This is a genomic window from Chryseobacterium sp. RU33C, assembly GCF_900156015.1.
Lineage (GTDB): Bacteria > Bacteroidota > Bacteroidia > Flavobacteriales > Weeksellaceae > Chryseobacterium > Chryseobacterium candidae.
Map to the genome: position 1 here is coordinate 57672 of NZ_FTMT01000017.1, position 57671 is coordinate 115342.

57 protein-coding genes (2 of these 57 cut by a window edge) are annotated in these 57671 nt (G+C 36.4%); 27 read left to right on the forward strand and 30 right to left on the reverse strand.

The window, feature by feature from the left end; translation table 11 throughout:
* From BW946_RS14565 to BW946_RS14620, 12 genes are all read right to left on the reverse strand, one after another.
* Nucleotides 1-133, reverse strand: partial view of a hypothetical protein gene (locus BW946_RS14565; RefSeq protein ID WP_076596872.1) — the start only. It extends 176 nt beyond the left edge of the window; only the first 133 of its 309 coding nucleotides appear in the window; it begins with the start codon at nucleotides 131-133; its stop codon lies off the left edge, out of view.
* A gap of 89 nt (nucleotides 134-222) precedes the next feature.
* Complete coding sequence (locus tag BW946_RS14570; RefSeq protein ID WP_076596873.1) at nucleotides 223-1356, reverse strand: 3-hydroxyacyl-CoA dehydrogenase NAD-binding domain-containing protein; 1134 nt, start codon at nucleotides 1354-1356, stop codon at nucleotides 223-225.
* Between the two features lie 40 nt (nucleotides 1357-1396).
* A complete protein-coding gene (locus tag BW946_RS14575) occupies nucleotides 1397-1750 on the reverse strand; it encodes a four helix bundle protein (protein ID WP_076596874.1) in 354 nt (117 codons plus the stop codon).
* A 35-nt stretch (nucleotides 1751-1785) separates the two neighbouring features.
* Nucleotides 1786-2586: an enoyl-CoA hydratase/isomerase family protein gene (locus tag BW946_RS14580; RefSeq protein WP_076596875.1), complete on the reverse strand. Its 801-nt coding sequence runs from the start codon at nucleotides 2584-2586 to the stop codon at nucleotides 1786-1788.
* 142 nt (nucleotides 2587-2728) lie between these two features.
* Nucleotides 2729-3193, reverse strand: a complete 465-nt coding sequence (gene paaD, locus BW946_RS14585; protein ID WP_076596876.1) for a 1,2-phenylacetyl-CoA epoxidase subunit PaaD — start codon at nucleotides 3191-3193, stop codon at nucleotides 2729-2731.
* Between the two features lie 3 nt (nucleotides 3194-3196).
* Entirely contained in the window at nucleotides 3197-4006 is an 810-nt protein-coding gene (locus BW946_RS14590; protein WP_076596877.1) for an alpha/beta hydrolase, read from the reverse strand.
* A 6-nt stretch (nucleotides 4007-4012) separates the two neighbouring features.
* Nucleotides 4013-4762 (reverse strand): 1,2-phenylacetyl-CoA epoxidase subunit PaaC, encoded by a 750-nt coding sequence (paaC, locus tag BW946_RS14595; protein ID WP_076596878.1) that lies wholly within the window; start codon nucleotides 4760-4762, stop codon nucleotides 4013-4015.
* Nucleotides 4763-4897: 135 nt separating this feature from the next.
* Complete coding sequence (gene paaB / locus BW946_RS14600) at nucleotides 4898-5179, reverse strand: 1,2-phenylacetyl-CoA epoxidase subunit PaaB (RefSeq protein ID WP_027373980.1); 282 nt, start codon at nucleotides 5177-5179, stop codon at nucleotides 4898-4900.
* A gap of 111 nt (nucleotides 5180-5290) precedes the next feature.
* A complete protein-coding gene (gene paaA, locus BW946_RS14605) occupies nucleotides 5291-6229 on the reverse strand; it encodes a 1,2-phenylacetyl-CoA epoxidase subunit PaaA (RefSeq protein ID WP_034695794.1) in 939 nt (312 codons plus the stop codon).
* A gap of 86 nt (nucleotides 6230-6315) precedes the next feature.
* On the reverse strand, nucleotides 6316-7401 hold the full coding sequence (locus BW946_RS14610) for a 2Fe-2S iron-sulfur cluster-binding protein (RefSeq protein ID WP_076596879.1): 1086 nt from the start codon (nucleotides 7399-7401) through the stop codon (nucleotides 6316-6318).
* A complete protein-coding gene (locus tag BW946_RS14615) occupies nucleotides 7401-8717 on the reverse strand; it encodes a phenylacetate--CoA ligase family protein (protein WP_076596880.1) in 1317 nt (438 codons plus the stop codon). Before BW946_RS14615 ends, BW946_RS14610 begins: the two co-directional genes overlap by 1 nt.
* Nucleotides 8718-8936: 219 nt before the next feature.
* Nucleotides 8937-9515 carry a TetR/AcrR family transcriptional regulator gene (locus BW946_RS14620; RefSeq protein WP_076596881.1) on the reverse strand — a complete coding sequence of 193 codons (579 nt, stop codon included), beginning with the start codon at nucleotides 9513-9515 and terminating at the stop codon, nucleotides 8937-8939.
* A gap of 369 nt (nucleotides 9516-9884) precedes the next feature.
* On the opposite strand from BW946_RS14620, the gene clpB reads away from it, so the two are divergent.
* The 9 genes from clpB (at nucleotide 9885) to BW946_RS14660 (ending at nucleotide 19768) form a co-directional block, all read left to right on the forward strand.
* Entirely contained in the window at nucleotides 9885-12479 is a 2595-nt protein-coding gene (clpB, locus tag BW946_RS14625; RefSeq protein WP_076596882.1) for an ATP-dependent chaperone ClpB, read from the forward strand.
* 138 nt (nucleotides 12480-12617) lie between these two features.
* On the forward strand, nucleotides 12618-12770 hold the full coding sequence (locus BW946_RS21450; RefSeq protein ID WP_168802051.1) for a hypothetical protein: 153 nt from the start codon (nucleotides 12618-12620) through the stop codon (nucleotides 12768-12770).
* Nucleotides 12771-12969: 199 nt separating this feature from the next.
* Nucleotides 12970-13497: a hypothetical protein gene (locus tag BW946_RS14630; protein ID WP_076596883.1), complete on the forward strand. Its 528-nt coding sequence runs from the start codon at nucleotides 12970-12972 to the stop codon at nucleotides 13495-13497.
* Nucleotides 13498-13515: 18 nt separating this feature from the next.
* Complete coding sequence (locus BW946_RS14635; RefSeq protein WP_076596884.1) at nucleotides 13516-14160, forward strand: hypothetical protein; 645 nt, start codon at nucleotides 13516-13518, stop codon at nucleotides 14158-14160.
* Nucleotides 14161-14192: 32 nt separating this feature from the next.
* Nucleotides 14193-14924: a sensor histidine kinase gene (locus BW946_RS14640; RefSeq protein WP_228402594.1), complete on the forward strand. Its 732-nt coding sequence runs from the start codon at nucleotides 14193-14195 to the stop codon at nucleotides 14922-14924.
* Nucleotides 14921-15562, forward strand: coding sequence for a response regulator transcription factor (locus tag BW946_RS14645; RefSeq protein WP_076596886.1), 642 nt, complete (start codon nucleotides 14921-14923; stop codon nucleotides 15560-15562). The genes BW946_RS14640 and BW946_RS14645 overlap by 4 nt, the downstream gene beginning before the upstream one ends.
* Nucleotides 15563-15810: 248 nt before the next feature.
* The gene (locus BW946_RS14650) at nucleotides 15811-16815 is read left to right on the forward strand and encodes a zinc metalloprotease (RefSeq protein WP_076596887.1); all 1005 of its coding nucleotides are present in this window, start codon (nucleotides 15811-15813) and stop codon (nucleotides 16813-16815) included.
* A 445-nt stretch (nucleotides 16816-17260) separates the two neighbouring features.
* Nucleotides 17261-18274, forward strand: coding sequence for a zinc metalloprotease (locus BW946_RS14655; RefSeq protein WP_076596934.1), 1014 nt, complete (start codon nucleotides 17261-17263; stop codon nucleotides 18272-18274).
* Between the two features lie 108 nt (nucleotides 18275-18382).
* A complete protein-coding gene (locus BW946_RS14660) occupies nucleotides 18383-19768 on the forward strand; it encodes a phosphatase PAP2 family protein (protein ID WP_076596888.1) in 1386 nt (461 codons plus the stop codon).
* A 147-nt stretch (nucleotides 19769-19915) separates the two neighbouring features.
* On the opposite strand, the gene BW946_RS14665 is transcribed toward BW946_RS14660, so the two are convergent.
* From BW946_RS14665 to BW946_RS14675, 3 genes are all read right to left on the reverse strand, one after another.
* Entirely contained in the window at nucleotides 19916-21781 is a 1866-nt protein-coding gene (locus tag BW946_RS14665) for a M1 family metallopeptidase (protein WP_076596889.1), read from the reverse strand.
* Nucleotides 21782-21887: 106 nt separating this feature from the next.
* Entirely contained in the window at nucleotides 21888-24257 is a 2370-nt protein-coding gene (locus tag BW946_RS14670; RefSeq protein WP_076596890.1) for an outer membrane beta-barrel family protein, read from the reverse strand.
* A gap of 170 nt (nucleotides 24258-24427) precedes the next feature.
* Nucleotides 24428-25258 (reverse strand): GLPGLI family protein, encoded by an 831-nt coding sequence (locus BW946_RS14675; RefSeq protein ID WP_076596935.1) that lies wholly within the window; start codon nucleotides 25256-25258, stop codon nucleotides 24428-24430.
* A 117-nt stretch (nucleotides 25259-25375) separates the two neighbouring features.
* On the opposite strand from BW946_RS14675, the gene BW946_RS14680 reads away from it, so the two are divergent.
* Both BW946_RS14680 and BW946_RS14685 read left to right on the forward strand, forming a co-directional pair.
* Nucleotides 25376-26698 (forward strand): sensor histidine kinase, encoded by a 1323-nt coding sequence (locus BW946_RS14680; protein ID WP_076596891.1) that lies wholly within the window; start codon nucleotides 25376-25378, stop codon nucleotides 26696-26698.
* Complete coding sequence (locus BW946_RS14685) at nucleotides 26688-27374, forward strand: response regulator transcription factor (protein ID WP_076596892.1); 687 nt, start codon at nucleotides 26688-26690, stop codon at nucleotides 27372-27374. Before BW946_RS14680 ends, BW946_RS14685 begins: the two co-directional genes overlap by 11 nt.
* Before the next feature lie 5 nt (nucleotides 27375-27379).
* Here the strand turns inward: BW946_RS14685 and BW946_RS14690 are convergent, their stop codons facing one another.
* The 9 genes from BW946_RS14690 to BW946_RS14730 all read right to left on the reverse strand — a co-directional run bounded on the left by BW946_RS14690 (nucleotide 27380) and on the right by BW946_RS14730 (nucleotide 35781).
* Nucleotides 27380-28207 (reverse strand): endonuclease/exonuclease/phosphatase family protein, encoded by an 828-nt coding sequence (locus BW946_RS14690; RefSeq protein WP_076596893.1) that lies wholly within the window; start codon nucleotides 28205-28207, stop codon nucleotides 27380-27382.
* Nucleotides 28208-28273: 66 nt separating this feature from the next.
* On the reverse strand, nucleotides 28274-28477 hold the full coding sequence (locus BW946_RS14695; RefSeq protein WP_076596894.1) for a hypothetical protein: 204 nt from the start codon (nucleotides 28475-28477) through the stop codon (nucleotides 28274-28276).
* On the reverse strand, nucleotides 28474-29736 hold the full coding sequence (locus BW946_RS14700) for a S8 family peptidase (protein ID WP_076596895.1): 1263 nt from the start codon (nucleotides 29734-29736) through the stop codon (nucleotides 28474-28476). The genes BW946_RS14695 and BW946_RS14700 overlap by 4 nt, the downstream gene beginning before the upstream one ends.
* 13 nt (nucleotides 29737-29749) lie before the next feature.
* Nucleotides 29750-30328: a hypothetical protein gene (locus BW946_RS14705; protein ID WP_076596896.1), complete on the reverse strand. Its 579-nt coding sequence runs from the start codon at nucleotides 30326-30328 to the stop codon at nucleotides 29750-29752.
* Nucleotides 30328-31023 carry a hypothetical protein gene (locus BW946_RS14710; protein ID WP_076596897.1) on the reverse strand — a complete coding sequence of 232 codons (696 nt, stop codon included), beginning with the start codon at nucleotides 31021-31023 and terminating at the stop codon, nucleotides 30328-30330. Before BW946_RS14710 ends, BW946_RS14705 begins: the two co-directional genes overlap by 1 nt.
* Nucleotides 31024-31039: 16 nt before the next feature.
* Entirely contained in the window at nucleotides 31040-31927 is an 888-nt protein-coding gene (locus tag BW946_RS14715) for a DUF2589 domain-containing protein (protein ID WP_228402596.1), read from the reverse strand.
* A 362-nt stretch (nucleotides 31928-32289) separates the two neighbouring features.
* The gene (locus BW946_RS14720) at nucleotides 32290-34230 is read right to left on the reverse strand and encodes a M1 family metallopeptidase (protein WP_076596898.1); all 1941 of its coding nucleotides are present in this window, start codon (nucleotides 34228-34230) and stop codon (nucleotides 32290-32292) included.
* 83 nt (nucleotides 34231-34313) lie between these two features.
* Nucleotides 34314-35195: an SDR family oxidoreductase gene (locus BW946_RS14725; protein ID WP_076596899.1), complete on the reverse strand. Its 882-nt coding sequence runs from the start codon at nucleotides 35193-35195 to the stop codon at nucleotides 34314-34316.
* Between the two features lie 175 nt (nucleotides 35196-35370).
* Nucleotides 35371-35781, reverse strand: a complete 411-nt coding sequence (locus BW946_RS14730) for a DUF1573 domain-containing protein (RefSeq protein ID WP_076596900.1) — start codon at nucleotides 35779-35781, stop codon at nucleotides 35371-35373.
* Nucleotides 35782-35929: 148 nt separating this feature from the next.
* On the opposite strand from BW946_RS14730, the gene BW946_RS14735 reads away from it, so the two are divergent.
* From BW946_RS14735 to BW946_RS14745, 3 genes are all read left to right on the forward strand, one after another.
* On the forward strand, nucleotides 35930-37183 hold the full coding sequence (locus tag BW946_RS14735; protein ID WP_076596901.1) for a sensor histidine kinase: 1254 nt from the start codon (nucleotides 35930-35932) through the stop codon (nucleotides 37181-37183).
* A 15-nt stretch (nucleotides 37184-37198) separates the two neighbouring features.
* Entirely contained in the window at nucleotides 37199-37882 is a 684-nt protein-coding gene (locus BW946_RS14740; RefSeq protein WP_076596902.1) for a response regulator transcription factor, read from the forward strand.
* A 77-nt stretch (nucleotides 37883-37959) separates the two neighbouring features.
* Nucleotides 37960-40257 (forward strand): GH92 family glycosyl hydrolase, encoded by a 2298-nt coding sequence (locus BW946_RS14745; RefSeq protein WP_076596903.1) that lies wholly within the window; start codon nucleotides 37960-37962, stop codon nucleotides 40255-40257.
* A gap of 85 nt (nucleotides 40258-40342) precedes the next feature.
* On the opposite strand, the gene BW946_RS14750 is transcribed toward BW946_RS14745, so the two are convergent.
* The 3 genes from BW946_RS14750 to BW946_RS14760 all read right to left on the reverse strand — a co-directional run bounded on the left by BW946_RS14750 (nucleotide 40343) and on the right by BW946_RS14760 (nucleotide 42985).
* On the reverse strand, nucleotides 40343-40804 hold the full coding sequence (locus tag BW946_RS14750; protein ID WP_139326014.1) for a tetratricopeptide repeat protein: 462 nt from the start codon (nucleotides 40802-40804) through the stop codon (nucleotides 40343-40345).
* Between the two features lie 153 nt (nucleotides 40805-40957).
* Complete coding sequence (locus BW946_RS14755; protein ID WP_076596905.1) at nucleotides 40958-41305, reverse strand: hypothetical protein; 348 nt, start codon at nucleotides 41303-41305, stop codon at nucleotides 40958-40960.
* A 342-nt stretch (nucleotides 41306-41647) separates the two neighbouring features.
* Nucleotides 41648-42985 (reverse strand): dihydroorotase, encoded by a 1338-nt coding sequence (locus tag BW946_RS14760; RefSeq protein ID WP_076596906.1) that lies wholly within the window; start codon nucleotides 42983-42985, stop codon nucleotides 41648-41650.
* A gap of 101 nt (nucleotides 42986-43086) precedes the next feature.
* On the opposite strand from BW946_RS14760, the gene BW946_RS14765 reads away from it, so the two are divergent.
* From BW946_RS14765 to ribA, 8 genes are all read left to right on the forward strand, one after another.
* Nucleotides 43087-44541: a lipopolysaccharide biosynthesis protein gene (locus BW946_RS14765; RefSeq protein ID WP_076596907.1), complete on the forward strand. Its 1455-nt coding sequence runs from the start codon at nucleotides 43087-43089 to the stop codon at nucleotides 44539-44541.
* 153 nt (nucleotides 44542-44694) lie between these two features.
* Nucleotides 44695-45711 (forward strand): sugar phosphate nucleotidyltransferase, encoded by a 1017-nt coding sequence (locus tag BW946_RS14770; protein WP_076596908.1) that lies wholly within the window; start codon nucleotides 44695-44697, stop codon nucleotides 45709-45711.
* Between the two features lie 105 nt (nucleotides 45712-45816).
* Nucleotides 45817-46662: a lipoprotein insertase outer membrane protein LolB1 gene (locus tag BW946_RS14775; protein ID WP_083688892.1), complete on the forward strand. Its 846-nt coding sequence runs from the start codon at nucleotides 45817-45819 to the stop codon at nucleotides 46660-46662.
* On the forward strand, nucleotides 46659-48221 hold the full coding sequence (locus BW946_RS14780; protein WP_076596909.1) for a murein hydrolase activator EnvC family protein: 1563 nt from the start codon (nucleotides 46659-46661) through the stop codon (nucleotides 48219-48221). Before BW946_RS14775 ends, BW946_RS14780 begins: the two co-directional genes overlap by 4 nt.
* Before the next feature lie 31 nt (nucleotides 48222-48252).
* On the forward strand, nucleotides 48253-48465 hold the full coding sequence (locus tag BW946_RS14785) for a twin-arginine translocase TatA/TatE family subunit (protein ID WP_076596910.1): 213 nt from the start codon (nucleotides 48253-48255) through the stop codon (nucleotides 48463-48465).
* Nucleotides 48466-48480: 15 nt separating this feature from the next.
* The gene (locus tag BW946_RS14790) at nucleotides 48481-49095 is read left to right on the forward strand and encodes a DUF4254 domain-containing protein (RefSeq protein ID WP_076596911.1); all 615 of its coding nucleotides are present in this window, start codon (nucleotides 48481-48483) and stop codon (nucleotides 49093-49095) included.
* The gene (locus BW946_RS14795) at nucleotides 49092-49550 is read left to right on the forward strand and encodes a hypothetical protein (RefSeq protein WP_076596912.1); all 459 of its coding nucleotides are present in this window, start codon (nucleotides 49092-49094) and stop codon (nucleotides 49548-49550) included. Before BW946_RS14790 ends, BW946_RS14795 begins: the two co-directional genes overlap by 4 nt.
* 17 nt (nucleotides 49551-49567) lie before the next feature.
* Entirely contained in the window at nucleotides 49568-50164 is a 597-nt protein-coding gene (gene ribA, locus BW946_RS14800; protein WP_076596913.1) for a GTP cyclohydrolase II, read from the forward strand.
* Nucleotides 50165-50401: 237 nt separating this feature from the next.
* Here ribA and BW946_RS14805 read toward each other — a convergent pair whose 3' ends face one another.
* Nucleotides 50402-50959: a hypothetical protein gene (locus BW946_RS14805; RefSeq protein WP_076596914.1), complete on the reverse strand. Its 558-nt coding sequence runs from the start codon at nucleotides 50957-50959 to the stop codon at nucleotides 50402-50404.
* 116 nt (nucleotides 50960-51075) lie between these two features.
* Here BW946_RS14805 and BW946_RS14810 point away from each other — a divergent pair, with 116 nt between their 5' ends.
* From BW946_RS14810 to BW946_RS14830, 5 genes are all read left to right on the forward strand, one after another.
* Complete coding sequence (locus tag BW946_RS14810) at nucleotides 51076-52779, forward strand: glycoside hydrolase family 3 protein (protein WP_076596915.1); 1704 nt, start codon at nucleotides 51076-51078, stop codon at nucleotides 52777-52779.
* 26 nt (nucleotides 52780-52805) lie between these two features.
* Complete coding sequence (gene bshA / locus BW946_RS14815; protein ID WP_076596916.1) at nucleotides 52806-53954, forward strand: N-acetyl-alpha-D-glucosaminyl L-malate synthase BshA; 1149 nt, start codon at nucleotides 52806-52808, stop codon at nucleotides 53952-53954.
* A gap of 27 nt (nucleotides 53955-53981) precedes the next feature.
* On the forward strand, nucleotides 53982-55238 hold the full coding sequence (locus BW946_RS14820) for a DUF2851 family protein (RefSeq protein WP_076596917.1): 1257 nt from the start codon (nucleotides 53982-53984) through the stop codon (nucleotides 55236-55238).
* Between the two features lie 340 nt (nucleotides 55239-55578).
* Nucleotides 55579-55800 (forward strand): PspC family transcriptional regulator, encoded by a 222-nt coding sequence (locus tag BW946_RS14825; RefSeq protein WP_027373948.1) that lies wholly within the window; start codon nucleotides 55579-55581, stop codon nucleotides 55798-55800.
* Between the two features lie 4 nt (nucleotides 55801-55804).
* On the forward strand, nucleotides 55805-56317 hold the full coding sequence (locus BW946_RS14830; RefSeq protein WP_083688893.1) for a GNAT family N-acetyltransferase: 513 nt from the start codon (nucleotides 55805-55807) through the stop codon (nucleotides 56315-56317).
* Between the two features lie 53 nt (nucleotides 56318-56370).
* Here the strand turns inward: BW946_RS14830 and BW946_RS14835 are convergent, their stop codons facing one another.
* Nucleotides 56371-57105 carry an SIMPL domain-containing protein gene (locus BW946_RS14835; RefSeq protein WP_076596918.1) on the reverse strand — a complete coding sequence of 245 codons (735 nt, stop codon included), beginning with the start codon at nucleotides 57103-57105 and terminating at the stop codon, nucleotides 56371-56373.
* A gap of 80 nt (nucleotides 57106-57185) precedes the next feature.
* Nucleotides 57186-57671 carry the 3' portion of a carboxypeptidase-like regulatory domain-containing protein gene (locus tag BW946_RS14840; protein WP_228402598.1) on the reverse strand. 327 nt of this gene lie beyond the right edge of the window, so only the last 486 of its 813 coding nucleotides appear in the window; its start codon lies beyond the right edge, outside the window; it ends in the stop codon at nucleotides 57186-57188.

A 57671-nucleotide genomic window follows, 5' to 3' on the forward strand; every position in this document is an offset into this window, starting at 1 on the left:
TATATTTTTCATTAAACTTTCCTAATAGCTCAAGCCTTTCCTGCTCATCAACAGAGGAAGCTTCCTGAGTTAAATACTGTTTCTCAATTAAAAGTCTGGTCTCCAGCTCTGCTCTGAATTCATCTATATTCATAATATTAATTTGAAAATTAAATAAATTTGAGAATTTGAAAATGAGAATTTGTTATAATCAATTTTCAAATTGGTATATTTTCAAATTATCTAATTCATTTTACGAAGTAAGGGACTTTGTCTGTATCTTTCTTCCTGATATTCTTCGTAAAGGTTCTGAAGGGTTTCAGAGATTTTCCCATACCCGATTTCTTTCCCCCAGCTTAATAATCCTTTTGGATAGTTGACGCCTTTCTGCATTGCCAGTTCGATATCTTCGTCATTGGCAACCCCTAATCTTTTAGCTTCAACCGCTTCGTTGATCAGCATAGAAATGATTCTTAAAAAGATCTGCTGATAGAGAGCTTCGTCTTTTTGAACTACAGGTTTTTCTGCTCCTTCGCTGTAATCGTAGAACCCTTTTCCTGTTTTTCTGCCGTGAAGTTTGGCTTCAGACATTCTTTGCTGTAATAAAGAGGGCTTGTATTTCGGATCGTAAAAATAATCTTTGTAAACAGTGATTGTTACGGCAAAGTTGACGTCTACTCCAATAAGATCCATCAATTCAAAAGGTCCCATTTTGAAGTTACCCAATGTTTTCATGGCTTCATCCACCTGTTCCGGTGTTGCGATGTTTTCTTCAACAATTCTAAGGCCTTCCCCATAATAAGGTCTGGCAATTCTGTTGACAATGAACCCGGGAATATCTTTAGCAATAACAGGAGTCTTCCCCCATTCTTTCATAAGGTTGTAGATTTTCTCTGCTAATGTTTTTTCTGTTAATAAGGACGGAATGACTTCCACTAAAGGCATCAATGGAGCGGGATTGAAAAAGTGAATTCCGATGAAACGCTCCGGTTTCTTGAGTTCTGCACCAAGAGAGGTGATAGAGATAGATGAGGTATTGGAACTGATGATACAGTTTTCTGAAACATAGTTTTCAAGTTCTGTAAACACCTTCGTTTTAATATCTTTGTTTTCAATAATTGCTTCAATGATTAATTCACAATCCTTGAAATCTTTCAATTCTGTAGCAATGGAAATATTAGCTAAAATTTCAGTCATTTTCTCTGCCGAAATTTTTTGTTTATCCACCAATTTGGTGAGCGTTTTTTCCAAACCAACTGTTGCCGTTTCTACTTGTTTTGCGTTGGCATCATATACCCATACTTTGCATCCGTTCGTTGCGGCTACCTGTGCAATGCCGATTCCCATGGTTCCGGCACCGATAATTCCTACATTCATATTTTAAATTTGAAAATTTGAAAATGAGTTAATTTGAAAATTATTTTAATTTTGAGCTTGAAATAATTTTAGACAGAATTAATAGAATTTCCTTTAAATCAGATAGTAATTTTTCGTTTGGAGATTTCAAATATGGAGACTTTAAACACAGCAAAAGCCAATATTCTATCTCATCAGCTTCTTTGGCGGCAATTTTTAATTTATGAATAAAATCTGCCTTACTTTCTGCATTTTGAGCCTCTCTAACATTGGCTCCAATCGAAGTTCCCGATTTAAAAATTTGATTTGCCAAAGGAAATTTTTTATCCTCGTATAAATCTTCTGAAAATTCAATAATATTGAGTGCGAAATCAAAAGTCTTATTTACAATAATATTTTCTTTGTCATTTCTCATTTTCAAATTCTCAAATTAACTCATTTTCAAATTAATTATCTTCCTTTATAATTAGGTTTTCTTTTCTGTAAAAAGGCATTTACCCCTTCGATGAAGTCTTCTGTTTCTGCGGCTTCCTGCTGAAGATCTCCTTCCAGCTCAAGCTGTTCTTTCAGGGTGTTGTTATAAGAATTGGCAAATGCTTTTTTCGTAAGCTTAATGGCTGCTGTCGGCATGTTTGCCATTCTTTCAAGAATTTCCATAGATTTTGGAACGAATTCTTCTTCACTGAAAACTTCCGCTACAAGACCATAAGATTTAGATTCTTCTGCAGATAATTTTTTACCTGTAAATGCTAAATAATTGGCTAATTGTCTGCCTAAAAGCTTAGGTAAGAAGTATGTTCCTCCTGTATCAGGAATCAAACCGATATTTGAAAATGCCTGAGCAAAATATGCTTTCTCGTTAGCTAAAACGAAGTCAGAGATTAAAGCCAGCATAGCTCCGGCTCCTACTGCCGGGCCGTTTACTAAAGCGATAACCGGTTTTTTGCAACGGGTAACTTCCATTACCAAAGGGTTATAGTAGTCTACCACAATTTTTCTGATAATGTCACGATCATGGTGTTCTTTGCCTGCCACAAAAGCTTCATCCAGATTCTGACCTGAGCAAAACGCTCTTCCTCTTCCGGAAATGGCCACACATCTAACGGTTTCATCTTCGCTGCATTCTTTAACAAAATCTCTAAGATCTGATAAAGCAGGTTTGGTAAGAGCATTCATCGTTTCCGGTTGATTAAGATATGCGATTTTCAGCTTTCCGTCAAAATGCGTTTCAATATCAAGTTGTGTATACATAGTTTTTATTAATTTATTATTTAACAACGCACTAATTTAACAATATAAATTAATGTAACCGTCTAATAATTTAACATTATAACAATTCTTTCGATATGCTTTGCATAGCCGTAAAATTTGTTGCGGATTGGTTGTTTATTCATCAATGACATTTAAAATAATCAAATGGCTCCAGGCAGTCTAAACATTGATAAGAAGCCTTACACAAAGTAGACCCAAATCTGCTGATCTGCCTGGTATGCTCAGAACCGCAACGAGGACATTTTTTCGGTTTTCCGATGTGGTGTTCGTCTGCTCCTTTTTCGGGAGGTGTAATTCCGTAAGCACGGAGTTTTTCTCTTGCTTCATCGGTAAGCCAGTCTGTTGTCCAGATCGGAAACATCTTGGTTACAACTTTTGCTTCCCATCCGTTTTCTTTCATCATTTTGATAATGTCTTCCTCAATGGTAAACATAGCGGGACAGGCGGAATAAGTAGGTGTAATGATCACTTCACAGGTATTTTCACCTGTAATCTGTGCATCTCTTACGATTCCTAATTCCACAATATTGATTACCGGAATTTCCGGATCGGGAATTGTTTCTAATAAATCTAAAAGCTGATTCATATCTTATTTTTTATCAGAATCAAGAATTGCTTTCATTGCATTCTGATAATCCAAATTATCTGTTATTCCGTTGTGATACTGATCTTTTAATACAATCAGACGATCACCTTTTTTAAAGTTATTTTTAAGTTTTAAAGAGGCTTTATATTTAATAACCTCATCTTTATCACCGTGAAAAATAACGACTGGTGACTGAACGGTTTTTAAATATTCACAAGTCTCAAAATTATATTTCAGTAAAAACTTCGGAAGGAATGAAAATTTCTGATTCATTTCATCTTCCATGCTGTAATACGGTGCCTGTAAAATCAATAATCCTGCATTATGCATTGAAGCTAATTTTGCAGCTAATCCTGTTCCTACAGAATATCCTAAAATAATAATTCTGTTTTCCGGATATCTTTTCAAAAGCTCTTTGTAAGCATTTTCAACATCCGAAAAGATCTGATTTTTATTATTAATTTTATCTTCACTTTTTCCGTACCCCCTGTAATCAAGTATCAAAGTATCATAATTCATACTTCGATACAGCTGAGCTACTATTCCCCAGCTTTTTATTGATCCTCCGTTTCCATGAAGATAAAAGATGACTCCTTTTGAATTTTGAGCTTTGAATAAAACAGAACTCAAATGCTTTCCATCCTGCGTTTTGATGGGAACTTCTTCAAAATCACCATCAAATGTAAACTTGTAATTTTCGGGTAACTTTTCAGGATAAAAAATAATTTTCTCCTGATAGAAATAGATTCCAACACATAGTATCACATAGGCTGCAAGAAAAAAAGCCAATATCCCAAGAAGCAACTTCTTCATAATTTACTACCACGTACAACCAGGATATGCTCTCTGCATATACTGAAGTTCACAAAGGATATACCCGAAATACTCTGTATGATATCCTGTTCTTGATTTGGGCTGCATGAAAGGATTTTCCGGATATTCTAAACCGAAGTCTGCAAAATCTTTCTTTGTAATGGAAAGAAACTCTTCGTAAAGAACGTCTGCATTGGGAGCAATGTTCAAGGCAACAAGGTCGTCTTCACCTTCTGTTTTAGCAAAAAGCCCCTTTGTATATTCCCAGATATTTTCAATAGCTTTTACCAAACGGGACTTACTTTCTTCTGTTCCCTGCGCGAAGATTTTCATCCAGGATGCAGCGTGTGTATAGTGATATCTTACTTCTTTCAATGATTTTTGAGCAATGGCAGCTAATTCTTCATTAGCAGAATTGGATAAAGCTTCATACATCAGTTTTTGATATACAGACAATACATATACTTTAAGAATAGTCTGTGCATAATCTTCATTAGGAAGTTCTGTCCAATGTGCGTTAACGTATTCATGCTCGTATCTTAAAAATGCGATATCATCTTCGCTTTTGCCATTGTCAATCACTCGTGAAGCATAAACGTAGAAGTTATTGGCCTGTCCCAGTTCATCCAACGCAATATTCGTCAATGCAATATCTTCCTCCAGGTAAGGGCCTTCACCGCACCATTCGGACAAACGCTGTCCCATAATGAAACTGTCGTCTGCTAGTTTTAATAAATAATTATATAATGGGTTCATTATTTTTTTATTTGAAAATTTGAGAATGAGTTAATTTGAAAATAAATGAATCGTCTTAATTAAAAATTTGAGAATAATTAACTTGGTTAAGGTCATTTTCAAATTTTCAAATTAGTACATTTTCAAATTATTAATCTACATATTTTTTACGTCGTTAGGAATCTCGTAGAACGTTGGGTGACGGTAAAGTTTGTCATCAGCCGGATCAAAGAATGCTTCTTTATCTACTCCCTCTGAAGTCACAATATATTTACTTGGAACCACCCAAACAGAAGTTCCTTCTTTTCTTCTTGTATAAACGTCTCTTGCATTCTGCAAAGCCATTTCTGCTGTGGGTGCCTGTACAACTCCAACATGTTTGTGAGATAATCCCGGTTTAGTCTGAATAAACACTTCCCACATATCTAAATTTGCCATAGTCAAATAAATTTAACAATGTATCAATGTACCAGTTTAACAGTGAGATGCTTCGACAAGCTCAGCATGACAAAGATTGTTACATTTCCACATTGGTATATTGTTACATTATTATATTACTTCTTTTTGTTGTTTCTCTGCAAAAGCAGCTGCTGCTTCTTTTACCCATGAATTTTCTCTTTGCGCTTTTCTCTTAGTTTCGATACGCTTTTTGTTGCAAGGTCCGTTTCCTTTTAAGATTTCCATGAATTCATCCCAGGGAAGTTCTCCGAAATCATAATGCTGTCTTTCCTCGTTCCATTTCAGATCTTTATCCGGAATGGTTAATCCTAAGAATTCAGCCTGAGAAACAGTAACATCGATAAATCTCTGACGAAGACTGTCATTACTTTCTCTTTTTACTCTGTAATTCATAGAGATTTTAGAGTTGGGTGAACTGTCATCATTAGGTCCGAACATCATCAGAGCCGGCCACCAGAAACGGTTTAATGAAGCCTGAGCCATTTCTTTCTGTTGTTTTGTTCCACGGCATAATGCCATCAAAATTTCATATCCCTGTCTTTGGTGGAAAGATTCTTCTTTACAGATCTTTACCATCGCTCTTGAATAAGGACCGTAAGAATTCCCCATCAGCATTACCTGGTTCATAATAGCAGCACCGTCTACCAACCAGCCAATGGCTCCGATATCTGCCCAGCTTAAGGTAGGATAATTGAAAATACTTGAATATTTTGCTTTTCCTTCCAGCATATCATCATAGGTAGCATCTCTGTCTGCCCTGATGCTTCCGTCTCCTAACGTTTCAGTGGCAGAGTAAAGGTATAAACCATGACCTGCTTCATCCTGAACTTTTGCCAGAAGAGCCATTTTTCTTCTTAATGAAGGCGCTCTGGAGATCCAGTTAGCTTCCGGCAGCATTCCTACAATTTCGGAATGCGCGTGCTGTGAAATCTGACGAACCAATAATTTCCTGTAATCATCAGGCATTACATCTTTGGGTTCTACTTTATTTTCTTCGTGAACGTATTGAACAAATTTTTCTAAGTCCATAATTTTTTCAATTTAGCAATATACCAGTCTGGCAATGTACCAATGATTGTTACACTGGTAAATTGTTACATTGTTACATTAATTTTTTAAACATCATAATTTAGCATCACCACATTGGTTGTAGGGTGACACTGACAGGTAAGAACGAAGCCTCTGGCTACTTCTTCTTCGGTAAGCGCGTAGTTTTTCTCCATAAAAACCTCTCCTTCCAGAACCTGCGCCTTACACGTACAGCAAACGCCTCCTTTACATGCGAAAGGAACCGGAAGCTGATCTTTCAATGCTTTATCTAAGATACTCTCTTTTTTAGAATTAAGGTGGAACGAATATTCATCATCATCAATGATTACTGTTACCATGCTTTCAATATTGGCAATCGCCTTGAATTCATCACTCATTTCCTCCGTATTTTCTTCATCCGGAGCGGTGAAATATTCGAATAGCACCTGAATAGCAGGTACTTTTTTATCCTTTTTCAGATAGTCTGCAATCCCTTTAATCATTTCTGAAGGACCACAAATAAAATAAGTAGCTTCTTTTACATCAATATCTGTATATCTTTCAAATAGCTGCTCCAGTTTTTCAGCAGAAATTCTTCCTTCGAAAACAGGATCTTCATGCTTTTCACGGCTCACTAAATAAACTACTTTCAATCTGCCGTTAAAAGATTCTGCCAATTTATCAATTTCATCTTTCTTCATCACGTGATTCATACTTCTGTTGCTGTAGAACAGATAAGCATTTGAATTCGGCTCCTGATAAAGGCTTTCTTTAATATTGGACAAAACGGGGGAAATTCCGCTTCCTGCAGCCAGCCCCACATAAGTTTTCACGTTTGAAGGGTGATAAGAAGTATTGAAACCACCCATAGGAGGCATTACTTCCAGCACTTCATCCATATGAAGATGTTCGTTGAAATAACCGGATACTTTCCCGCCTTCAAGCAGCTTCACCAATACTTCCAGTGTGTTGCCTTTTTCACTGGGAGCATTACAGATAGAGTAAGAACGTCTTTCTTCATTTCCGTTGATCATCATTCGGAAATTCAGATACTGTCCTTGTTTAAACCTGAACTTGTCTTTCAGTTCTTCAGGAATTTCTACCGCCACATTCACTGCTTCGGAAGTATCTTTCTGAACTTTAACTGTTTTAAGTTTATAAAATGAATTCATTATTTTTTTAGTATTCTATTAATTTTTCCACCTTCGCACTTCGGCAAACTGTCCTGGGCATGAACTTTCACTTTCGTAGTAATTCCTACCCTCTTTTTTATTTCGTTTTCTATATTTTTTCCAAAGTTCCCGACAAAATTAAAATAATCATCGGTATTTGATTCTATTTTTTGAGATTTTACCAATTCATCATCGATTTCAACATCAATATCCAAAGCGACACACATCTGTTCTTTCTCTACAGGCGTAAGATAGTAGTTAGGAACGACTCCCTTTACATAAGAAAAAGCATCTTCAATCTGGCTTGGATATACATTCACTCCTCTTACGATCAGCATATCATCTGCTCTTCCTACAACAGGTTTCATCTTCACCATTGTTCTTTTGGCACTTTTATCGTAATAAAGGCTGGTGATATCATTCGTCCAGTACCTTAAAAGAGGCATTGCTTTTTTGGTTAAAGTGGTAATGACCAATACACCTTCTTCTCCAAAAGGAACCGGCTGTTGGGTAACCGGATCTAAAATCTCAGGATAAAAATGATCTTCCCAGATATAAGCGCCTCCTTTCTCTTCGAAATCCTCCATGGAAACTCCCGGGCCGATAATTTCACTTAAACCATAAATATTGGTTGCATGAACACCTAGTCTTTCTTCAATATGTCCTCTGATAATTTCCGTCCATGGTTCTGAACCCAGCACTGCATATTTTAGACTGATTTCGTCTGCAGAAATTCCTCTTTTTGTAAATTCATCTGCAATGGTTAAAGCGTATGACGGCGAACAGCAAATGACCTTCGGCTTAAAATCTACAATCAGATCTACCTGTCTTGCCGTCATCCCTCCCGAAATAGGAAGAACACTCATTCCCAGCATTTCAGCTCCGTAATGAAGACCTAAGCCTCCGGTAAAAATCCCGTAACCATACGCATTATGCAGCTGCATTCCTGGTCTTGCTCCTGCGGCATGTAAAGATCTTGCCACCACTTCACTGAAAAGGTCTACATCTTCTTTGGTATATCCTACCACAGTCGGCTTTCCTGTTGTTCCGCTTGAGCAATGAATCCGCTGAAGCTCACTTTTAGGAACGGTAAATAATCCGAACGGATAGTTATCTCTTAAATCCTGCTTGTAAGTAATAGGAAGTTTAGTGATATCTTCAATCGACCTAATATCCTGAGGAGATATTTGCAATGCATCAAATTTCTTTTTATAAAATTCCGACTTCTCCCCCAAATAGCTGATCAGGCTGATCAACCGGTCGGATTGAAGCTGTCTCAACTGATCCAGCTCCAGATATTCAACTGAAAAATCCATAAAACTAACTAACATTTGTTAGGTGTAAATTTAAAAAGATTTTGGAAGCTGGCAAAATTTTTATGATTTTTATCATATTTTGAATGATTCTAAATAAGAAGAAGTCATTAAAATGATGCTCACTTTCATTCTGAGCGGAACGAAGTGGAGAGAAGAATCTTTTAAAAATCTACATTCTTTTACGAGATTCTTACTTCTCCAGAATGACAAACAGAATGGTTATTTCTTTTGATTTCCTAACAATCCAAAAAGAATTTTCTCCCTTATTTCGTCGGTAATTTCATCAGTGGAATCACTGCTTCTTTTGAACCAGAAATAGGAGTTATTTAAAGTATGCAGAATAAATCTTGTGGTAAATGACGGAGACTTTAACTCCCAGTTTTCAGCTTTATAGATCTCGGAAATCAGTTCCTCAACTTCCTGCTGGTAGTTTTTTCTTAATTCTACAAATTCGGGAAGTCTTTCTTCAAGATGTTTCCATTCATTGGAATAGATATGGGTAACATCACGGTTTTTAAGAACAACAGAAAGGTGTTTATCCAATAGCAGGTTCAGTTTTTCCTTCGGTGCAACAGCTGTATTTTTTACTTCCTGAAGTTCATCGAAAAACTCCTGAGCAATGCCAAAGCAAATCCATTCCAGAATTTCTTCCTTTGAACGGATATGGGCGTACAGTGATGCTGCTTTGATATTGAGTTTGGTAGCAAGATCTCTTACTGAGCTTCCCATATATCCTTTCTCTTTGAAAAGTTCTACTGCTACGTTGAGTATTTTTCTCTGTTTTTCTTTTAGTTCCATCTGGTAAAATGCAAAAGTAATTATTCTGAATTAAACTGTTCATTTTTTGCTCAGAAAAAGAAAAAGACGCTTTATTTTCATTGTAATTATCAGGATACTTTACTCTACTATGACTATTTGTTCATGAATTTCAAAGAAATAATTGCAAAACCGGAAAATTTGTCAAGTTAAATTACCGTTAAAAGTACAATATCCGGAAAATTTGTCCTATTTTTTTGTAAATTTAATAATTGAACAGTTTTTGCGATACACTCATCGAATAAATGATTAAATAATTGATGGCATTAAGAAACTGAGCCTTAGAATTTAGTTTCTTGATGTTTTTAAAAACTAAACTTAATACAAACCATTACTAAAAATATAAAAGATATGAACTTAAACCAATATACTGTAAAATCGCAGGAAGCCATCCAGGCAGCACAGCAGGTTGCTATGGAATTGGGCAACCAAAGTATCGAACCTCAACATCTCCTTGAAGGAATCTTCCAGGTGGATGAAAATATATCGCCTTTCTTACTGAAAAAATCTGAAGCAGATGCCAATTTGGTAAGAGAGCGCAACCGTGAAAATTTAGAGAAACTTCCAAAAGTGCAGGGAGGAAACATTTATCTTTCTCAATCTGCCAACAAAGTACTGCTGGACGCCCCCAATATCGCAAAGAAAATGGGTGACGAATATGTAACGATTGAACACTTATGGTTATCTCTGCTGGAAACTTCTTCTGAAGTATCCAAAATGCTGAAAGATATGGGCGTAACCAAAAACCTGCTGGAAGGCGCTATCAAAGAATTAAGAAAAGGAAGCAAAGCCACTTCTGCAAGTTCAGAGGAAACGTATCAATCCTTAAATAAATATGCTAAAAACTTTAACGAGTTAGCAGCAGAAGGGAAACTGGATCCTGTCATAGGGCGTGATGAAGAGATCAGAAGGGTTTTACAGATCCTTTCCAGAAGAACTAAAAATAACCCGATCCTTATCGGAGAACCCGGTGTGGGTAAAACTGCAATTGCTGAGGGAATTGCTCATAGAATTATCAGCGGTGACGTACCGGAAAACCTGATGGATAAAACATTGTTCTCACTGGATATGGGAGCTTTAATCGCCGGAGCCAAATACAAAGGTGAATTTGAAGAGCGTCTGAAATCTGTTGTGAATGAAGTGATCAAATCAGACGGACAGATTATTCTTTTCATTGACGAGATCCACACTTTGGTAGGAGCCGGAGGCGGTGAAGGAGCAATGGATGCAGCTAATATTTTAAAACCTGCTTTGGCCAGAGGGGAATTAAGAGCCATTGGTGCTACTACGCTGAACGAATATCAAAAGTATTTTGAAAAAGATAAAGCGTTGGAAAGACGTTTCCAGAAAGTAATGGTGGAAGAACCGGATACTGAATCTGCCATTTCTATCCTTCGTGGTATCAAAGACAAATATGAGGCTCACCACAAGGTAAGAATCAAAGATGAGGCAATTATTGCTGCAGTGGAAATGTCTCAGAGATATATTTCTGACCGTTTTTTACCGGACAAAGCCATCGACCTTATTGATGAAGCTTCTGCAAAGCTTAGAATGGAAATCAATTCAAAGCCGGAAGAACTGGACGTTCTGGACAGAAAATTAATGCAGCTGGAAATTGAATTAGCCGCCATTTCAAGAGAAGGCAACCAGACCAAGATTGATCACCTTAAAGAAGATATTGCCAAAATTTCTGAACAGAGAAATGAGATCAATGCCAAATGGCTGAAAGAAAAACAGAAAAGTGAAGATCTTACCCAGATCAAAAAAGATATTGAATCTCTGAAACATGAGGCAGAAAGAGCTTCCAGAGCAGGAGATTATGCCAAAGTAGCGGAAATCCAATACGGAAAACTTCGTGAAAAAGAGGAAGAGCTTGCCAAAGTGGAACTTGAAATGCAGAATCATCAGAATGAACTGATCAAAGAAGAAGTTACGGCAGAAAATATCTCTGAAGTGATTGCTAAATGGACAGGTATTCCTGTCACCAAGCTGCTGCAGTCTGAAAGAGATAAGTTATTGAATCTTGAGGCTGAACTGCACCACAGAGTGGTAGGACAGGACGAAGCGATTCAGGCGGTTGCAGATGCTATCAGAAGAAACAGAGCCGGTTTGAGCGATGATAAAAAACCTATCGGATCCTTCTTATTCCTGGGAACAACCGGCGTAGGTAAAACCGAGCTGGCAAAAGCATTGGCAGAATTCCTGTTTGATGACGAGAACAATATGACCAGAATTGATATGAGTGAATACCAAGAACGTCACAGTGTGTCAAGACTGGTAGGAGCGCCTCCGGGATACGTAGGTTATGATGAAGGAGGACAGTTGACTGAAGCCGTAAGAAGAAGACCTTATTCCGTAGTGCTTTTAGACGAAATTGAAAAAGCGCATCCGGATGTTTTCAATACATTACTTCAGGTTTTGGATGACGGACGTCTGACGGATAATAAAGGGCGGGTGGTGAATTTCAAAAATTCTATCATCATCATGACCTCCAATTTAGGTTCACATCTGATTCAGGAGAATTTTGAGAATCTTACGGAGGAAAATCAGGATGAAATTGTGGATAAAACAAAAGACGAGGTCTTTGATCTTTTGAAACAGACTCTGCGTCCGGAATTCCTGAACAGAATTGATGAAATTGTACTCTTCCAGCCTTTAAGAAAGAAAGAAATCGGAAAAATTGTTCAGTATCAGCTGAGAGGATTCAATGAAATGTTATCCAAACGAAACATTATTATGACTTTCACTCAGGATGCCGTAGATTATCTGATGAATAAGGGATATGATCCTGCCTTCGGAGCAAGACCATTGAAAAGAGTGATTCAACAGGAAGTTTTAAACAAACTGTCTAAAGAAATCCTTGCAGGAAACGTAAACGATGGAGACCGAATTACTCTGGATTATTTTGTAGAAACAGGACTGGTTTTCCGACCTGCCGAACAATAAAATAGTTTTTTTCATATACATTATTTTTGTGAATAAGTGCTGCAGATTAAATCTGCAGCACTTATTTTTTTTACTTTTTATCCTAATTATGTGAAATAAACTTATCTTTACAATACTAATAACTAAAACAGAATCAGTATGAAAAAACTTAAAAGAAACGATTTAAGGAAAATTGATGGCGGTCTTATCGCTCCTGTCATTATGTGTGACGAAAATATGAACTGCCCTGCCAATCTGTGCTGCACTTCAGGATACATTTGCAGGGACTGGAGAAAATATCCATGTATTTAAAGAAAAACGGGGAAATATACTTTCTCCGTTTTTTTATAGAATGAATTGAATTTTCTTTATCAGAAATTGTTACCCTTCACATACAATCCGTAAAATCACGGTAAAATAACAGTGTAATTCCCAATTTGTGAATACATTTTCTCGAATATTTTTTACGAAATTTGCATATTAATTGAGTTTTACCGTAAACCACTAAGCTATGAATACAGAATCAAACAATCCATTTCAACCTGGAACCATGTCAAACGGTCTTATCCAGGCTCTGATCGACAATTACCGTCAAAATCACCTCAATGCTATCAATACCAATTTAGGAATAGATGATGCTCATTCCATCTGGTTTGACCTTCCGAAATTAAAAAGCTTTATTGCAAAGATCGAAGAAGAAGCTGCAAAAGTAGATCCTTCTGCTTCTGAGGAAGATCTTGGAATCAGATTTTATTATGCCACTTATCCGAAACAGGAAAACTGGTCTATCATGGACTCTCACCCTGTTCCTGTAGAATACGCCGGAAAACACACCCTGGTAATGATTCCAACATTGAAAAAAGCCGATGAAACAGGGGAACTTATTGATTATGATTTCAATCCTTTTCAGAGTGCTGATGGCAAACCTTTAGCATTAAACGCGCGTTCTGCCAAAGGTATGGAACAAGATGATACAGGTCTTGGAGAAAACAATGGACAACTTACACCTCCTAAGAACTCATTTGGGGAATCATATTAACAATTAAATTATAAATACATGACGGATTTCCAAGAGTTTGCAAGCAAAAGCATGCTTTGGGCTGAGGGACTTGCTGCGTTTGTTGGCATTTTGTATTACAATCGTATAAGAAAAGAATATTGGAAATTTTTTGTGTTTTTCTTAGTTTTCATCTTTCTTAGTGAGGCATATGGTAGATGGGGAAAATTTGCTTATTTTTCTAAAGCTTATTTTTACAATTACTTTTTAATGCCTATCCAGTTTATTTTTTTTTACTGGTTATATGCTGCCAAATCCTTAGGGAAGCCTAAACTTTTTTATGGATTATCCCTCCTTTATCTTCTGTCATTTATTCCCAATGAATTGTATTTCTCGGGAAATAAAATTGTATTTGCTTTTAACTATACTTTTGGATGTCTTATCTTAATGCTTTTGGTAGTTTTAGAATATTACAAGCAAATTAACTCTCAAGATATTATTCACTTTAATAAAAACAGAATGTTTTATATTAATTTGGGCATAACACTTTCTTATATTGGAACGCTACCTTTCATGGCATTTTATTCAATTTTGTTAAATTATATGGAAATATGGGATATTTATTTTAGTTATTTTCTAATGTCAGGTGTAGTGATGTATATCTTATTTGCAAGTTCATTTATATGGGGAAAACAGAGCTCTTAATAGTTATTATTCTATTCAATATACTTTTTGTAATGTTTGTAACGGCAGTTTTGGTCTATATCAGAAGTTACAAACAACGCAAGAAGGAACACGTGAATGAAATTGAAAGAAAAAATGAACTTCATCAGAGAGAGCTCCTTTCTACCCAATTGGAAATTCAGCAGGCCACGATGCAGCAGATCGGAAGAGAACTGCACGACAACATTGGCCAGAAACTCACCCTCGTAAGCCTTTATGTACAGCAGATGCTTTATGAAAATAAGGTATCCGAGGCAAGTGAAAGAATTGATCAGGTTTCGCAGATTATCAATCAATCTCTGCAGGATCTTAGAAGCTTGTCAAAAACGTTAACGGATGACAACATCAACCAGAAGGAAATTGTAACTTTGATACAGGAAGAAGTAGATAATACCAATTCCTTTAAAAAATGTCATGTAAGTTTTGAACACAATTTTAAACAACTGGATTTAGGTTTTGTTCATAAGAATGTTCTTCTCAGAATTACTCAGGAATTTATTCAGAACAGTATAAAACATTCCCGTTGTAAAAATATTTTTATCAGCCTTAATACTTCAGAAGATATCCTTTGGGAACTTGATATTCGTGATGATGGAATCGGTTTTGATACTTCCCAGATCAAATCCAATGGAATAGGCCTTACCAATATGAAAAACAGAGCTGAAATCATAGGGGCAGGTTTTCGTATGGAAAGCCAGGAAAATAGGGGAACTCAAATCAATATTATCTTAAAAAAACAGTCATGAAAAAATCTATTGTCATTGTTGACGACCATATACTTATTGCTAAAGCTCTGGAAGGAATTATTGGTAATTTCAGTGAATTTGAAGTGATCTATGTAAGTGAAAACGGGAAAGATCTTATCCAGAAATTTGAAGAGGGCAAGCCGATTCCTGATATTATTCTTTTAGATATCAGCATGCCTATCATGGACGGTTTTGAAACGGCAGTATGGCTTACAAAAAACCACCCTGATATTAAAATTATGGCACTCAGCATGCAGGGAGATGATAACAGTGTAATTAAGATGATCAGGAGCGGAGCAAAAGGCTATCTGCTGAAAAACACCCATCCAAGAGATCTGGAAACCGCACTTACCAGACTTAATAGCGATGGTTTCTTTTACCCGGATTGGGCTTCCAAAATCATATTTTCCAATTTGAACAAAGAGACAGAAACTGAGATTGCAGTAAGAATTTCCGACAGAGAAAAAGAATTTCTAAAATACACAGTAACCGAACTCAGCTATAAGGAAATTGCAGACAGAATGTGCTGCAGCCCAAGAACAGTGGAAAGCTATCGTGACCAGCTTTGTGAAAAGCTGGATCTCAAAACCCGTGTAGGACTAGCCGTCTTTGCCATTAAAAATGGTTTCGCTAATTAAGTTTTACCGTGAAAAAATTCTTTTAAATATGATTTTAAAAGAAAATAATTTACACAAAAAAATTAAAAACCAAAAATGAATCAGCGAATTCATTTAAATTAAGTAAATATCAATAAATAAGTAAAAACACTAAATAAAACACAAGCAAAACAAGCAAAAATTAACCATAAATCAATAAAACAAAGAAAATTCTTGTATTTTAATTTTAAATAATATAATTTCATATTCTCAACCTAAATGATTTTGATATGAAAAAACTATTATTTGGAGCTTTTATGCTCAGTGTAATGGCAGCATGTAACAATGACAGCATCACCAATCAAAACGAAAACACAACTGACGAAGCAGTAACTACCGCAAGTCTGGTTCAAAGAGGCTGTGCTTCTGAGGAAATCAGACAAGAAGCATTAAAAAGAAGCCCTGAACTCCAACAAAGATTTGCAGCATTAGAAACCAACACAGAAAAATTCGCCAATGACGTGAAGTTTGGAAAAGTTCTTGCCGATGGTACTGTAGAAATCCCGGTTATCGTAAATGTCATCTACAAAACAACAGCTGAAAACGTTTCTAATGCAAGAATTGCAGAACAAATTGCGGTACTGAATGCTGATTATTCCGGCACCAACACTGATGCCAGCAAAATCCCGACTGAATTCCAGACGGTAAGCTCAGGAAATACAAAAGTAAAATTCAGACTGGTAAACACCGTTAGGAAATCCACTTCAAAAACAAGCTGGGCAACTAATGATGATATGAAAAAAGCATCTAAAGGAGGAATTGATGCTACTAATCCTACCAATTACTTAAACTTATGGGTGGTGGGTAAAATGACCAGCCAGGGACGTACCATTCTTGGGTATGCCACTTTCCCTGAATCTGCAGGTTTATGGAATGACGGTGTTGTAATTGCCGCTCCATATTTTGGAAAAACCGGAGCTTCTTCACCTTTCAACTTGGGAAGAACCGCTACACATGAGGTAGGGCACTACCTAAACCTAAGACATATCTGGGGAGATGCCAATTGTGGAAACGACCAGGTAAGTGACACGCCTACACAAACTACAGCAAATTATGGAAAACCTTCTTACCCGCTATACAATACCTGCAGCGGCGTACAAAGATCCGTCATGTTTATGAATTATATGGATTATGTAGATGATGCTGCCATGTTTATGTTCTCTGCAGGACAAAAAACAAGAATGCAGTCTGTAGTAGCTTCTTCTGGTGCAAGATCCGGATTAAGAGTATATTAAAATTATAATCCTTTTACATATTTGAAATCTGTCTCAAGTCTGGGACAGATTTTTTTATCTCCTACTTTGTTTTCATTTCAGAAATACAAATAATAATGAAAAATATTGAAATCAGATCTGCCATTGGACCTACTGGAATAATCTGCCAAGAAAATAAGTATCTTCTGACTCTTTAAAAAAAACATTTCAGCCCGATTTATTATAAAAAAAATTCTAAAAAACAGCAAAATACTAAAATTATTTACACCAAAAAAACATACTTAAATATGAAATATAAAACAAGTAGTTGATTTTAACTAAATTCAATACATTCATCATTTACATGATTTAAATTCAATCAAACAGCCTATAAATTAAACATTTGTTAAGTATTTTAAAAAATAGCTTGCATATTAATTTCAAATACTATAATTTCACATCCTCAACCAAATTATATTATAACGATATGAAAAAATTCTTATTTGGAGCCCTGGTTCTGGGCTTTATGTCGGCGTGCAACAACGACAACTTAACTCATCAAAACGAGACTTCTCCGGATCAGGAAAATACTGTTCCAAGTGCACTTAGAAGAAGCTGTCCGTCAGAAGAAATCAGACAAGCAATGCTTCTGAAAAACCCTTCACTCAAGCAAAAAATAGCTGATATTGAATTCAGTACTGAAAAATTTGCAGAAAATCTTAAAGTAGGAAAAGTGTTGGCAGATGGAACTGTTGAAATCCCAGTAGTTTTTAACGTAATTTACAACACTTCTGCTCAGAATGTTTCTGATGCAAGAATTGCAGAACAAATTGCAGTCCTAAATGCCGATTATGGAGCAACCAATTCCGATATCACGAAAATTCCTTCTGCATTTAAACCAGCCGCAGCTGGTGATGTAAAAATCCGTTTCAAATTAGTAGCAACCAACCGCAAACAGAGTACAAAGACAGGATGGAGATCTGATCTGGAACAAATGAAAAAAGCCAGCACAGGAGGAATTGATGCCACTGATGTAACAAAAAACATGAATATCTGGGTTGTCAATTCAATCCTTGATGAAAACAACCAACCCGGAACCTTAGGCTACGCCTATTACCCTGAACATGCAGGGCAATGGTATGACGGTCTTGTCATAGGATATCAGTATATAGGTAAAACTGGTGCTTCTGCTCCGTTCAATTTAGGAAGAACAGTAACACATGAAGTAGGACACTACTTAAACCTTCCGCACCTTTGGGGATCATCTGATGCAGGATGCCAGACGGATTACTCTAATGATACCCCTACATCTCCCGGCCCTAACTATGGAAATCCTACTTATCCTCTGAACAGAGTGTGCGGAGGGGTAAGCCGTTCTCAGATGTTCATGAACTACATGGATTATGTGGATGACAAATCTATGGTTATGTTCTCTGCCAACCAAAAAACAAGAATGCAGGCTGTAGTAGCAGCATCTGGACCAAGAGCAGGGTTAAGGTAATCAAAAAGCTCAGCTAGAATATTATAATAATATTAAAATAGTCTATCTCAATTTTTGGGATAGATTTTTTTAATATTTTTACGCGATTTAAATTTCACTACTACCAAGATGAAAAAAATAGCATTAGCATCCGGAATACTATTGCAATTATGCTTTATTAAAGCACAGGATACTATTCAATCCCGAAATCTCAAGGAAGATCTGGCTGTCATCAATTCAGGGTATACTATTCAGGAGAAAACTCCTTTTTTCCAAAAAGAATGGGTAAAAAAATCAGTAGCTCCTGCCCTTCTTTTTACTGCAGCCGCAGCAACTTGGGGAGAAAAAGAAAATATTCGAGAGGTAAGAAACCGCTATCTTCCCAACTTCAAAGTCAAATATGATGATTATCTGCAATACGCTCCTGCTGTAGCTGTTTACGGATTAAAGCTGGCAGGTGTAAAAGGCCGTAACAATATTGGACGAGCTACTTTATCTTATGGTACAAGTTTAGCCATCATGGCAATTTTAGTTAATTCTATTAAGTATACAGCAAAAGTGGAACGTCCGGATGGATCCAAAAACAATTCTTTTCCATCGGGACATGCTGCTATGGCGTTTACCAATGCAAGCTTTCTCCACAAAGAATATGGTTTGGTAAATCCGGCCTACAGTATTGCCGGATATGGTTCTGCTACTCTTACAGGGCTTGGAAGAAATTTAAATAACAGACACTGGGTTCCGGATATTCTTGCCGGTGCCGGTATCGGGATTATATCAACAGAACTGGGGTATTTTTTTATTGACAAAATTTATAAAAACAAGGGGGATAATTTAAGTATGTTATCCAGAATACAGGGTAACGATTACCCATCTTTTCTTGCGCTGAAAATGGGGACTGCTTTAGGGACAACCAACTTCCTGAAAGAATCTGAACTGGATGATAAAAAACAAATAGGTTTTGAGGGCGGACTGGAGGGCGCTTATTTCTTTTCAAAAAAATGGGGCGTGGGGGCCGATATATCCTTCAGCAGCTTCCCTATTAAATCTCAAAGAATAACATTAGATGACGGGCAGGACTTTGGTGATCATGAAATCAAAACACAATCCATGGGATTTCTTTCTGCCGGCATAGGACCTTATTTTTCTCATGAAATATCAGATAAATGGCAGCTTACGGTAAAGATTACCGGAGGATACGCTGCTACTGCCAATGGAAAAGTATTTGTAAGAGGAGAGGGTATTGATGCTCCCAACCACGAGCTTCAGATAGCCAGCTACAAACCAAAACCAGCTTTCCGATGGAATACTGGTGCTTCTATGACCTACAAGTTCAACCCTGGATTAGGTCTTACTTTCTATACGGATTACAATCAGATCAATTCTACTATCCGCTATTACTTCAGTGATGATATTAAGGAAAGTGCTGAACTGGATCAGGAACTGAACAACCTGATTGCTAAAGAAAAAATCAATTATATTACACTAGGTTTACGATTGACTGCCTATTTTTAAAACAAGAAAGAGGCTGTCTCAAAAGTGTCATTCTGAACGAAATGAAATGTAGTGAAGAATCTCATATGTTTGGTTATCAATGAGATTCTTCCTTCGTCAGAATGACAAAAGCCAGATTGTTTGACTTTTGAGACAGCCTCTTTACTTTTATAAGCTTTTACGGTTGTCATCCGGAGTATAATCCATAAAGATATCTCCGTCCAGCTGTACCGATTTTATTTTCTTCTTAATGGGAATTACAAGGTCAGTCAGTTTTTGATCTTTTTCCCATACAGAAGGTGAAAAATGGAGTTTTTCTGTTGTTCCGTCATCATACGATAATAGAGCATCAAACGGAATGGCAAAGCCCCCTACATTTGCAACATTAATGGTAAGCATGTCATTCATCTGGGATGCACCTGTTACTTTTAAGTCAATATAATTATTGGTATAAAACCAATTCTGGAAAAACCAGTTCAGGTTTTTTCCAGAGCCTGTATTCATAGAATTGAAATAATCCCAGGGCACAGGATGTTTCCCGTTCCAGTTATCCATGTAGTGATGTAATGCTTTTTTGAAGAGTTCATCTCCTAAATAATCTTTCAGCGCCAGATAAGACAATGAAGATTTTACATAAGAGTTGTTTCCATATCCGGCACCGCTTACCTGTGTACTCATCGTAATCACTGGTTGATCCTGTTCTGCAGAAGGATCATTGATCCATCTTTTAACGCGGAAGTTTTTGTAAAATTCCTTGGCAGCCGCTTCTCCGTTTTCATCAATACCTATAAGATATTCCAGCGTAGTTGCCCAGCCTTCATCCATAAATGCATATCTTGTTTCATTGATTCCCATATAGAAAGGGAAATACGTATGGGCAATTTCATGATCTGCCGTAAGCCTTGCATCATTAAGATCATCAGGAATGCTGGTATCATTAATCATCATAGGATATTCCATATCTGCGTATCCCTGGATAGCCGTCATGACGTTGTAAGGGTATTCCACACCCGGCCAGTTTTTTGAGAACCAATCCAGATTGTAGCGCATCCAGTCTACATAATGTTCAAAATCTTTAGCTCCGTTTTTATATCCGGCCTGAACACTGGCTCTTTTTGTTTTTAACTGAACACTGGCTGCATCCCACACATAATGGTTACTCATCGCAAAACAAAAATCTGTAATATGGCTGGCTTTAAATTTCCAGACGTTCCATTTATTCTGCCTGGTTACTTTTCCGGACTTCATTTCCTGTTCTGTGGCAATATGCATCAGCTTATCACTTTTCAGAGAAGCTTTATATCTTTTTAAATATTCGGGCTGAAGGACAGCTTCCGGATTCAGAAAATCTCCGGTTGCCCAGACTACATAATTTTTCGGTGCGGTGATGGCAAAACTGTAATCATTGAAATCATTATAAAACTCCTGTCTGTCTGAGTGCTGCAGCATATCCCATCCGTTGTAATCATCGTACACGGAAATTCTCGGAAAAGAGTATGCCACATAAAATGTTTCAGGATCAATCTGCCCTTCTCTTCCACTCTGAACTGATAATGGATATTCCCACTCTATTTTAACCTCAGCTTTTGATTTAGCTTTCAGAGCTGATTTTAATTTTACTTTTTCAACCGTACTCCAATCATCACTGTTGATCTCATATTTTACATTGTTTACCGTAAAAGATTTAATTTTCAGTCCAGACGAAAGGAAATCCTTAGACACAAAACCAGATCTTGGCGACTGCGGCTTGTGAAGGTTATTCACAAATCGAATAGCCAGTTCATTCAGATGATCCGGGCTGTTGTTGGTATAAACAATGGTTTCTTTTCCGGAAACTACTTTTGTAGCAGCATCTACTCTCACCTCTACATTATAGACTCCTTTATTCTGCCAGTAGTTTTTTCCTGGCGCTCCGGAGATATCACGCGTTCCTCTTTCATACGCTTTTTTGATATTCCTCGGCATATACAATTCCTGAGCTGACAATTGCAGTAAAGAAACTGCGATCAGCATCCCGGAAAAAATTTTCTTCATAGCAATCTTTTTAAAGATAAGTATCAAAAATAACGAAAATACACCATCATAAGACCATTATTTCACGATAATATTTCACAAAAATTGACTTTTTAATTAAAATATTCTACAATCTATCCTGCTCAGCTGTCTTCTTAATTGTTTTTGCATTTTTAACCGATTGATTTCCAAAGTTGAATTTCAATGAAAATGTCACTCCCTGAGTATCGGTATAATCAAGAAAATAATTATCCTGATTCGCATATTTTGTGCTGACCTTCTGCCCCGTGGATCTGAAGATATCACTAAAAACAAGACTGGCTTCCAGTTTTTTACTAAAGAATTTTCTGTTCATTACAAAATAGGCTGACCACAGAGAAGATATCCTGAAAGTTCCCTGTATGCCGGGAGAATAGTAGCGGTGTCCCATTTCCATTTTCCAGTCGCTGCTTTTATCCAGCGTCAAGCTTGTGGAAATATTGGAAACCCAGTTCCATACTTTATTTTTATACAATATTCCATCAATTCCTTTGAAATAATTTTCGTTATGTTCAAGATTTTCAGAAAGGATAATATTCCACCAGGATTTCACCTGGAAATTTTTATACAAACTTACTCCGAAAGCTTCTCCTTTCTCAATATTGGTAAAATAATAGATCAGACTATTGGTACTTGGCTCCTGATAGGAAATTTCCATGGAAGGATATATTTCTTTTCTGTAGTACAAATCCATATTCCAGTCTTTCCAGGAATAAGTAAGATTAAGATTGTGGGTAATGGTTGCTTTTAATTTGGGATCTCCCTGATAATAGGAAAACAGATTGTAGTAAGATTTTGCAGGATTAAGCCATGAATAGGAAGGTCTGCTGATTCTTTTTCCATAGGAGAACCCAAATTCCTGTTTGTTTGCTGTGGTATATTGTGCATAAAAAGTGGGAAAAAATTTCCAGTAATTGGTCTTATTCAGTTCATAAGGTTCGGAAACTACGCCTTCAAGATCTGTCATTTCTGCACGGAGCCCTCCTTTGAAACTCCACTTCCCGATATCGTAGGCTAAGGAAGAATACAGGGCAAAATTGTGTTCTTTATAATCAAAAATACTGCTTTTTTCCGGTCTGTATTGTAATGCTCCGTTCTCGTTATCGGAGAAATCAAGTGTACTGCCGGTCTTTACAAAACTATACTTCGTTCCCGATTCAAGTTCCAGTTTTTCCCCTTTCCATTGATAATCGAATTGGGTGGAATACAGCTGAACATCTGCTTTATTCCGGGTAAAGAAGTTATCTTCTTTCGGTGGCTGTCCGGCAAAATTCAGGTAGGTGATTACATTCTGATATTTATCGGCATTATTTCCGGTAAAATAATTAATCCATGAAAGACTGCTTTTTTTATTCAGTTTTCTGTCTATCTGAAAGCTCACAGAGTTATTTATGGAACGGGAACGGTGATCATTGATAGTGGTATAATCAGATTCTACTCTATCCTGCTGGTTATAGATCAGCGTAGGAACATTGTAGGTTCCGAAGGACTTTGGAGAAAAATACCCTGAGTAGTTGAGGCTTAGATTAGTCAGACTGTCCAATTCATATTCCGCATTAAAATTCAGGGTATTCTGGTTATTGTTTTTATCCTTCCTGTTCATCGTACTCACCCATCTGGTTTGGCTTTCCGGATAGTTTACATAATCTGTTCCTTCCCGGTAGTACGTTCCCAGCCCTTTATAATAGCTTCCCATTAAGGAAAGTTTATCTTTTTTAAAATATTGTGAAACACCAAAAACGCCTTTCGCATATTGGGTCTGCACATATTTGGATGAAAGAATACCACGATAGCCTTCGATTTTATTCTTTTTCAGAACGATATTCAGTACGGCACTTCCTGAGGCTTCATATTTTGCAGGCGGGTTGGTAATCACTTCTACTGATTTTACGTCATCTCCCTGTGTATTTTCAAGAAGATTTTTAAGCTCATCCCCTGTCAGCATTACTTTTTTATCATTAATAGTCACCAGAATTCCGGTACTTCCCTTTACACTCAATACACTATTGTTGATGGTGACACTGGGTGTATTTTTTAGGATTTCCCAGGCATTGAGGGAAGAAATATTACTGTTTTCCACATTAAATTCCAGACGATCTACCTTTCTTTTCACCAAAGGCTTGCGTTTTGTCATCACCACTTCTTCTATTTCCTGAGATTCTTTTTTAAGAATGATATTCAGCATTTCAGGCTCTTTTAAATCTATTTTTTTCTCAAATAAGGAATATCCCTGATTTTTAATAACCAACTTCATCTCCTGTTCTGCGATATCCTCCATCACAAACTTCCCGTTCTCATCTGTTTTCAATTCTTTGATTAATTTATTTTGAGCATTATAAATTTCCACCTTTACTGATGAAAGCTTTTCGTTTTCAGTGTTCACTACTGTTCCTCCCAATTTTTGTTTCTGGGCAAGAATCAAAGCTGGAAAACACAGAAGAAAAAGAATTTTATACATATTTATTTTTTTATCCTAACAAAACCCCTGTTCTGTTCTATGGGTACAAAGTTCTATATTGATTATAAGAAACACGGTTAATAGAAGGTTAATGATGGGTTAATACTTTCTTCTTAAAATAAGAAAACCTGAATTCGGAAATTCAGGTTTTCAAAATCAATACAATATTTTTATGGATAAGGAATTATTTTATCCAGTTCTATTGGATTATAATATTTTTTTATGTTGATCTGTGTTTGCTTGGTCAATCCTGCAAACTCTTCTTTACTTTTGATTTGCTGCCCATTAATGCGTACATTCCAGTCCGGCTGAAATTCGGTTCTCATTCTGGCATAGGGATCATTATAAAACTCCAGATTCAGTTTCACCCATTTCTTAAAGTCAATGACAATAGGAGCCAATGAATAATGCTTTTCGAGAAAGCCTGTTGTATCATATGTTTTGGAAAGATTACTATTTCGCAAAAAAGAATATATAAAATCTTTCTTATCATCTTCCACATACAAAACCAATCCCGGAAGTCCTCTAAATTTATACGGTCCTTCAGGAATATTGATATCCGGAGTAAACCAGGCAGTCCAGTTTCTACCTCCAAACATGGCAGTTGCTTTTTGCAAATTATAACTGTTGATCTTTTTAGTATCAGCCTCTATTTTCCACTGAACATTATCCTCCGTTTCAAAAACATAATAATACGGCATCATTATAATCTGAACAAAGTTTTTGTTTTTATTGGAATTTCTTTTTCGTACAATGGTCTGTCCGGACTGGCTGGTATGCTGATAAGTCATTCCTCCATGAAGGATATTCAAAGAATCGCTTGCTAAAAATTCAAATTCATAAAATTTCACTTCTTCAGGATTGATATCCAGTACCATTTCTTCTTTATCATAACTTGCATCTTTAGGATCAGGCCTGTATTGAAGCTCATATATAAAGCGATGGGTTTGTGCGTTGATGATCATCCCAATCAACAGAATAAAAAAAAACATCTTTTTCATTAAATAGGCTTTTAATTGTCTAAAATTACCAAAAATCATATTAATCATCAGGTTAATAAAAGGTTAATGATAAAAGAATAATTTCTGTAAAATGACTAAAGTTTTATCTTTGTTTTAATGATAGCCAAGAGTAAAATTCTGATTTCGGTTTTTGCCGCATTGTTCCTGCTTTTATTGGGAATCCAGGTTTACTTTATGTATAAAACCTATCAGGTAAAAGAAAGGGACATTTACAGATCCGTGAATGACGGACTTACCAATTACACAGACAGCCTTGAGGATATTCAGGAGGTGAAAGAAAAAAATGATGATTCTCTTCAGGAAATCATTATCAGGTATCATAACAAGGAGATCAACAGAAAAGACTTTCTGAATCATTTCATAGAAAACAGAAAATCTGCCAGAGAAAGACTGATTCATTACATCGACAGCCGCTACCAGAAAGACGGTTACGAAATCTCTGCAAGAATACGGTATCTTTCTATTGTACATCTGCCAGACAGCTCAAAAGTAATTACCGAACCTATTGTTATTTTTGAAACGCAGGATAAGCTTAAAAATCCGCGTATTGCCAGTAACGGAAGCTGGGAAACCTCAACAACCAAAAGAGATGACACGGAAAAAGGCCGCGTTGAAAAAAAGAATACTTTCCTTGTTAAAACCCAGACAGATTTTGAGATCAGAAATATAAAAGGTATCGTTTTCAAAGAACTTACCTTATTGATTATTTGCTGTATAATACTTCTTTCGGGAGTTCTTCTGCTTTATATTTTCACGATCAGAAATCTGATCCAGCAGCAGAAGCAGGTGGAAGTTCTCCACAACATTGTGGATAATATTTCACATGAGTTTAAAACGCCTATTGCTACTTTAAAAATAGCTTCCAAAGCATTAAAAAAAGAATGGAATCCTGAAACACTTCCTCTTATTGACAGACAGATTTCCCGGCTTGAAAGCCTGATGCTTCAGCTTCATAAAGATGAAATCCCTGATAAAATGACCGCTGTACAACCTGAGGACTGGAACTTTTTCATTCACGATCTTTCTGTTACTTATCCAGATACTGATTTTAACCTTGAAAATACAGTTTCACAAGAGCTTCCTTTTGATAAAAACCTGATGGAAACAGTCATTAAAAATCTTTGTGAAAACAGTGTAAAATACGGATCATCGGCTATTCAAATACACATCCGCAATAATTCTCAACAATTGGAGGTCGAAGTTTCTGACAACGGCCAAGGTATGGAAACGAAAGAACTCAATACTATTTTTGAAAAATTCTACAGAATACAGAATAACAATATTCACAACAGCAAAGGTCTTGGGCTGGGACTTTATTTCGTGAAAAAGATCATTGCGAATTATGACGGAAAAATAGAAGTTTCCAGTCAAATCTATAGAGGCAGTACTTTTAAAATATCAATTCCTTATGAAAACTAAAATTCTTCTGGCAGAAGATGATCCGGATTTCGGAATGATTCTTAAACAATATCTTGAATTGGAAGATTTTGAAGTCAGCTGGTTTCAGAATCCGGAAGATATCGTACCATTGGTTCATGCTGATTTTCCTTTTCAGATCGGAATTCTGGATGTGATGATGCCCAATATCGATGGCTTTTCTCTGGCTAAAATGATCATTAAGGAAAAAAGTTATTTCCCATTGTTATTTTTAACAGCTAAAAATCAAAAAATAGACCGATTGACCGGATTGAAAATAGGTGCTGACGATTATATTGCCAAGCCATGCGATCCTGAAGAGCTTGTTTTACGGATTAAAAACATTCTGAAAAGGACACTTCCCGCCGTTACAGAAAGTCAGATAAAAATAGGAGAATTTGTACTGGATACCACTAAGCTTCTATTGTCACATGCTAACGGAAACAATCGATTAACCATACGGGAACAGGAGCTGCTTCTGTATCTTCTGAAGCACAACCGATCCATCATTACAAGGGATAACATTCTGGATAATCTCTGGGAAACGAATGATTATTTTACCGGAAGAAGTCTTGATGTATTTATCAGCAGACTTCGTAAGTATTTCAACAGTGATCCTAAAATAAAAATCCAATCCCTGAGAGGAATTGGATTTGAAGTCGATTTTCCAACCAACTGATTTTTTTATAGAGAAAGATTCACAATCACCGGAAAATGGTCTGACGGATACAACAGATTTTCTCTTCTGTCGTTAATATGTCTGTGAGATCTGATCTTAAAACCTTGTGTAAAAATATAATCGATTCTGTCTTTCGGAACTTCATTCACATTGAAGCCTGTGAATGTTCCTACCGGGCCATAATGTTTCGTTTCTGAATGATAAAAAGTATCTTTCATATTCCGGGAAAGAATTTTAATCGGTTCGGAATCATCTGTCAGGTTAAAATCTCCGCTCAGCGTTACCGGAAGATTTTTTGGGTTCAGCTCTTTGATTTTTTTCAGGATCAGTTCGGAAGATTTTACTCTTGCCACATTTCCTACATGATCAAAATGAAGGTTCATCGCCAGAAATTCTTTCCTGGATTTTTTATCTTTAAATACAGCATAGGTACAGATTCTGTTCAGTGCGGCATCCCAGCCTTTTGAAGGTTTTTCCGGAGTTTCAGATAACCAGAACGTACCGGATTTTATAATTTGCAGCTTGTTTGTATCATAAAAAATGGCAGAAAACTCTCCTTTTTCTTTTCCGTCATCTCTTCCTACGCCTACATAATCATAGTTCTTCAATCCTGTTTTAATATCTTTCATCTGCTCCGGAAGGGCCTCCTGTACTCCGAAATAATCAGGATGATAATAGGTCAGTAAATCCGCAACGTCCTGTTTCCTTTTCGGCCAGGCATTATCCTGATCAGACTCAACATTCAGTCTGATATTAAAACTCATTACGGTAAGATTCTGTGAAAATCCTAATGCAAAAAACATCAGAAACACCATTGAAAATCTGAAATTCATATCTTATTTTATCAGTAAGAGACAAAAATAAAACTTCTCTGCGACAGAAAAGCTTTATTGATGTGATTATATTGTTAAATTATCTTTTTCTTCTTCTACAGATATAAAATACTCCTGAAATTCGGACTCCGAAACGGGTATACTGCTTTCAAGCTTTACAACACCTATGGTTTTGTAGTGGGAAGCCAGTTTTATGTTTTTGCTTTTAAGAAGTGCTTCCAGCTTTTTAAAGTTTATATCTTTCTTTAAAACTGCGAGGTAAGTGATCATACGTATATCTGTATTAAACCGTTTCCAATATCTCTGTATTTTATGCCTTCAATAGGTCTTGCTTTCTTTTCAATCAGTTCCCAGATCTCTTTTGCTGATTTATCGGGAAACTGTTCCATATACAACGCAGCAAGCCCGGAAACATGCGGTGCTGCCATACTTGTACCACTCATGCTGTAGTACAAATTACTTTTATTTTTTGCATTTTTAGGATAGGAACTGATAATATCTACCCCTGGAGCACAGACATTGATATTTCCCCCTGTAGACGGGTTGAGGCCTGCGTTTGAGAATCTGGCAATCTTCATTTGGCTATCAATAGCGCCAACAGCCATAATAGATTTTGAATTGGCCGGCATGGAAACAGGCTGTGGAATCTGCGGCCTGTTACTGTCATTGCCTGCAGCTGCTATAATAAGGCAGTTATTTTCCAACGCTCTTTCTCCAATGGTTTCAAAAAGAACGGAAGGCTGATCATCAAGTTTCGCAGGTGATGCCAGCGAAAGGGACAGAATTCTGAATTTCTTTGAAATGGCCCAGTCTATCGCATCAATGACACTGCTGGTAGTTCCTCTTCCATTGTCTGCGAGCACTTTTGCTATTTTCAGATTGCAATCTCTGGCAATTCCGTAGCGCTTTCCTGTATCACGTCTGGTATTTCCAGTGGCCACTCCTGCGCAATGTGTACCATGTCCGTTGGGGTCTCTGTTCCAGTCTTCACCGTCTATGAAAGATTTTCCTTCAATTTGTTCAGCTGAAAAATCGGGATGGGACGTTTCAAGGCCGGTATCAAGAATACAGACATCAATTCCTTTTCCTGTATAGTTTGCATTTTCCAGTCCGATTGTTTTTAATCCCCATTCCATTTCGACGAATGATTTTTGAGGTAAAGGTTTGCTGGTTATGTATTTTTCAAGTTCTGAAATTTTTTCTGTGAGTCCGGCAGACTGTTTTTTAAGTTCATTAATCAATTGCAATTCATCGGCAGAGAAAAATTCTCTTTCTTTTTCGTAGTACATAATAGAATTTGATTCATCTTTTACTGCGCTTTTCAATTGATCTTCATCCATATTTTCCACCACCAATACCCCAAGATTTTTATAAAGTACACCATTGTCCTTGTCTATGACATCATAAGAACGGTTTTCTTTGGAGAGAAATTCTGAGGAAGTAATACTCACTTCCAGTTCTTTCTCTATTTTTTTGAGCGAATTTTTCTGCTGATCCTCTAGCAGAACAATGTATCTTCCGGTTTCCATAATGATCTTTTTTTTAAATTAATTTCAGAAATACTTTTTCCAGAATGATGAAAATATCTTCCGGAATGATGGAAAGTCTGAGTTTTTTATTAATTCCGGATATGGCTGCATTCTGTACAACGAGTGAGTTCCAGAAGCTTTCAATTTTCGGTACGGAATTCATGTCTTTCAGTTTTTCATCGTCCAGAATTCCATTCTGATATAATGAAACAATGATTCCTGAAATAAGTTCTTCCGCCTCATCAAGCTTCTTGTTTTCCTTCGTATATATTTCCATAAGAATATCATAAATGCTTTCCATTCCGTTGAATGAGAATCCTCCCAGAAGTTCTCGTCTTCCGGATACTATTTTCTCCATTTTAATAGGATTAAAGCCTCTTTTCACCGTCGCAATCATATTCATAATTTTCAAAACTTCAGATTCATAGCTGGCGTTTCCTTTGGTACGAAAATATTCCAAAACTTCGTTGAGAAATCCATCAAAACGGGTATCAAAGTCAAATGATTTAGACAGGTATAAGGACTGAACTTCATTGAACTGTTCCAGAAGCTCCTTAATTTTCTGTACTGTAAAGTGAATAAGTTCCTGCATTACTCAAAAGTTATCTGTTCTATTTCATTCCCGTCTTTGTCTTTATAAGACACAATTCTGATTCCTTCTTCCTCCATTTCTACATGGAGGTTGATGAATAACTTGTCTTTATCCTCCGCTGCACTGGTGTTGGGATCTATGTAAATATTATTCAGCTTGGCATTCACCAGGGTATATTTATTCAGTAAAACCTTTGAAAAGATTTCTTTCAGCTCATCGGTCTCATCGGTTCCTTCATCCTGAGGTCTGAAGATTCCGGAATTGAGAAGCTGGACTTTTTTTCTGAGATCCAACTTAAGGACTTCGACAGCAGGAAGCTTACCGAATTTCTGATCATTTTTTTCCAGTGTACTGAACAGTGTCTTAAACTCTTCAGTCTGAATCTGTTTTATAGTAATTTGAGGAATATTCATCCTTTTCTCCTTGTTCACAAGACGGATTCTCTCATTCAATTCTGTAACAAACTGATCCTGGTTCAGTTTAAAATTATATTTGGAATCTGAATCGATATCCGTTATTTTAATCGGGATATCCATCTTTACACTGGGCAGGGCATATCTCGGAACCTTAAAATATTTAAGGTATTCATGACGGGCATATTCTTTGGCAATAAGAACTGCATTTTCGTCTGCTTTTTTACGAGCCTGAATTATCTCGTTGTTGAGATAATCCAGGTAATCTGATAGTTTTATCATCTTTCGTAAAATCTAATTATTGTGAAAGAAGTCCAAGCACTTTTTCAAGCCCTGCAGGCATTTCGTCATTGGTTGCACGTACTTTTACGCCAAGAGAATATTCTTTTTCCACTTTGATTCCCGTACTGGAAGTTCTTTTATAAGAGACATCCACTTTAAATTTTACTGGCCCCCAGCCCCCAGATGCTCCTGCATCGATTTTAAATTCATTACTTACGTCTTTGGTGTATGTGGAATTAAGCTTAACATTAAAGTCTACTTCACAGGTTTCAATTCTGAAGCTTGGGACATTCAGCAGCGCAATAAAAGGTACTGAAATTTCCACATCATCAGGAATGGTTTTTGGGTTGGTTGCACTTACCGGCTCATCTTCCTTAAAATCCGGGTTCGGAATATTTTTTTTGTATTTGAATTCTGCCATTCTCAGTTTTTTAGGACTGGCAGCATTGGCAGGATCTGTAAGTTCGAACCCAACTTCATTGATGAAATTAACAGTGGCAATAGATGCATTAGACTGTGCTTTTACACAGGCATCCAAAGGTCCGCCAATGATGGTAGCAAAATCAATACTTCCCAATTCTGCAGCAAAATCTGCGCTGGCAGCATCAGAGGTTCTGAAAATCTCTTCATCAGCAGCCATTCTACCGGCAATCAGTTTTATGATCTCAGAAGAGGCACCGGAGAAAGATTTTTCCCACTTTTCATCATAGTTCTTTTTGAACTCATCTACAATGGTTAATAATTCTTTGTTCGTCAATGAACTCAATTCTGAAGTTTCAATTCCTGATACTTTTTCGTACACTGCAGGAGTAAGCACTTTTTCTACTCCTGATAAAAGATCAATTAACTCATTTTTTGTTTTTTTGGCGTGGCTTGCTTCAAGCACTGATTTTAATGTTTCCATGTTGTTTTTGTTTTAAATTAATATTGTAAGACAAAATTATATTGCCGACCACCAAAACATTGCAGGAGAATCCCTTCACTTATCCCGGAAAAACACCCTAAAATAAAAAGCCTGAACTTACGATGGTAAGCTCAGGCTTTTGTGATGTATATTGCGGATGTTTATTTTATATAAACGTAAAGATAATATGAATTCTTCTTATTCTAAAGTAAGCTAAGAACGCAACAAGTTGCTGATGAAGCTATATGAATATGCGTTCGCTTAGAAAGAATCAATTTCATTGATTCCATCCTTTGCTCTCTTAAAAATATTACAGCATACAAATGAAAGCTTTGCGTTAAATTTAAATAGATCCAACATTTTTATGACGGTTTACGGCTATTGTTTTCCAGATTGATATCAGGAACAACAGAATTCGGGTCCAGCTTTACCTCATCAATTTCTTTGCTGGAATCTACCTTGAATGTCCATTCAGTATTTCTTTTCCAGACTTCAACAGGAATTTTCACCACCTGTGCAGTTCCATCTTTGAATTTCAACTGTACAGTAGTAGGCATCGGCATTTGCCCAATATTTTCAACGGTAATCTCAACTCCGTTTTTAAAGTCTCCGTTGATGTATTTTACGTTTTTAACAGCCTGATCAATTTTCCATTTATTAAAGAACCATCCTCTCCAGAACCAGTTCAGTTCCTCTCCGGAAACATTTTCCATGGTATGGAAAAAATCCCAGGGGGTAGGATGTTTAAAAGCCCAGCGATCTATATAGGTTCTGAATGCTTTGTCAAATTTTTCAGGACCCAGAATTGCTTCTCTTAAAACCTTTAATCCTGTTCCCGGTTTAAAATAAGCTAAAGCACCAATGCTTCTTTCTTTCATATTGTCCGGTCCTACCATTACAGGTTCCAGACTATCTGTCAACAGATACATTCCTGATCTTGCCAGATTCGGTTTACGGTAATATTCTCCTTTATTGAAAGCTTCGGTGGAAAGTCCGTTAATGAACGTGTTAAACCCTTCATCCATCCATGCGAAGAGTCTTTCATTAGATCCTACGATCATAGGAAACCAGTTGTGTCCGAACTCATGGTCTGTAACGCCCCAAAGATCTTCTCCTTTGGAGTCCATATGACAGAAAACAATTCCCGGATATTCCATTCCTCCCTCATTTCCTGCTACATTGGTGGCAGCCGGATAGGTGTATTCATACCATTTTTTAGAATAATGCTCTATAGCAGCTTTCGTATATTCTGTAGATCTTCCCCATGCTTTGTCACCGGCACTTTCTGCAGGATAAGCTGAAATAGCCAAAGATTTCGTTCCACTGGGTAAATTTATTTTTGCGGCATCTAAAATAAATCCGGCAGATGATGCCCATGCAAAATCTCTGGTCTGATTAATTTTAAATTTCCAGGTCTTTGTACCGGAAGTTTTATTTTTACCGATTTCAGATTCAGGACAGATCATTACCGTTTTATCACTGTTTCTTGCCTCATTCCATCTTTTAATTTCTTCTTTACTGTACACTTCTTTCTCATTCAGAAGTTCTCCGGATGCCACTACATAATGATTGGCAGGAACTGTAATATTGGCTGTGATATTTCCATATTCCAAATAGAATTCCGAAGCTCCAAGGTAGGGTAATGTATTCCATCCTAAAACATCATCGTAGACGCACATTCTCGGATACCATTGTGCTATGGTAAATATTTTACCGTTTTTAGTATCCTGTATTCCCATTCTGTCTGAACCATAATCAGGAGAAATAAAGGAATATTCAATTTCTATTTTGGTAACCCCTCCATTGGCTTTCAGCTCTTTGAGAAGATCAATCTGCATTCTCGTATCGGTAATGGTATATTTTACATCTTTCTTACCATCCAGTTTAACTGATTTAATGGTATATCCGCCGTTCAACTCTTCGCCATGAGCTCCATTTCGGCTTCCGGAAAGCGGAACTACGCCATTTCCTCTGGAGTCTTTCGCAAAAAGGTTCTGATCAAGCTGCAGCCACAGAAAGCCTAATTTATCCGGACTGTTATTGGTATAGGTAATTTCTGCTGTTCCTGTAATTTCTTTTTTAGCTTCATTCAGGCTGACATTCAAATGATAATCTGCTGAATTCTGCCAGTAAGCATGTCCCGGTTGTCCGCTTGCAGAGCGGGTTGCTGTACCTGTCTGCGGATAAAAGAATGGCTTAAATGCTTCTACGTAATCGTATTTCGGAGTCTGCTGTGCATATGCAGATCCTGAGAAGAGGACAACTGCAAGCGTCGAAACAAGGGTCGGAAGTTTAAAATTCATTTGAAAAGTATTATTTAGTGTATAGGTAAAAAAAACTCCCGGATTTGTTACACATCCGGGAGTTTTTTTATTATAAGTTTAATTTAATTTGATTTTTTGGCTTTTATCATGGCTTCCAAAGCATCCCACATTTCTTTAGGAATTGCTTCAAGCATATTGAATTCGCCGGCACCCTGAAGCCATTCTCCTCCATCAATGGTTACCACTTCCCCATTCATATATGCTGAATAATCAGAAACCAGATAAGCAGCAAGGTTGGCAAGCTCCTGATGCTCTCCTACTCTTCTCAACGGAACTTTTTTCTTCATATCAAATTTCTCCTGAAGATCTCCGGGAAGAAGTCTGTCCCAAGCTCCTTTTGTAGGGAAAGGTCCTGGTGCAATGGCATTGAAACGGATTCCGTATTTTGCCCATTCTACCGCTAAAGATCTGGTCATGGCCAGAACTCCGGCTTTTGCACAGGCTGATGGCACTACGTAGGCAGAACCTGTCCATGCATAAGTGGTTACAATGTTCAGTACAGTTCCCGGTGTTTTAGAATCTATCCAGTGTTTTCCTACGGAAAGGGTACAGTTTTTTGTTCCTTTTAAAACAATATCAAGAATGGAGTCAAAAGCAGAATGAGTTAGTTTTTCTGTTGGAGAAATGAAGTTTCCTGCTGCATTATTCAACAAAATATCAATCTTTCCGAATTCTTTCAGCGTTGCCTCTTTCATTGCTTCTACCTCTTCCCAGTTTCTTACATCACACGCTACGCAAAGCACCTTACCTCCGGTTTCATCTTCAAGTTCCTTAGCTGTGGTCTGCAGCTTTTCCAGATTTCTGGAAGTAATCACTACTTTAGCACCCAGTTCAAGAAAGTATTTGGTCATCGCTTTGCCAAGACCGCTGCCGCCGCCTGTTACAATTGCTACTTTATCTTTTAGTGCCCCTTCGCGCAGCATAGGTTGTGTATATAGACTCATAAAATATTTTTTCTTAAAAATACTAAATATTGAAATGCAATCCTTTAAAATGGATTGATAAATAATGCTACAAATAATTATTCTCTCCCTATTTTTTAAAACCGGTAGACTTTTTTTAATAAAATAGCCTGATAATTACTTACCGGGCTATTTTAATCTTGAAAAAAATAATGTATTAAGCTGTAACCACTCCTTTGAATGAAAGTGTCTTAGGAGTTTTGCTGTCACTTGTAGTAACGTTTACAGTCTTCATAAACGGACCAGCTGCTGCTGCATTATAGCTGGCTTCTACAAATCCTTTCTTCCCAGGCTGGATAGGTGTTTTGGTATAATCTGCAGTGGTACATCCGCAAGAAGGAGCTACATTTTGTATGATAATCGGTTTTGAACTTGTATTGGTGAATTCAAATCTGATCAATTTTGGTTTTCCCTGAGGAATATTTCCTACATCAATAGATTCTGATTTCCATTTAATGGCATCTGCAACCATTTTTACAATGGATGGAGCATCTGCAGTAAGTACATTAGCATAAAAAGGAGAGAATGCCAACACGGCTAAAAGAGCTGTAATTTTTAGTTTTTTCATGAGTATAAATTCTAATATTATTATATTTCGATATGACAAATGTAAAGCAGGCAGTGATTACAACTTGTTAACCGCTGTCAAACATTTGTTAACGAGTTGTTAATAATAAAAGATAAATAGATATTTTTGGATAATATTGTTTCAGGAAATGAAAATAAAAAGACTCAATATTATAATAACCCTGGGATTTGTTGCTATTATCGGGATTTTAATAGCACAGTTGATGTGGACGCGCCAGGCTTATAATCTTGAAGACAAAAAATTTAACCAGAAAGTCAATATTGCCTTAATGGAAGTCGCAGAAAAACTCTCAGGAGGAAAGACATCCTACACCGAAAATCCTGTACAGAATATTGCCAATGACTATTATGTGGTTAATATTAACAATGAATTTCATCCCGTAGTGCTGGAATATTATCTTAAAACAGAATTTACCCGTTTCCAGATCAATACAGATTATGTGTATGCACTATACAACTGCCACAGTGATAAAATGGTGTACGGAAAGTATATGACTACCCATCAGGAAAGCCCCGGCAACAAGGTAATCAATTTTCCGAAGCATAAAAATCTGATCTATTACTTTTCCATCCGTTTTCCTGATAAAACCACTTATCTGATCAGTTCATTAAGATTCTGGTATCTGCTAACGTTTGCTCTTATCATCATACTTCTGGTATATGTATATTCTATTTATACCATTATTCAGCAGAAGAAGTTTTCGGAACTGCAGCGTGATTTTATTAATAATATGACTCATGAGTTTAAGACTCCTTTATCTTCGATACTTTTGGCTTCGGAAGCTCTCAATAAGCAGGAACTGGTACAGGATAATTCTAAACTGCAGACCTATACTTCCATTATCATCAATCAAAGTCACAAGCTTAACAGCCACATTGAGAAAATATTGAATATTGCTAAAAATGATGCGGCAGGACTGTCATTAAAGCCTCAAAAAATTCTGTTACTTCCTTTTATTCAGGAGATTGCTGATAATATTCGGCACAAAAACAAAGACCTCAGCATTGAGATTGATATTGAAAACAGTACTTCAGTAATGGCAGATGAATTTCACTTTACCAATATCATTTACAACCTGCTGGATAATTCCATCAAATATTGTGAAAGAAAGCCTGTGATTGAAATTTCAGCTTATAAAGATTCAAAAGGTTTATATTTAAAGTTTAAAGATAACGGAATGGGGATTCCTGCTAAAAATATTCCTCATATTTTCGATAAGTTTTACAGGGTACATACCAAAAGAAGTGAAGAAGTAAATGGTTTTGGGCTGGGATTATTTTATGTAAAAAAAGTAGTTCAGCAGCATCACTGGAAAATTTATGTGGAGAATAATGAAGACTCGGGAATTACCACAACGCTCTTCTTTCCGTTTTCAAATTAATCATGTGTAAGTATTATGGAGAAATCTAAAATTTTATATGCCGAAGATGACAAAACAATAGCTTTTCTGGTGGAAGACAGTCTGGAAAGCTATTATGACATCAGCTGTTATTCTGACGGTGAATCTGCTCTGGAAGCATTTAACAGTCGGGATTTTGATATCTGCCTGCTGGATATTATGATGCCCGGGATGAACGGATTTGAGCTAGCACAAAATATCCGCAATAAAAATTCTGAAATTCCTATTATTTTCATTTCTGCAAAAGCTTTAAAAGAAGACAGAATCAAAGGGCTTAAAATTGGTGCAGATGATTATCTGGTAAAACCATTCAGTATTGAAGAACTGATGTTGAAAATTGAAGTTTTCCTTAAACGTACCAAGAAAACAGACGCTTCCCCTCTACAATATAAAGTGGGCAAATATGATTTTGATCCTAAAAACTATACCCTTCAAGGGATTGACAACCATATTACCCTTACCCAAAGAGAGTCTGATCTTCTTTTATATTTTATCCGCCACAAAAATCTGGTGGTCAAAAGACAGGACATTCTAAAGGCCATCTGGGGTGATGATGATTATTTTATGGGACGAAGCCTCGATGTATTTATTTCCCGGCTGAGAAAGGTACTGGCTGAAGAGCAAAACGTTTTAATAGAAAACCTTCACGGAATAGGTTTCCGTTTTTCTGAAAAAGAGTAAATAGTATTTAAACTAATTTAAAACACAACACTAAATGATGATTTCACTTTAATTTAAACTTTGAAAAATTGTCATTAATGAAAAATCACAAGTCTATTGTTTTTCTTTCTCTGGTACTTTTAAGTGCAAACTTTCATGCTCAAAAATTTGAAAAATTAGTACAATATGTCAACCCTCTGATCGGAACCGAAAAAATGGGACATACTTATCCCGGAGCTACCGTTCCTTTTGGTGCGGTACAGCTAAGTCCTGAAACAGATACTATTTCTTATGCGCTTAACGGAAAATATAATGGTGAGGTTTATAAATACTGCGCCGGCTACCGTTATGAAGATAAAACCATTGTGGGATTCAGTTCTACACATTTCAGCGGAACAGGACATTCTGATCTCGGAGATTTTCTGGTGATGCCTACCGTAGGAAAACTTCAGCTGAATCCAGGAACAGCTTCCAATCCGGAAAATGGTTACAGGAGCAGATTTTCGCATCAAAACGAAACAGCAGAAGCCGGATATTATAAAGTAAAACTGGATGATCACAATATCCTTGCAGAGCTGACCGCAACACCAAGAGTGGGAATTCACCGCTATACTTTCCCGAAATCTGATCAGGCTCATATTATTCTGGATCTGATGGCAGGCATTTACAATTATGACGGGAAAAATGTATGGACATACGTTCGGGTAGAAAACGGAAATATGATCACTGGCTACCGTCAGACCAACGGCTGGGCAAGAACCCGAACAGTTTATTTTGCGATGAAATTTTCCAAACCTTTTACATCTTACGGTCAGAAAAACTATGATCAAAAGCAGGTTTATAAAGGTTTTTGGAGAAAATTCGACCAAAATCAGAATTTCCCGGAAATCGCAGGCAAGAACCTGAAAATGTATTTTGATTTTAATACCAATGAAAATGAAGTAATTGAAATAAAACTTGCGATTTCTCCGGTAAGCCAGACCAATGCTTTGGAAAACCTGGAAAAAGAAGCCGGAAATATTACCTTCGATGAGGCGAAAGCCCAGGCCCAGGACAACTGGAACAAAGAATTAAATAAAATTGTCATCAAAGGTTCTGATACGGAAAAAACGAATTTTTATACCGCCATGTACCATACCTTCATCAACCCCACCACTTATATGGACGTTAATGGAGAATATAAAGGACTGGATCAGAATGTTCATAAAGCAGATGGCTTTACCAATTATACCACCTTCTCTCTGTGGGATACTTACCGTACGCTTCATCCTTTCTTTAATATCATCCAGCCTCAACGAAATGGTGACATGGTAAAATCCATGATGGCACATTATAATCAATTCTCAATGAAAATGCTGCCTGTCTGGTCACATTATGCCAATGACAACTGGTGTATGAGCGGCTATCACAGTGTAAGCGTTGTGGCTGACGCTATTATCAAGGGAAATTATGAAGGTGATCCTGAAGAAGCATTGAAAGCCTGTATAGAAACAGCTAATAAAAGGAATTACGAGGGCATCGGACAATACATTGACCTTGGATATATTCCGGCTGAAAAAAACGGAACATCAGTTTCCAATACATTAGAATATGCCTATGATGACTGGGCGATTGCTCAACTGGCAAAACATTTAAACAAAACAGATATTTACAATCAGTTTATGAAACGGTCTGAAAACTGGAAAAATAATTTTGACAAAACCATCGGATTTATGCGTCCACGTCTGGCAGATGGAAGCTTTAAAAAAGATTTTGATGTGCTAAGTACCCACGGACAAGGCTTTATTGAAGGAAACTCATGGAACTACAGTTTCTTTGTTCCACAAAATCCGGATGAGCTGATCACCATGATGGGTGGAAAGAAAAAATTTGCTTCAAAACTGGACGAACTGTTCACCATGCATTTACCTGATGAATTCTTTGCAGACACTGAAGATATTACACGGGAAGGAATTATTGGTGGATATGTTCACGGGAACGAACCTGCTCACCATGTTGCTTATTTCTATAACTGGGCAGGGCAGCCTTGGAAAGCACAGGCACAGATCCGCCGTATTCTGGAAATGCAATATAAAGCTACACCTGATGGGCTGGGCGGAAATGATGATGCCGGACAAATGAGTGCATGGTATATTTTAAGTTCATTAGGATTTTATCCTGTAGCTCCGGGATCAGAGAACTATTCTATCGGAAGCCCGGCGATTGATCACGCTATATTGAATCTGGAAAACGGAAAAACTTTTGAAATTGAAGCCATCAACCAAAGTCCGGAAAATGTATATGTTCAGAAAGTTCTTCTGAATGGAAAAGAGATTAAGAATTTCACGTTGAAGCATTCTGAGATTATGAACGGAGGGAAACTTACTTTCTATATGGGAAATAAAGCGAAGAAATAAATAATGAATAAATATATTCTCGCAGATTGTGCGGATTTGGAAAATTCTTAAAACAAGAGAGCGGACTAAAGCCCGCTCTTATTGATTATTTCCCTGAACATTTCTCGTTATATAATTTGGTTCCTTCTGTTTGCTCCAGATCTTTCAATCTTTTTAATGCCGTGCAGGCAACATCTGTTTTGTTTTGTGCCATTGCAATTGAAGCAACGTTGTACAATGCATCTGTATTGGTGTTATCATATTCATGAGTTTCGTTAAAAAACTCAATTGCCTTATCCAATTTGTTAGCATTCATAGCCTGTACTGCTTTACTGAAATTTTGCAAAGATTTTTTTTTATCTTTTACATATACTATAAACTCTGGAAGAAAATCAATATAATTACGATTAAAAAAAGTAATCCCCATTCTACTAATTTCACCTCTGCCATTTGTTACTTTACTAGAATATTTATAAGGAATAATGACTTTTTCAAAATTTTCAAATCCTGAAATATCCCATAAATAAAAATTCTTTTCAAATGTTCCTTTAAAAAGGTTGACACTCACCTGATTCATTTTTACTCCTTCTTCTTTATCAATTTCTACTGTAATAATTTTCTTTTTTGGAAAAATTAGAATATTTCCATTTAAACTAAAATCATGAGAATACTCTTTTTTCGCATAAATATCAGCAATTTCTGAAACTAGATTTCTTTTTAATTACGGAGTAAATTCTCTGGTTGCAGTTATAACTGTATCATTTTTATATTGTTTTAAAAAATTATTTATTCTTAAAGAATTATTTACAAACCATATTTTTCTTATCTTATCTGGAGCTTCTTCTCCATCTACTCTTTGTGTTATAACTAAAGAATCGGCCGTTAATTTTTCAATATGATAACCTGCTTCTTTTGATGTTTTCATTATTCTTTTCTCTAAGTTAAAATCAACACAACTTTTCATTTCCATGAAAATGGGATCACTATATACACAAAGAGTATTACCAGTAATTTTCCATAATGAAACTCCCAATTCCCTTTGGCTTAAATCTCTGCTGCCATCCAGCATACTAAATTTCACTCTTGTCCATGATGAATTTGAAAGCAATTGTGTATTGATTTGTGAACTAAGGTTTAATGAGATTGATAGAAATAGCAATAAAAAGAGCTTGTACATAGGTATTAATTATTTTTTGCGCGAAGCTACATAAATTTAAAGTATCTTGAAACTTAAAAGAGTATCTAACTTAATCATTCGTCAATCTTAATAATCTTACAGCTTAGTTTTGGCTGAAGCCAGTGGCAGATTTTAAAATAAGAAAGCGGGCTAAAGCCCGCTCTTATTGATTATTATAGTTTCTAAGAGAGTTTTTGCAATTTTATGATTTCGCTTTTTTACCTTTTTGCGCTATTAATCCCTCGCTTCAAAAAGTAATCTCTCCCCAAATTTTCCCTCAGCAATTGTACCATTATCATACACCAGATGTCCGTTGACAAATGTATGGGTAACTTTAGAATGGAAATTCATTCCTTCCAGTGGACTCCAGCCACATTTGTACAGTAAATTGTCTTTGGAAACCGTCCAGTTTTCATTCAAATCTACTAAAACTAAATCTGCTTTGTAGCCTTCTCTTATAAAACCTCTTTTTTCCACTTTAAAAAGAATAGCAGGATTATGAGCCATCTTTTCAACGATTTTCTCAAGGGAGATTTTACCATTTTTATAGTTTTCAAGCATTACCACCAGTGAATGCTGTACCAAAGGTGCCCCTGAAGGACATTTTGTATATACATTGTTCTTCTCTTCTGCGGTATGTGGAGCGTGATCTGTAGCAATCACATCTATTCTGTCATCCAGCAAAGCTTCCCAAAGGGCATCTTTATCTTTTTGAGTTTTTACAGCAGGGTTCCATTTGATAAGACCACCTCTTGTTTCGTAATCATCGTTGGTAAATGTAAGATGATGAACACATACCTCAGCGGTGATCTTTTTATCTTGTAAAGGAATATCATTTCGGAAAAGCTCCATTTCCTTTGCTGTTGAAAGGTGGAAAACGTGAAGTCTCGCTCCTGTTTTTTTCGCAAGTTCAATCGCTTTGGATGAAGATTTATAGCAAGCTTCTTCACTTCTGATCAGATGGTGGAATTTTACAGGAATATCATCCCCATATTCATCCATATATTTCTGTGTATTGGCTCTGATGGTAGCTTCATCTTCACAGTGCACAGCAATCAGCATTTTGGTATTGCTGAAAATGTTTTCCAGAGTTTCAGGATTATCAACCAGCATATTTCCTGTAGATGATCCTAAGAATAATTTAATCCCCGGAACATTTCTGGGATTTGTTTTTAAAACTTCTTCCAGATTATCATTAGTTCCCCCCATCATAAAACCGTAATTGGCATATGCTTTTTGGGAAGCAATTTCATATTTATCTGCTAATAACTCCTGGGTAACAGCGTTTGGAACAGTATTCGGCTGATCTATAAAACTGGTGATCCCTCCGGCAATGGCCGCTCTTGATTCGCTTTCAATATCGCCTTTATGAGTAAGTCCCGGCTCACGGAAATGCACCTGATCATCTATTACTCCGGGAAGAAGATATTTACCTGAACCATCAATGATCTGATCTGCATCTTCAGAAATGCCGGCAGTTATTTTAGAGATTAAATCATTTTCTATCATTATATCGCTTTCAAAGACTTTTCCTTCGTTGACGATATTTACATTTTTTATAAGAACTTTCATTTCAATTTATTTCGCTGTAAAATTAAGATTTTAAGTTTTAATTCACCCCAAAATCGCAAAACGAATGCTTAAAGTTTTACATTTGCAAAAAAAAATCGACTTTGTATAAGAAACTATTAGGACAGACAGCAGTATATGGGCTTAGCTCCGTATTGGTCCGTATTTTTCCATTTATCATTGCACCCATCGTTACAAAGGCTTTCGGACCAGCTGCTTCGTCACCGTTTGTAGACTGGTATTCCATTGCAGGTGTAATTACGGTATTGCTTACACATGGCATGGAAACTTCTTTTTTCCGATTTGCACAAGAGGATAACATTGACAAAAAAACATTGATTTCAACCTGCTCAATGAGTATCATCAGCATGGGATTAATTTATCTTATTCTAGGCTATGTCTTCAGATTTCAGCTTGCTGAAGCTTTTGAAACTCCGGATCAGGTTAACTTTCTGGTCATTTTTCTGTTTATCCTTTCATTAGACGCTTTTGCCACTATTCCATCTGCTATATTGAGATTACAAGGCAAGCCATTCAAATACATGCTTTCAAAAGTAGCAGGATCCCTGGTTTACTTTTTACTGGTTTTGTTTTTCATCAGATGGCTTCCTAAGCATCCTGAGGGAGTACTTGGGTTAAAATATAATCCTGACTTCGGGGTTGGATATGTCTTCATTGCCAATCTCATCCAAAGTATAATTACCCTTTTGATTGTAGGAAAGGAATTCTTCAGCTTCAGTATTTCCAAATTCGATTTCGGACTTTGGAAAAGAATCATGAACTATTCCTGGCCGGTAATGATTGCGGGATTAGCCGGTATAGTGAATCAGACATTGGACAGGCAGTTCTTGAAATACCTTCTTCCCGGAGAAGAAGCACGTCACCAGATTGGGGTATATGGAGCGGTCTACAAGATTGCCACCTTCATTACTGTTTTCAGACAAGCCTATCAACTGGGGATTGAACCTTATTTTTTTTCAAGTTTCAAGAACAAAGACTCTCACAAGACCTACGCTGTATTGATGGATGTTTTTGTCATCTGTAGCTGTATCATTTATATGGCACTCATGGTAAATCTTCAATGGATTTCAGAAAAATACCTGAGAAACCCTCTCTACTATGAAGGGATTGAAATCATTCCTTTTATAATGCTAGGAGCTTTATTCCTGGGAATCTACCTTAACCTTTCCATATGGTATAAGTTATCAGACCAGACAAGAGTTGGCTTATATATTTCTGTTATTGGAGCATGTATCACCATTCTTATCAACTTCTTATTCATTCCTCAATATGGATATTGGGCAAGTGCCATGGCAGCGCTGATTACCTTTCTGTCTATGATGATCATTTCCTATATTTGGGGACAAAAGCAATATCCTATTCATTATAATACAGGAAAAATACTGATGTATCTGAGCTTCACCATTATCGGCTCATTGATTTCATTCTATTATTTCAGAACCAATTATTTGATAGGCAACCTATTTCTCATATTATTCTTAGCTTTGGTACTTTTTAAGGAAAAGACGATAGTATCCAAAATCATCAAAAGACCTTAAACTTTGGTCTTTATTTTGCTTGTAAACAGTCCTATTGTTAATCTAAACAATTATTTAAAAAGATATAAATCATACTTCATCAAAGGTTTTAATTATTATCTTTAACCTAAATATTCAGAACAACTAACAAAACATCTTTTATACATATAATTTATGAAAATTATTGTCCCTATGGCTGGACGTGGTTCCAGATTACGTCCACATACACTGACAGTTCCAAAACCTCTTATTCCTATTGCAGGAAAACCTATCGTACAGAGATTGGTGGAAGACATTGCTAAAGTTGCAGGAGAAAACATTGAAGAGGTAGCTTTTATCATCGGAGATTTTGGACCTGAGATCGAAAGATCCCTTATTCAGATTGCTGAAAAGCTGGGAGCAAAAGGAAGTATTTATTATCAGAACGATCCTCTTGGGACCGCTCACGCTATCAAATGTGCAGAACAATCTATGCAGGGAGATATCGTTATTGCTTTTGCAGATACTCTTTTCCGCGCAGACTTCCAGTTGGACAAAAATTCTGACGGTGTAATCTGGGTGAAAAGTGTTGAAGATCCATCCGCTTTCGGAGTAGTAAAATTAGATAATTATGGTTTCATTACCGACTTTGTTGAAAAGCCAACTACTTACGTTTCAGATCTTGCCATTATCGGTATTTATTATTTCAACAGCGCTGAAAAGCTAATGGAAGAAATTAATTATATCATGGATAATGATATTAAAAACGGGGGCGAATACCAGTTAACAACAGCTCTTGAAAACCTCAGAGCTAAAGGCGCTAAGTTTACCCTTGGAAAAGTAAATGACTGGATGGATTGCGGTAATAAAAATGCTACCGTAGAAACCAACAGCAAAATTCTTGAATATGAAAGAGAGGAAATGACTCATTTTCCTGCTTCTGCTGTGATTGAAAACTCGCTGATCATTCAGCCTTGCTTTATTGGAGAAAATGTAAAAATATCCAATTCAAAAGTAGGACCTGGTGTTTCATTAGGAAACAATACCATCATTGTCAATTCAAACATTGAAAATTCCCTGATCCAGGAAAATACAAGAATCAATCATGGAAATCTATCCAATTCTATGATCGGTAATTCTGCACAATATTTCGGAGTTTCCAGAGAAATTTCTTTAGGTGACTATTCTGTTTTAGATTTCCTTTCTAAATAAGGATATAAAATATTTAACTTAAACAACACATCATCAAACCACACAAAACATTTTGTGTGGTTTGGCGTTAATATTGCAACGTATTTTTTAATTAAAGATAAATACATGAAAAACTGGCTCCCATTTCTTTTATTGCTTCTTGCCTTATCATCCTGTAAGACCCGTAATGCTGCCCAAAACAATACTGATCATACACAGGACAGCATTAATACCGCAAAAGACAATGGAAATCCAAAAGATGTAAATGAACCGGTAAGTGATAAACTTACTTTCTATGAACATGTATTAATCCCGCCAAAATTTGAACAAATCAAAATAGACAGCAAAGTAAGAGTAGAAACAGGAAATTATGTTCCTACACTGGACGCAACCATCTATATTGAAAATGATAAAAAGGTGTGGATGAATCTTAGAGCATTATTCATCAATGCTGCCAGAGGTATTGCCACTCCGGAAGGTATAAAAGGACAGGATAAAATTAATAAAACCTATATAGATTCCGATTTTGACTATCTTAATAATCTGCTGAATGTTAATTTCATTGATTATAAATCATTGGAAAAAATCTTACTGGGAAGAACTTTTGTAAAAATCAACGACAGACAGTTTGATCTCACTCAAAATGCACAGGGTTTTAAAATGGTTTCCAATAAAAATCAGAAAATCGTAACGGATGAAAAAAACAGAGAATACAAAGTGGCACTCCAATACGACACCAATTACGATTTGTTAGCCGTCAATTTAAAAGATATTCTGTCATCAGATGAACTGGAAGTTTCTTACAGTGACTGGAATGAATACGAAGGAATACGCCTTCCGAAAAATGTTAAAATAATTATAAAAGGCTCAAAATCTAGTCAGATTTTACTGGAAAACACGAAATTTGACTTTTCGAGGATGGAAACACCTTATTCTGTACCATCCAGTTATAAGAAAATTGAGATTAAATGATTAGAAAATTTAGCTTTTTAATAGGTGTTTTGATGTTCGGACTGCACCAGGGACAGCAGACCAAAGAACAGCTGCAGAAGCAGAATGCCGAACTTAAAAAACAAATTGCACAAATAAATACCGATTTAGCTAAAACCAGAAGTGAATCAAAACTTTCCGTAGCCTATCTTTCTAATGTCAACCAAAAATTGGTTTTAAGAGAAAAGGTTTATAATAATACGCAGAAAGAAAAAAGATTCATTGAGGATGATATCTACTTACGTCAGCTGGAAATCAACCGTCAGAATAAAGAACTTGCCGTTTTGAGGAAAAACTATGCTGAAGTTTTGGTGAATGCTTATAAAAACAAAGGAGTACAGAACAAAGTAACTTTTATACTTTCTGCTAAAAATTTAGGAGAAGCTATACGAAGAGTTCAGTATCTGAAACAATACTCAGACTATCAGGATAAAAAAGCAGCTGAAATCACAGATGCTGCCAATCTTATCAAAAAGACCATCGCACAAAAACAAAATTCTGTAAAAGCGAAGGAATCTCTGTTGGTTAACCAACAGAAAGATCTGGCAACCATCAATGCCGAAAGAGCTCAAAAAGAACAATTAGTAGCCGAATTCAAGAAAAATGAATCCAAATTAACAGCCGAACTTAAGCAAAAACAAGTTCAGTCTAAAGCATTGGAAGGACAGATCAGAGCTATTATTGCAGAAGAGATCAGAATTGCCAAAGCAGAAGAAGAAGCCAGAAAAAAGGCGGAAGCAGAAAAAATACGTTTAGCAAAACTGGCTGCTGAAAGAGAAAAAGCAAGAATCGAGGCGGAAGCTAAAGCAAGAGCTGAAGCCCTTGAAAGAGAAAGAAGAATTGCAGAAGCTGAAGCTAAGAAAGCCGCAGACCTTGCAGCAAAAAGAGCGGAAGAAGAAAGAAAACGTAATGAAGAAGCAGCAAAGGCAGAAGCTAACGCAAGAGATGAAGCCAGAAGAGTAGCCGCTAAAAAAGCTTCTGATGAGGCGAATGCAAGAGCTAAAGAAGCTGCCGATAAACTCGTGGCCGCGAGAGCAGCAGAAGCAGCCCTTACAAAAAGAAAAGAAGAAGATAAAAAAGCAGCAGAGACCAAAGCCATGACAAGCTACGGAGTTTCCACCGCTACAGGAAACAGCTTTGCAGACAACAGAGGACGACTCAGTTATCCTGCAGACAGAGCCGGACAAATCACTCACCGTTTCGGAAGACAGCCACACCCGGTTTTCAAAAATATTACAGAAGAAAATAACGGGATCAAAATTTCCGTTCCTTCGGGTACACGCGCAAAATCAGTGTTCCCGGGATCAGTATCTTCAGTTCTCGCCAACAATGACGGAACTAAGACTGTAATCATTAAACACGGAAGTTATTTTACCATTTATTCCAACTTAGGAAACGTAAGTGTTTCCAAAGGACAGCAGGTTTCATCAGGAACTCCGGTAGGTACAATTGCTCAGGATTTTGATGGTGCTTATACACTTGATTTCCAAGTATGGAACGGAAGTACACCAGTTGATCCATTAGGTTGGATTTCATATTAAAAAAAGTGTAACTTTACAAAAATTTTAAGAGATGAATACACTAACAATACTTGCCTTATCTTGGCAGCACATCCTTATCGTAGCAATACTTTTGGTATTACTTTTTGGAGGAAAGAAAATTCCGGAATTAATGAGAGGAGTCGGTTCTGGAATCAAAGAATTTAAAGATGCAGTAAAAGAAGAAGATAAACCAGGTTCTGAAAACAAATCGGCTTCCAACAATAACAATTCTTCCAGCAACTAAAATTCCGTAGAATTAATGAAATTTACTGAGACTGCATGGAAAGTCTTCAATCAAGCTATTGAAGACTATCACGTGTCTGATGACGTTAACACTCTAATTAATAACCCATTCGAAAAAGATAGTTTGGAACGGATTTTGTATGCAAAGAACTGGATTGATACCGTTCAATGGCATTTGGAAGATATAATTAGAGATGAAAATATTGATCCGGCTGAAGCTCTTCAACTGAAGAGAACGATAGATGCTTCCAATCAGAAAAGAACTGATCTGGTAGAATATATTGACAGCTGGTTTCTTAATAGGTTTGAAAATATAACTCCTAAACCTGAAGCAAAAATAAATACAGAAACTCCCGCTTGGGCAGTAGACAGGCTATCAATTCTTGCATTAAAGGTTTATCATATGTCGTTAGAAGCCAATAGAGAATCCGCTTCTGAAGAACACAGAAACAACTGCCAGGCCAAACTGGATGTTCTGCTTACTCAGAAAGAAGACCTATCAACTTCTATAGATCAGTTGCTTACTGATATTGAAAACGGTAATGTTAAGATGAAAGTGTACAAACAAATGAAAATGTACAATGATGAAAGTCTTAACCCAATCCTTTATCAAAAAGGGCAACAAAAATGAAACGACTATTTTTCTTTGGAGTACTTATCATATTAACATCTTCCTGCGCAACGGAAAAGCTTAATCTTTCTCCGTTGTCAAATAATTTTTATAGTGATGCTAAAGGTTCTGATTCAGACAGAAGCTCAAAGAAGAATTTTAATATCAATATCAAACAGAATGTCAATGCCTCTGAAATTTCAAACATGATCTCTACTTTTCCCAAGTTTAGAAACAACGGATTAAATGATGAGATTACCAGCTTGAAATACAGCCTTCAGAATTATTTATATGCTATTGATGCCAGCAATTCTGCAGGAAAAAGCAGAGCCCTTAAAAGCTTTGAAAAATCATATAAAAAAATTCAAAAGCTAAGGCAAAATCTTGACAGAGACGACGATGAAGTTCTTAACAGATATCTGGTTCGTTTAAAAACCAATATTTCTGTTATTGAAGACACTTTGCCAGGAAGTTAAAACTAATTGAACTATCAATGATTAAAATTCAGGCGGAAGCCAATGTTCCCACAGAGCACGGCACTTTCCGAATGATTGCTTTCTCCGAAAACGAAAACGACTGGATGCCCCACATGGCCATTGTTGCTGAAAATACAGATTTTTCAAAACCGGTCAATGTTCGTTTCCATTCAGAATGTATTACCGGAGAAGTTTTTCATTCAAAAAAATGTGAATGCGGCCAACAATTGGATGCTGCAATGAAATATATCCATGAAAACGGCGGAATTATCATCTACCTTCGCCAGGAAGGAAGAAACATCGGGATCATCAACAAACTGAAGGCATACTCACTACAGGAAAAAGGTCTGGACACTGTACAGGCTAATCTTGAACTGGGACTTCCTGCAGATGACAGAAACTTTGGTATAGCCATTGAAATCCTTAATCTACTGGAGGTAAAAGATATTAACCTTCTCACCAATAATCCTGAAAAGGTAAAGTATGTGGTAGACAGCAATATTCACCTTAATTCAAGAGTCCCGTTACAGATTCCTGCCAATGAAATAAGCAAGGGATACCTGCAAACAAAAAAAGACTTCTTTGGACATCTTCTTGATGACAATGATAACTAAATAAAAGAAAGCCTCAGAGTTACTCTGAGGTTTTTTTATTGATCCTTTTTCCGGCTCATACAGACTCAAAATTACCCTCTGAACATTTTGATACAGATAAGAAAATATACTTACATTAAAAGTTTTCTATTTATATGTGATAAATATCTTCCCTATTTTTAGCAATAAATCAAAAGCCCCGGAAGATATTCTCCCGGGACTTTTTTAATTATAAAAAACTGAAAAGATATTTCTTACTTAATTTGCCTTTAGTACTTGTACTTTAGATTCATCAAGGTTGTAATATTTAACTACTGCATTGTAATCACTATAATCTACAGAAGCTTGTTTATTTTTTGCACCGCCAACACCTGTTGCATTAGCAGGAACAAGTACAATTCTAAAAGTCTGATTATTTAAATATGTCGCAATCTCACCAGATGTAAGATCTGTTGGCAGATTGAAGTTCTCGTCATCAATTCTGATTTCTATATTTTGAGTATTAAAAACAAAATTATAATCAAATACTCTATTTGTGGGTTTATTATTTACATCTGGTATGTAAACAGATTTTGGAATTTGCTGCCAAACATTCCCAGCAACCAATCTATACACTAAAACAACATCTGTAGTTGGAATATTAAGCCCCTGAGAAATAGTATAGTTACCACTATTTGAAAAAGTGCCTGTAATATCTTTCATTTGAGAGATTGTATCATAATCTGTTCCTTGTACCACAACATCATCATTGTTATCACAGCTGTATGCAGTAAAACCTACAGCACCAAGGAATAAGAAGAGAAGTATTTTTTTCATTTCTATTAAAGTTTAGTTATTATACATATTGCGTATTCAAATCATATACCAAAAAACTCAAAAACTTTGTTTTCCTCACTTTTTTAATTGTATTTTTGTTCTTATTCAAAAAAGTCATGAAGAAATTATTATATACTTCACTCTTTATTGTCGCATTGATAAACCCTAATGTGAAGGCACAATATCAGCCAAAAAATGTTTCCAAGGAAGATGTAAAAAAAGCTCAGCAATGGGTTGATACTACATATAAAAATCTTTCTCAGGATGAAAAACTAGGACAGCTTTTTATTGTGGCATTATATACCAACAGAGGAGAAGACTATATCAGCCAGGTAAGGAACATTGTTACGAATGATAAAATAGGCGGTCTGATTTTAATGCAGGATGATGCAGCAAGGGAAATTAATCTGGTGAATGAATTTCAACGAACCTCTAAAGTTCCTTTAATGATCGGAATGGATGCAGAATGGGGACTCTATCAGAGAATTGCCACGGCTCACAAATTTCCATGGGCAATGACATTAGGTGCTATTCAGGATAAAAAACTGGTGTATCAGATGGCTGCAAAAATTGCACAAGATTGTCACAGAATGGGTATCAACTGGGATTTTGCCCCTGTAGTAGATGTAAATACCAATCCTAATAATCCGATTATAGGGAACAGAAGTTTTGGCTCTGAAGTGAATAATGTAATCAGCTCTGCCCTATCCTATTCTAACGGTCTTCAGGATAACAATATCTTAGCTGCTATCAAACACTTCCCGGGACATGGAGATACCAGCACAGATTCTCACCTTGATCTTCCTGTAGTTTCTCACAATATTAAAAGACTTAACACCGTGGAACTGGCTCCATTCAAGGCATTAATGAATAAAGGAATTGGCGGGGTAATGGTTGCTCACTTATATGTTCCAGGCTTAGAATCTGGAAAGGGAATCCCAGCTTCAGTTTCTAAAAATATTATTACAGGATTACTGAAAAATAAATTAGGATATAAAGGTTTAATCATTACAGATGCTCTGAACATGGGCGCTGTAGCGAATAAATACCAACCGGGCGAACTGGATGCTATGGCCTTTAAAGCAGGAAATGATATTATGCTTTTCTCTCAGGGTGTTTCTGAAGGTAAAAAACTGATCCAAAAAGCTATTGATAAAGGAGAAATTCCCCAATCCAGAGTGGAAGAAAGTGTGAAAAAGATCTTACTAACAAAATATTTTCTTGGCCTTACCCAATACACTCCTAAGAACCCTGAAAATATCAATAAAGATTTAAATAACGATTCTCACACCCAATTGGTACAGAATCTTTATTCCAATGCCCTGACTTTATTAAAGGATGAAAAGAAATTACTTCCTCTTACAGGAAAACAGATTTATTATGTTCCTCTGGAAGAAGCGCCTTATCAAACTTTTGCCAACCGATTAGGAAACAATGCCATCATTAAAAAAGCTGGCGAAATTAATACGATTCCAGCGGGATCTACAGTTATTGTAGGTTTCCACAAAGACAATTCTACGGCTTATAAACCCTATAAAATATCCGCAGAATCTAAAAAAGTACTTTCCGATCTTACCAAAAATCAAAATGTTATTTTGAATGTATTCGGAAGTGCTTATGCATTAAAGGATATTGATATTTCAAAAGTTTCAACAGTTCTTGTTTCTTATGAAAACAATGACGATTCTATGAATGCAACTGCAGATGCTTTAAACGGAAAAACAAAAATATGGGGAAGACTTCCTGTATTGGTTAATGATCAGCTGAAGCCTGGAATGGGTCTAGATCTAAATGTGACAACCTCAACAAACACCAAATAATACAAAATTAAAACAATAATAATCTAATGAAAATAGGCATACTTTGCTATCCCACCTATGGAGGAAGCGGAATTGTAGCAACAGAATTAGGAATGTCCCTTGCCAATAAAGGGTATGAGGTACATTTCATCAGTTCTGCACTTCCTGCAAGATTAGACATTACCAACCCGAATATTTTCTTTCACAGGGTCAATGTTCAGACCTATCCTCTTTTTCAGTATCAGCCTTATGATATTGCATTAAGTTCGATGATCTACAGGGTTGTCAATCTTTACAAGCTGGATCTTCTACACGCACATTATGCCATTCCGTATGCATATGCCGCTTTTACGGCAAAACAAATGCTTAAGGAGGACAATAATGATATTCCGTTGGTGACTACTTTGCATGGTACAGATATTACCCTTGTAGGTCAGCACCCCAGTTATAAACACGCAGTAGAATTTTCGATCAATCAGTCTGATGCTATTACTTCAGTTTCTGAAAGTCTGAAAAAAGATACCCTTCAGTTTTTCAACATCAAAAAAGAGATTCAGGTGATTACCAACTTTATTGATAATTCTGAATTTGATGACTGTTCTGAGTGCCAGAGAACACAGTTTGCCAATCCTGATGAAAAGATTCTGATCCACGTATCCAACCTTCGCCCTGTAAAACGTGTAGACGAAGTGCTGCAGATCTTTAAAAATGTGGAAAAAAAGGTAAAATCCAAACTGATTATCATTGGTGAAGGCCCTGACATGGAAAAAGTAAATCAGTTTCTGGAGGAAAACCCTGAGCTTATTTCCAAAATACGTCTCTTAGGAAAGGTGAATGATCTTTATAAAATCTTACAGCTTTCGGATGTATTTCTTCTGCCTTCTGAACAGGAAAGTTTTGGTCTTGCGGCTTTGGAAGCCATGGCAGCTTATACGCCGGTCATCAGTTCCAATGCGGGAGGAATTCCTGAGGTAAATATTCAGGGAGAAACCGGATTTCTTGCTGAAATCGGAAATGTGGAAGCCATGAGCAACTACACCATCAAATTGTTAAGTAATGATGAACTTTTAGCCAAAATGAAGCAAAATGCGAAAGATCAGGCGATAAAATTCGATTTGAAAAACATTCTTCCTATCTATGAGAAAATGTATAGAACAACCATAGAAAATTTTAATAAGGAGCTGACGAAAGTATAATATTTCTATTATATTTACGTCATACTTATGACGGAAAAATTACTTCAATATCTTTGGAACTATAAGATTTTCAAATATTTTGACTTCAAGGATATTGAAGGAAATTCCGTTGAGATTATCCATTTCGGAAAATGGAACAAAAATGCAGGCCCTGATTTTCTTGATGCTAAAATCAAAATCAATGGCTTACTTCTCGCAGGAAATATAGAACTGCATGTACGCTCTTCAGACTGGATTTTCCACAATCATTCCCAGGATCCCAATTATCAGAATATCATTCTCCATGTTGTATTCCAGCATGACACAGACATTAATGAACTTAACGGAAAGCAGGTTTCAACGTTAGAGTTGCAAAATTATATCGATAAAAATATTCTTTGGAAATATGAAAAGCTTATAAATGGTGATGAATTTATTGCCTGTGAAAAAATTTTTGATCCGAAAAAAATCCCGTTGAATTTTTATGAAGAAAGTATCCTGAAAAAGCTGGATGAGAAATCTTCAGAACTTGAACAGAGTTTACATCTATATAAAAATAATTTTGAGGCTGTTTTATTTCACAGTTTTGCGTACTCATTTGGTTTAAAAGTAAATGCTTCTATTTTCAGGCAGATTGCAGAAAGTGTAGATTACAGTATTATCAATAAAATCCGTCAGAATCCTCTTCAGCTTGAAGCCCTGCTATTCGGAATTTCAGGATGGCTGGACGCTCCTAAAGACGGTCAGATGAAAATATGGAAAAGAGAATTCGATTTCGTTAAAGCCAAATTTTCCATTTCTGATGTAAAAATTCATCCTAAATTTTTAAGATTAAGACCTCCCAATTTCCCAACCATCCGATTGTCTCAATTAGCAGATCTTTACCAACATCAGAATTTGTTTTCAAAAATTATGGAAGCGAGAAGTGCAGAACAGCTGTACACAATTTTCAAATCTATAAAAGCCTCTGAATATTGGGATTTTCATTTTAATTTCGGAAGTATTTCCAAAGTACAGCCCAAAACATTGAGTAAAGATTTTGCAGATCTTCTCATTTTAAACACGGTAATCCCTTTACAATATGCTTATTACAGATATCATCAGGAAGAAATTGCAGACGACATTATTGAGCTTTACAAAACTGTTGCCGGAGAGAAAAACACCATTATTACAAGCTGGAAAAAACTTGGATTAAAGGTCAGCAATGCAATGGAAAGTCAAAGTCTAATTTATCATTATAAAACCTATTGCGAGCCGAAAAATTGTTTAGCCTGTACTATCGGATTCAAACTTTTAAAAGAATAGTTATATTTTACAGCATTACTGTCCGATAAAGTAAATACATTGAAAATATCAATATTTACAGCATGAATTAACAGATCGCTCCTCTGGAGCTTTATTTTTTACGGAAACTTCATTTTTTCTACTAACAGCAGATCCCGATGGGATCAAATCCAGCTCCAGCGGGAGCTGACTGTTAATAGGACGTATTTGTTTCAAAATTATAGCTCCGGAGGAGCGACCTGTTAATTATTCTTTAATTTAACCGGACAAAAATGATTTTACAGATAAAATCAGGCAAAAAATGTATCAAAAATCCTTAACTTTGAGTAATAAATTCAAACTTTTAAATAACAATCTGAAAATGCTGAGTAATATCCGTCATAAAATGGAAAGAGAATGGTTTGGTGTTCTGACCAGAATGGGGGCTAAGCTGGGAATTCCTGTTTCTAAATTGAGAATTTTCTTCATCTATTCCACTTTTGCAACAGCTGGTTTTTTCTTTCTGATCTACCTGGGATTGGCATTCACCCTTTGGATTAAAGATATTTTCATCACCAGAAGACCTAGCGTCTTTGATTTATAAAATTATGGAATTTTTACCGATTATTTCCGCGGAAGATCCTGGAGTTCAGGAAATCTATAGTTCTTATAGTTCTACTTTTCCTGTAGACGAACAAAGAGATAAAGATCAGTTTGAAAGCTTATTTTCAAATCCTTATGTGGAATTCATGTCTGTTATCCATGAGTCGGAAGCTATCGGCTACCTCATCCTATGGAAGCTGAGTTCCTTTGTTTTTGTAGAACATTTTGAAGTGTTTGAAGCATTCAGAAGTAAAAAGCTGGGTTCTCATATTATGAATCATTTATCTGAAAGTTATCCAAGTATTATCCTGGAAATTGAACCTGCAGAATTGAGCGAAGATGCATCAAGACGGTATTCCTTTTATCAGAGAAATAATTTTAGCCTGATTGACACCACCCATGTACAACCTAGTTATGGTGAGGGAAAAAAACCTTTAAACTTATGGCTGCTTGCCAACTATACTCCTGAAAATATAGAGGAAGCTAAAAAAGAAATTCATGAAATTATTTATGCTTAAAATATAAAACGCCGGAAAGCTATTCCGGCGTTTTTCTTTTACTGATATTTATATTAATTTACTTCATACTCCAGTTTGATGGTAATACTGGCTTCTTTTTCTTTGGATGAAGTATTAAAAGTTCCGCCATAGGAATAATCTTCATTGGAGTTGGGTGCTGTAATCTGAATCACACCCATGGTTGCCTTTTTCAGATTTCCCAGACTGCTTCCTGAGTTTTCCGCAATTTTCTCAGCACGTTCCTTTGCATCCTTCGTGGCACTGGCGATCATTTCCTGTTTCACTGTAGCCAGTTTGGTGTAGAAATAGGCTGGTGAAGAAGAAGTGAATTCAATTCCGCGGTTGATAATTTCGGTAATATTTCTGGATAAGTTTTCAATTTTCCCTACCTCTTTACTTTCAATAGAAACTTTTTGGGTAAGATTGTAACCGGAAAATTCTCCCTGAACATAGTTTCCGTTTGAATCATTATAGCTTCTGAACTGTTTCTGAATATCTACCGAAGAAAACACGATCTCCTTCTGTTGTATTCCTTTTGAAAGCAGATAGTCATTGATTACTTTTCTATCCATTGCCAGTTCATCATAGGCCGATTTCAGGTCTACATTATTTTTGGAAAAACTTCCGGACCAGGTGATCAGATCGGATGTAAACTGTTTGGTTCCTAACCCTGTTACAGAAATGGTATTTTCGGATTTATTCCTGTTTTTAATAGCATTTCCTAAAAACCCGAGCCCAATGACAAAACCTAGTGCCGCAATCGCTACTGCAAAAATGTTTTTATTCATAAAATTTGTGAATTTGGATTGTTACCATAAGAGTGTATCAATTTTTATTCCAATATTTTAAGAATTTATTAACATTTAAATTACTTTTGATTTTGTTGTAATCGCTCTATAAAAAGAGGTGCTGTTTCTTCCAGCCTCAGCATAACTCCGGAAAGATTTCTTGCTTTTACGTAGGTTCTTACCTGAGGTTTTGCAAGAAATGAAAACTGAATAAATTCTGAAATTCTGTCACCAGGAATTCCGGCTTTGATAAAATATTCATCATCTATTCTGTCCCGAACCCAAGCGATATGTTCCTGAAGATCATCATATCTGTATTGTCTTTTCTGCCGTCTGGCTTTCCCGCTAATCAGATCATATACGCCCTGAACATTGAGGTTTCCTAAAAGTATGGGTAATAGAACACTTTTCACTTCTGCCGGCTTTTCCCTCATTTTTCCTACGGGCTGCGGAAGACCAACAGCATCTCTTACCTGCTCTCCTTTATCTACTTTGGCCACTATCCGGGAATCTGTTTCCAGATCTCCGGTGAGTTTTTTTACAATTTTTACTTCACCCACATCTCT

Coding starts and splice junctions, on each gene's coding strand:
- BW946_RS14570 (WP_076596873.1), bottom strand. CDS start 1,356: ATGAATGTAGGAATTATCGGTGCCGGAACCATGGGAATCGGCATTGCA.
- BW946_RS14575 (WP_076596874.1), bottom strand. CDS start 1,750: ATGAGAAATGACAAAGAAAATATTATTGTAAATAAGACTTTTGATTTC.
- BW946_RS14580 (WP_076596875.1), bottom strand. CDS start 2,586: ATGTATACACAACTTGATATTGAAACGCATTTTGACGGAAAGCTGAAA.
- paaD (WP_076596876.1), bottom strand. CDS start 3,193: ATGAATCAGCTTTTAGATTTATTAGAAACAATTCCCGATCCGGAAATT.
- BW946_RS14590 (WP_076596877.1), bottom strand. CDS start 4,006: ATGAAGAAGTTGCTTCTTGGGATATTGGCTTTTTTTCTTGCAGCCTAT.
- paaC (WP_076596878.1), bottom strand. CDS start 4,762: ATGAACCCATTATATAATTATTTATTAAAACTAGCAGACGACAGTTTC.
- paaB (WP_027373980.1), bottom strand. CDS start 5,179: ATGGCAAATTTAGATATGTGGGAAGTGTTTATTCAGACTAAACCGGGA.
- paaA (WP_034695794.1), bottom strand. CDS start 6,229: ATGGACTTAGAAAAATTTGTTCAATACGTTCACGAAGAAAATAAAGTA.
- BW946_RS14610 (WP_076596879.1), bottom strand. CDS start 7,401: ATGAATTCATTTTATAAACTTAAAACAGTTAAAGTTCAGAAAGATACT.
- BW946_RS14615 (WP_076596880.1), bottom strand. CDS start 8,717: ATGGATTTTTCAGTTGAATATCTGGAGCTGGATCAGTTGAGACAGCTT.
- BW946_RS14620 (WP_076596881.1), bottom strand. CDS start 9,515: ATGGAACTAAAAGAAAAACAGAGAAAAATACTCAACGTAGCAGTAGAA.
- clpB (WP_076596882.1), top strand. CDS start 9,885: ATGAACTTAAACCAATATACTGTAAAATCGCAGGAAGCCATCCAGGCA.
- BW946_RS21450 (WP_168802051.1), top strand. CDS start 12,618: ATGAAAAAACTTAAAAGAAACGATTTAAGGAAAATTGATGGCGGTCTT.
- BW946_RS14630 (WP_076596883.1), top strand. CDS start 12,970: ATGAATACAGAATCAAACAATCCATTTCAACCTGGAACCATGTCAAAC.
- BW946_RS14635 (WP_076596884.1), top strand. CDS start 13,516: ATGACGGATTTCCAAGAGTTTGCAAGCAAAAGCATGCTTTGGGCTGAG.
- BW946_RS14640 (WP_228402594.1), top strand. CDS start 14,193: ATGTTTGTAACGGCAGTTTTGGTCTATATCAGAAGTTACAAACAACGC.
- BW946_RS14645 (WP_076596886.1), top strand. CDS start 14,921: ATGAAAAAATCTATTGTCATTGTTGACGACCATATACTTATTGCTAAA.
- BW946_RS14650 (WP_076596887.1), top strand. CDS start 15,811: ATGAAAAAACTATTATTTGGAGCTTTTATGCTCAGTGTAATGGCAGCA.
- BW946_RS14655 (WP_076596934.1), top strand. CDS start 17,261: ATGAAAAAATTCTTATTTGGAGCCCTGGTTCTGGGCTTTATGTCGGCG.
- BW946_RS14660 (WP_076596888.1), top strand. CDS start 18,383: ATGAAAAAAATAGCATTAGCATCCGGAATACTATTGCAATTATGCTTT.
- BW946_RS14665 (WP_076596889.1), bottom strand. CDS start 21,781: ATGAAGAAAATTTTTTCCGGGATGCTGATCGCAGTTTCTTTACTGCAA.
- BW946_RS14670 (WP_076596890.1), bottom strand. CDS start 24,257: ATGTATAAAATTCTTTTTCTTCTGTGTTTTCCAGCTTTGATTCTTGCC.
- BW946_RS14675 (WP_076596935.1), bottom strand. CDS start 25,258: ATGAAAAAGATGTTTTTTTTTATTCTGTTGATTGGGATGATCATCAAC.
- BW946_RS14680 (WP_076596891.1), top strand. CDS start 25,376: ATGATAGCCAAGAGTAAAATTCTGATTTCGGTTTTTGCCGCATTGTTC.
- BW946_RS14685 (WP_076596892.1), top strand. CDS start 26,688: ATGAAAACTAAAATTCTTCTGGCAGAAGATGATCCGGATTTCGGAATG.
- BW946_RS14690 (WP_076596893.1), bottom strand. CDS start 28,207: ATGAATTTCAGATTTTCAATGGTGTTTCTGATGTTTTTTGCATTAGGA.
- BW946_RS14695 (WP_076596894.1), bottom strand. CDS start 28,477: ATGATCACTTACCTCGCAGTTTTAAAGAAAGATATAAACTTTAAAAAG.
- BW946_RS14700 (WP_076596895.1), bottom strand. CDS start 29,736: ATGGAAACCGGAAGATACATTGTTCTGCTAGAGGATCAGCAGAAAAAT.
- BW946_RS14705 (WP_076596896.1), bottom strand. CDS start 30,328: ATGCAGGAACTTATTCACTTTACAGTACAGAAAATTAAGGAGCTTCTG.
- BW946_RS14710 (WP_076596897.1), bottom strand. CDS start 31,023: ATGATAAAACTATCAGATTACCTGGATTATCTCAACAACGAGATAATT.
- BW946_RS14715 (WP_228402596.1), bottom strand. CDS start 31,927: ATGGAAACATTAAAATCAGTGCTTGAAGCAAGCCACGCCAAAAAAACA.
- BW946_RS14720 (WP_076596898.1), bottom strand. CDS start 34,230: ATGAATTTTAAACTTCCGACCCTTGTTTCGACGCTTGCAGTTGTCCTC.
- BW946_RS14725 (WP_076596899.1), bottom strand. CDS start 35,195: ATGAGTCTATATACACAACCTATGCTGCGCGAAGGGGCACTAAAAGAT.
- BW946_RS14730 (WP_076596900.1), bottom strand. CDS start 35,781: ATGAAAAAACTAAAAATTACAGCTCTTTTAGCCGTGTTGGCATTCTCT.
- BW946_RS14735 (WP_076596901.1), top strand. CDS start 35,930: ATGAAAATAAAAAGACTCAATATTATAATAACCCTGGGATTTGTTGCT.
- BW946_RS14740 (WP_076596902.1), top strand. CDS start 37,199: ATGGAGAAATCTAAAATTTTATATGCCGAAGATGACAAAACAATAGCT.
- BW946_RS14745 (WP_076596903.1), top strand. CDS start 37,960: ATGAAAAATCACAAGTCTATTGTTTTTCTTTCTCTGGTACTTTTAAGT.
- BW946_RS14755 (WP_076596905.1), bottom strand. CDS start 41,305: ATGCTGGATGGCAGCAGAGATTTAAGCCAAAGGGAATTGGGAGTTTCA.
- BW946_RS14760 (WP_076596906.1), bottom strand. CDS start 42,985: ATGAAAGTTCTTATAAAAAATGTAAATATCGTCAACGAAGGAAAAGTC.
- BW946_RS14770 (WP_076596908.1), top strand. CDS start 44,695: ATGAAAATTATTGTCCCTATGGCTGGACGTGGTTCCAGATTACGTCCA.
- BW946_RS14775 (WP_083688892.1), top strand. CDS start 45,817: ATGAAAAACTGGCTCCCATTTCTTTTATTGCTTCTTGCCTTATCATCC.
- BW946_RS14780 (WP_076596909.1), top strand. CDS start 46,659: ATGATTAGAAAATTTAGCTTTTTAATAGGTGTTTTGATGTTCGGACTG.
- BW946_RS14785 (WP_076596910.1), top strand. CDS start 48,253: ATGAATACACTAACAATACTTGCCTTATCTTGGCAGCACATCCTTATC.
- BW946_RS14790 (WP_076596911.1), top strand. CDS start 48,481: ATGAAATTTACTGAGACTGCATGGAAAGTCTTCAATCAAGCTATTGAA.
- BW946_RS14795 (WP_076596912.1), top strand. CDS start 49,092: ATGAAACGACTATTTTTCTTTGGAGTACTTATCATATTAACATCTTCC.
- ribA (WP_076596913.1), top strand. CDS start 49,568: ATGATTAAAATTCAGGCGGAAGCCAATGTTCCCACAGAGCACGGCACT.
- BW946_RS14805 (WP_076596914.1), bottom strand. CDS start 50,959: ATGAAAAAAATACTTCTCTTCTTATTCCTTGGTGCTGTAGGTTTTACT.
- BW946_RS14810 (WP_076596915.1), top strand. CDS start 51,076: ATGAAGAAATTATTATATACTTCACTCTTTATTGTCGCATTGATAAAC.
- bshA (WP_076596916.1), top strand. CDS start 52,806: ATGAAAATAGGCATACTTTGCTATCCCACCTATGGAGGAAGCGGAATT.
- BW946_RS14820 (WP_076596917.1), top strand. CDS start 53,982: ATGACGGAAAAATTACTTCAATATCTTTGGAACTATAAGATTTTCAAA.
- BW946_RS14825 (WP_027373948.1), top strand. CDS start 55,579: ATGCTGAGTAATATCCGTCATAAAATGGAAAGAGAATGGTTTGGTGTT.
- BW946_RS14830 (WP_083688893.1), top strand. CDS start 55,805: ATGGAATTTTTACCGATTATTTCCGCGGAAGATCCTGGAGTTCAGGAA.
- BW946_RS14835 (WP_076596918.1), bottom strand. CDS start 57,105: ATGAATAAAAACATTTTTGCAGTAGCGATTGCGGCACTAGGTTTTGTC.